The organism is Pandoraea thiooxydans (genome assembly GCF_001931675.1).
Classification (GTDB): Bacteria; Pseudomonadota; Gammaproteobacteria; order Burkholderiales; family Burkholderiaceae; genus Pandoraea; species Pandoraea thiooxydans.
Map to the genome: position 1 here is coordinate 4,043,855 of NZ_CP014839.1, position 57,671 is coordinate 4,101,525.

Below are 57,671 nucleotides of genomic sequence, written 5' to 3' on the forward strand. Positions count from 1 at the left end.
GTTGGCCGCGGAAATCACTGTAACTTGGACCGACGGCAGCAGTTAGTTCCTGCGCCAACGCAGTTGCGGAAGCGTCATCTTCTGCCATGCCATACCACTGGCATGGTCCATTCGTATCAAATACTGGCAGTACGATAGGACGTTGAACGTGTGGTGCCGCGAAGGCGTTGATCCAAGGGATTACGTGTTCCAACCAAGCGGCCGGTGCCTTCGCGCCAGCAATATCATCCCAACGCAGTGCGTTGCGACCAGAAAAAAAGCGTTTCAGCCAGGAAACTTCATCAGATGGTGCGATATCCATCATGCCGTCTCCCTATAGCGAGCAAACTCAATTCGCGTTCTTCCGAGATCATGCGAATCGAGCGAGAACTCGACCCATTCATCGTTGATTACCATACCGTTGTAGGTAAGATTCATAGAGCCCATCAACAAACAGCGGGTGAGCAAGATTCCCTTGGTATGCAACTGATCATGGATGTGAATCGCAACTTGATCTTCAAGGCCGTGTTCACGCGCTGCATCGGATATCCGGGAGAGGAAGGTGTCGTTGCTGTCATCATTACGAGTGACAATGCGGACTTTCGTGCCATGATTCATCAACGTTACCAGTACATCAGCAAGGCGAATTTCACGTCGTCCCCATTCCGGATTAATCGCATCGAACGAACCGGACCGATTGTCGATGAGGACAACGTTGCTGATCCAGGGCGAAACGATCCATATTTCGTCGCCAGGTTGTAGCACCTCGGCAACGAACATGCTCTGGAGCAATTCCTGGATGGTGGTCACGCCGGTAGTCTTGGTCTTGAAAATGCGGCGGTAGAGAACGTTCATTGCACTGCCTCGACAAGTTCGAGATCGGCCTCAACCAACACTCCCGTCTGCCGAATACCTTGCAAACGGGCGTAAGCCCGGAAGTAGCCGGACTCAATAGGATTTGTGACCAGGGCGTTGAGCGCCGCGGCAAGTCGGGCTCGCTCCGATTCCGGGCAGGTCAGCGTCACCAAGCGTCCGTCCGCAAGCCGCTGAGCCGTTTGGGTCAACCAGTCATCGTCCAATAGCGAAATACAGATGCGATCGTCGCCGATGGTCTCGACAACCAAAAGCCGTTCGACTATGGGTAGTTCGCTAAATGGATTCCGCATCTGCAATGCGGACTGTCGAACAGCTCGGCCGCGAGGCCATAACAGCCCATAGATAGCACCGATTCGCCAGGCGGCGCGGTCGCTACTTGCTGGAGATCCGATGTCAGACATGACGCGATCAATTTCGTCTGATTGACTCAGGTAATAACTCATTACACGCAGATCGATTTCAATACCGATGCGTGCCTCCTCGCGTTGCCAAAGATCCAGCGTCCCCGCAAGATAATGGTCGGTAGCAGAACCGGATCCTGGTCTCAAAACTCGGTTTCCGAGCGCGACGAGAAAACCATGAAATGGTGAGAATCCTTCCTGAATCAAGACACGACGGAGACTTCTGAAAGTCTGCGCCATCTGCTCTTGGCTCTCAGCATGACGAAACTGGCGTACTAAGGTCGTGCTTTCTCGAAGTTCGCTTCCATCGTCTGCCGCGAGCACGCTCACGACCTGTTTGAGTTGATGGTCGATCAACTCGAATTCACCCATCGAGAGGTTTGTGCGAATAGTGGCGAAGAAGCGGCGCGGATCTTCCGCGTAGCGCCGCATAAATTCCTCGATCAATCCATTCCCCCCCGGGTTTCGCTCGGAAAACCATGCTTCTACCGTGTTTGGATCGAAGCCGGCCGCTTGGTCGGACAGTACTGGTCCCCGATCCAAATCCACCGTCAGATCGTCCGAATCGATGCTCGGACACAGGTCTGTAATCGAACGCAGGATAGCTGAAGCAAGGGTGGCGTGATAAACCCCTCGTAACCACGGCTCCCAAGTGGCGTCTATTGGCTCCCAGAGCATAGCTCCACACCTGTGCAACTCCGCGATCACTTCGGGATCTCGCAGATAGCCGCTTAATTCCTCGCGTAACTTGTCCGGACTGCTCGAAGTCGTATCGTCACCGTGCACTTCAACTACTTGGGACTGAAAGAGTAAGCCGAGCACGTCCGACAGTGAAAATGGTGCCTGGCCCTCCCGGATCGACGTGTCGGCCTGCGCAAGTTCGACTTGTCGGTGCATCGCTTCATATGTCAAGGCCGACAGATAAATCTGTGCGAGCCACTCACGCATAAAAGGACTGCCGATCATCGCCAGACATTTTCCGCGCCACGCGGAATCAATAAAACGAGCGCTACGCAATGCGCGCCACTTTGCTTCGCCGCCAGGTTGACTCTGCAGGTGCAAATCACCGGGGATGCAAATCTGAAACACCGCGCTGTCTGCGGTAAACTGCGCACCCAGTCCCACCGCCTGCCCGTTTCGTTGAAACTTTGTGTCGGCTCTGACTTTTTCGGTGCCGACGCCGATGTCCGCAGAGGCTCCTACGGCAAATCGCCGAATCTCGACCGGCGCGTGTTGTGAATGTGTGAAGAAGCCAATGCGACTCACGATCTGCGTCCATAGGCTGCCGGAAGGTGGCGTCAGCCACTTGGGATCGATCGTCGCGACAATTTGGCTATGCCACTCGAGTGCCGCGTTCGAGGAATCCCTCACCTGGAAAGGCGGCGCCTGCGGCGCAAGGCGCACAGGACGATAAACCTGCAGCATCACCGTCTCCTCGCCACGCTTAATTCGATAATCACCAAGCAACACATGGCTGCCGATCGAGTCGATGTCCAGTTCGAATACGCCACTACACATTCCCGACCCGTCCTGAAACTCCGGGGAAGGTGCGATCCAGTGGCGCTCGACGCGATGACGCACGCCGTAGCGTCGGCTAACCCGACCGGGCGCGAACTCTCTCAACACGGCGTAGACTGACATTGCTTGAGCACTGAGCGGATTGGCAGAACTGGACACAGGTAAATCAATTGCTGTTTCGGCCAAGTTGAGATCCGCAAAAAGCGAGCCGGGGACGAAATCTGGTAATGGAGTATTGAAAACGCGGAAATCCTGCCCCGGCTTCCCGTCAGCGCTCCAGTTGCTCTCCAGACGACGGAGTGCCGTTGGAAGCACCGTTGTCATAAGCGGCCGTGGATACTCCCACAAAATCGCAGAAAGTTCCTCATCGGGCAGGCGTAATGCCCACCGAAGATAGTTGGTGAGACGTCGCGTACCTACTTCGGTTTCGAGGATGTTGCGCAGTTCCAACACGAGGCGCTGACGGCGTCGATCATTGATTTTTCTGTCGCCGCTCAGGTCGCTCCAAACACTGCCGGCTGGACTATCCTGCAGTCGCAACGCTAGGAAATCCATGGTGGCGTAAGCGGCTTGCATTCTGATGACGTATCGATTTGCTAAAGGCAGCGTACGAACCGGCAGTTCCGGGTCGAAGAGCAAATCGTAGCTTTGGTAAGCAGCGCGATCGCGGCCATAGTCCGACAGCACGACAGTTGTCCAAGGACGCATACCCCGCGTACGACCGCCGCGTCCTTTACGTTGCAGAAATCCCGCCATTCCGCGCGGCGCCTTGTGCTGAATTACAGCGCCGACAACCGGGTCATCAAAACCTACCTCCAACACAGTTGTCGCCACAATGACATCCGCGAGAGCGTCTACACCGCGATCCTGAGAACTGACGCGCGCGACAACCAGGCGCCGTTGCAAACCTTGGTGCAAATCCTGACAGAACCGCCAGTCTTGGCCGTTTGAATAGCGTAAGAGCGACGTCCCGGCTTCGCGCAGCACTGCCAGGCCTCCGTTGGGCGCGTTACGCATGTCGGGATCACCGTAACTGTTCCGTCCTTCAGCACTCAGCAGATCGAAATACAGGCGATTGATAACGTCGAGGTTGTCAGTGAACACGAAGGTCCGCTGACCGAATGCACCATGGCTGATCGAGTCAATTGGTCGCGCTGCTTTAGGGTCGAGGCAGCGCTGCAGTGCCATGGCCACTTGTATCGTCGTGGATAGCAGTGCGGTACGAGAAACCGGATCGCCGCGCAAGGCAATCATATACTCAGCGCCCTCAGGTTCGATCTCATCGGCGCGCGGCGACACTTCGTCCACAAAATCGAGCCGACTCCCAGTCAAAGCTGCGAAGAACTGCGTTGCTTCACGCAAGGTCGCTGACAGTCCTACACACCGTAGGGGTTGCTCTAGCATGCGCTGCCAGCGCCGCATAAGAAGTGCAACCTGGGCTCCGTGCTTGCCCTCATATGTGTGAACCTCGTCCATCAACACAAGTTCGGGTGCATGTAACGCCTTCGGTCCCACGCCGAAAAGATGCATCATCGAACTGTCCGATAATCGCTGATTCAGCATCTCGGTGGTCGTAAACAAAATGTCCGGGACTGAACCTTTAAGCGATTCCCGGGTTAGTGGGAATTCCGTACCGTCAAGAACCGCCTGACACGATGCGCATACCAGACGCTCACGTTTTTCATTTCGATCCTTATGCAGCCATCGCAACTCGCCGCCGCAGTCCAGACAGGCAAGCGTTGGGCAGACGCGGTCATTCCCCACAGTCGCCCAGTCGCAATACTGGGCGGAAAATGGCGTATCGCCGTAGAGGGCACCCACGCGAAGCGATACTTGATCTTTTTGAGGCAAGGCGCCTTTAAGGCTGCGAATGCGCAGCAAGACTTCACGCAATTGGTCTTTGAGCAGTTCTGTTCGCGGATATAGCGCGACAGCCTTAACCCACCACTCAGACTGGTCTTCTATCAGTGCATGGCGGTAGATCGATGCAAGCGCCGGTAAGTAAAAAGCGAGGGTCTTACCACTGCCAGTTCCTGCAGTAACGATCGTCGCTAGTTCTTTCCCAGTTTCAATCGCATGCAAAATGCGTACTGCAGCGCGGACTTGAAAGCCAGATAGGCAGACTGTGCGATCCCGCGACGACAACAGAGCTTGAAGAGCGGCCAGTACGGCCGGACTTGAAGCCGCGTCGCCGATCGTGGCAAGCGCCTGCTCAACGGGAATGTCGCGCCTTGGGTAGCGACGGCGCCGCCGCAGGAAACGAAAATCGGCAACAAGGCTCGGTGCATGCTGCCATCCGCCGCTGCCGGAGTGCTTCGGGAACAGTTGTCGCAAGCGCTGCATTAACCGTACGGTCTCCGCCATTCGCGATCGGTATCCGATCACACCACCACTACCTGCCGGCACTTCTGCAATCCATCGGCGTTCGAGCAACTCCGCCAAGACATCGTCTGCGGAAAAAAAATCGTCGAAACCTTGATTGAGAGCCTCATCGATCAGGGGATCGAGCAAATCGCAGATTTCTTCGCGATTGAACGCGCCATCGACGATGCCCCAAACGAGCAATCTCGTTTCGCGCTCTTCAATGCGATCTAGAACTGAGGCAAGAAAATCTTCGCGTGCGTCCAAATTACCACCTCATTCCATTAGCGTGCACGCACGACATAGTTGGTCAACATTTTGTTGGTGCGCAACCATTCAATGACTTCGGGCGTCAGCAAGTCCAAGCTGGCTCCCGTTGCTGAAGATGTAGCGCCGAAGAATTCCCTGACTGCTTGGGGTACGTTATCGTTCTCGACAAACTCGATATCCGCCAAGTCTTCGGAATATTTGTGTAGTTCGCGCATCGCCTCAACAGTGCTGGGAACCGTATTGCGATATTCATTGAAGCGCTGATACAAAAACGTATAGTGTTCCAATGCGCTCTTGTTCGCCGGCAGAGATTGCAGGATCGTTTGCTTACGTTGCTCCGGCGGAACCCCACCGAAAAGTTTGTTGCTGAAATAGGCTCTCCAGTCGGCTTTCTGTTGCGTCTCTCCCGAAACGATGAATTCAGTGAGTGCCGCAGTCAGCTTGGTCCAACGCTGCTTGTCGACAAGGGTAGCTGACTTAGGCGACTCTCTGAACCGATCACCAATCTGAATGACAAGTTGCCGGGTCTTATCTGCATTTTGCACGGGGGTAAGTTGTATACCCGCGTTACGAAGTAAGGCATTGCGACGCGTCAGCATGACGATGCGTGCTGCATGTTGTGCCAACTCTGACTTCTTGCTGGCCAGCACATTCGCCTCTTCAATGCCAGCGCTCGCGGATTCCGCCCTCACTAATCGTGAGCGTAGAGTTTGTGCGTCGTTCAGGAGCATGTCGTTTCTCCCTCCATTCCCAAGGCACTTATTTCATTTACGAGATCCTGAAACAAAGTCTGTATCTCGTCCGCCCTTCCTTGGGGGTCAACGCCTTTGAACTGTTCCTCTAAGGAATTGGCTCGCTTCTCTGCGGCGGCCACTACTGCGCGAGCGGCTTCGACGAAGCGCGATGCAACGACGAGTGGATGAATGTCAAATCGACCCATGCGACTGATCAACTGAACTTCGCTCGTTCCCTCCTCCCCCTCACCTGCAGTTGCAAGCATGGTTAAAGATTCTCGCAGTGCGCAACTACGAAAGTCATCACACAGATTCTTGAAAGCAATGTGACCCATGCCAATCTCTTCCGTATTCCACACACCGGATTCCTTCAACTGATCAGCCAATGCTTTGATCTGGTCAGCGACTTCCTGCTTGTCGAAAGCTTCTCCTAGGTCCGATACGACCTTGTTCCGAAGGCTGCTTGCCTGTTGGGCCGCTTTACGCGCAAGAGCCTTCACGCGTACTTCGCTCATCGCCTGTACGGCTTGTTTTAAATCGCTCGACAAACCGTCGAGTGCCGTCAAGTTCACTGCTTCGCTTTCCGGCAAGAAGCATTCGGTCACACGTAACATATCCACGGCATATGGTGTCTTGCCGGTACCCTGAAAACTTCCACAGAACGAGGCGACAAGTTGCATCAACTCGGGGCGTATCCGCAGGGCCTGCTCCTGCATGGCTCGCCAGTCACCAAACTCCGCAGGCGCGACTTCGGCCGCTCGTGCTGGAATTTGGGGTTCACTGAACAGAAACGTGGCAAGGCTAGTCGCTGTGCGGCCTCGTTCGATAGCACCAAGAATTCGGCTGTTGATAGATAACAAACGTAGTGCGACTCCAAGTTTCTTGCGCATACTTGCGCGCACGAGCGCCAACGCCTGCGGCATCAATCGATCGGCCAGATTAGCGACCCAGATCAGGTCGTCGTCGACGCCAGCGTAGTTCACCTTGCCACCGTTCAGTTCATAGAGGCGAGTCACGGCGGTCAATGCCATGCGGACCTCTCCCGTAGGATCACCATTGTCCGGAGCGACTTCAATGGCATCCGAAGCAATGCTCGCATTGCCGCCGGCGAGGGGGATGGAAATTTGCTTGTAACTGAAGGGTGATTTAGCGCAGCGCTCGGATTGCCAATCGATGCGTTCGTTCAAAGCCGTTGCAATCGACTGTCTAATCTGATTCGCCACCGTTTGAGGCAGACGTTCGCTTTTCTGAACCCAGTTTTCAAGCGCGTCGATCAATCCTTGGTCGTCCGGATTGGGTTCGGGGCGTGACGGATCGATGATTGGGCCAGTACCAGTACCAGTACCAGTGCCAGTACCAGTACCAGTACCGGTGCCAGTGCCAGTGCCAGAGCCAGAGCCAGAGCCAGAGCCAGGACCAGACGTTGGCGGACGTCGGAATTCAAGGTTAGGTCTATCCAAACTGAAGGCGTCAAAAACCTCCTTCGGGATATACCCAATGTCAGCAGCAGTAAGAGGGCCATTGCCCCAGATCGTAACGACGCGCCGATAGCGCTCTCGCATGTCATTTGACACTGGCAAGGAGGCAAGCCACTGGGTGACCGCAGCATTTGTCCCTGCTGCATTGATGTCGGGCGGCGGAAACTGTCCGCGCTCAAATGCGGGCCGACCAGATAGCAGCAGGGCGCGCAGAATATTATCGATGATGAAACGCGGCGTAAATACCAAGACGTTGTTCTGGGTAAGCGTCGCTCGTGCCAACTGTTCTATGGCTTGTTCGGTAAAGGGGAAAAGAGGGATCTCACCCTCAACTCCAAACGCGCTCAGCACAGAAGATTCGGTTGTGTCGTGATCGGCATAGGCTTCTATCGCCGAATGCTGCCCGGCCTGTACGCCGCCGCTGCGTTCGAAATGGCTCACTAATTCCTCGTAGCCCCAACGTGCCGCATTCAGGTACGAGGCGACCAATGCCTTTGTGCGGCGTAGAACCTCCGGGTCACCGGACAAGTGGCTTTCCACTCTCCACACACGCTTTGCGCGCGTCGCGATCGTGTCCTTCTCGCGGAGATAACCATCAGTCACGGCGATGACCGATCGCATTGTTGCGAATTCTCTATTGCCGTCGCGTACACCCTCCTGGATCAACACGTTTAGCAGCGTGTCCTGAATGCCCGTTAAAGCCTTGAAGTCTTCAACCAAGACAACAAGCTCGCGGTCCTGCTTGAGTAACAGACGTCGAATCTCGAGTATGACTTCCTGCAATGTCATTCCACCAAGCGACTCCTGGAGCTTGAATAATCGCTGAATTGCCAGATCGACGACATTACTTTCATTGAGTAACCGCGCAACCACACGCCGACCTTCACCTTCGCGTATCGTGAGGTTTCTGGTGTAGTACGAGCGGGTCACCAATGCAGCTTGAGAAATATCGATTTCACGAGGCAATTCGAAATCGTCTGCGTGGAAATCCTCAGCCCGCATCTCCTGCTCGACCGTCTTTGCCCCTTCGATGGCGCGCTTGACAAATCTTGGGAAGACCTCACTCCGAAAATAATCGACCAACACTGGGTCGCCAAAAAATTTCGGCAGACTGCGCGCGTGTCCGAGTTGCTCTTTCAGCGCGGCATTGCGCGGATCGGCTTGCACCTTGGACTGAAGTTCTTTCGCCAATTCAACAAGCGCAATGTCGAGTTGACTCTGGAAATTGATGACCGCCGTATCGATATCGATTTCGGAAAGCGCTTTGGCAAACTCCGATTTCACATGCGCGTATTCCTCTTCTGGCAACTTATCGAGGATAAGTTCCACTACTTTCCGTAGGCTTGCGCTCTTCGGAATGCGGATCATGACGTAGCGACCGTCGTCATTCATGCCTTGCAGTCGTGCCGCCAGTATACGTACCATGTGGGACTTACCCACACCCGATTCGCCAGTAATGGGGACCACATGTGTGCCGGATGGCACATCCTTGGTAATCAGGTAGCCGAAGAGTGCTTCTTCGTCGCAAGGAACCTTTTCTCCGGACGACGTAATTGTCGACGAAGCCAGTTGATACGTCAGCGGGGATGGCTGATGGACGGCCAAAAGTACCGCATCATGCGCGCCTTCGGCTTCATGATTGATGCAGCGATTTACTTCGTCGGCTGTCGGCCAATAGTTCAGCAGGCTCATGACGCGCCCTTCATCAAACGCACATGCGTGAAGCTTTCCCAAGTTCGTCCACCTTGGCCGACCAACGTGAGTTGTGAATTTGCATCGGCCATTCTCGTCAATTGAATCTTCTTTTGCCTATGCAAGCGTTGCAGAGCAAATGAAAGTGACGTCGACAAGTGACCTGGAGCTGGCCTTCTCCAAGCTTCGGGTTTGAGCGCTTGCTCCACTTCTTGCCGATAGACGCCGGAATCAATAACCGGGAGACACTCAGCCAAGCGAGAGATAACTTCCGATGCAGCAAGAGTTTCTTCTGTGCGCATAATTTGACTGAACGCCCAACGCACTGCCGGCGTCGTATCGCAGAAAAAGCTTGAATCATCGCCTGTGGCGCAGCCAAGAAACCTCGCCCAAGTTCGAAATCCCGCCCAGCGTGTGTCATTCAGGAATATGAAGCGCCCCGCTTGAACTTGAGATGTAGCAAGGCTTTCAATCTCAGTGTGTGAACTCGGTAACGTATAGATGTCCTGAGCGAGACACCAGGCTAAGCCTCGACAGAAGTCGGCTGTGCGTCCTGTCGTCTCTTCCGAAATGCTCCCATCGGCCGCCCACAACGGCAACCCGTTTTCGCGACTCAAAGCGAGTTCTCGGCACAACTCAGGCAAGCGTGCCGTGAACGCGTCTATTGATTCGCCTCTGGCCGGTCCAACAAACAGCCGAATTTGATCGTTATCTTCTGCAAACAGGCCGAGATTGGTCCAACGCACGAGCGTTGCTCGTGCGCGGGCGGTCAAGTCCTTGTCGGTGTCATTGATTGCTCTGGACTGCGGCACGCAAATTCCAAGCAGGTCATCGCGAGAAGTCGTTTTGTCTTGAGCAGCGATCCTAGCAAGCGCAAGCACGATTGACGGCAGGCCGTCGGATTGAAGATTGAGAATACTCATTGAGTAATCACCCGAATCACGTTTTCCAAACGCAGCGTATTTGCGCTCACGTCAACAAGTCGGCGTTGTCTATTGCCGGATTCCCGCATGCTGAGCGGTAATACGACGATGTGAAAGGGCCGCTGAAGCATCTGCATGTCGAGCACCAGATCCGATGCCGAGTTCGGTTCGAGAATCGAAACGCGAGCTAGCGGAGAATAAGGTTCCATGTAGCCGCCCAGAAGGGGGCGATGGAGTAGAACTCGACTGGTTGCCTGCTGGTACAACCTGTTCCACGCAGGCAAAGTTGTCAGAGCGGAGTTTGAAGATGTAGCAATTTCCTGCACTCCGCAGGAGCGAACCAGCCACTCGGCAAAGTGCAAGACAGAATGCCGGACGTCGACCAATGGTTGGGCCTCGTCATAAAACAAGTAAGCAAAGGCAGGATCGATCCAAGGGAACTTCTCCTCCCAAGCTTCATTTAGTGACGAAGTAACGCGATGCACCGGTACCACCGTCGGTTCGGCATAGTCTGTGCGGTCCCGAATCGCAAAGCGATCCTTCGGACAGCCGCCGCATACTCGGGTCACGTGAACCGGCCAACGCGGGGACCGCACGCGGTAAAGGTCCGTGAGCGTCTCGCCAACTTCTCGACCAATCTGATGTTTCGAGCCGCTGAGGCCCGGCAAGAGTTGCCGCATCATCTGCAGATTTCGTTCGGCCGCTTCCAGCGTCTTCGCGCGCGAAGCGCTGACAGCACGCTCCCACAATTCCGGGATGAGGTGACCGTCATTTTGAATCCTTACGCGTACGCTCGCCATCGACGCGAGCAGCGATGAGGCGCTCTCGGCCGGATCAAGATCTTGACCATCACGGTTCGCCTCGATGTCCAACGTGAGCAGGCCGGCCCTTGCCATCAAGATGAGGGTACGCATATTCCAGGTAACGTTGTACTCGCTCCCCCCTGGCAATCCCTTATGGACCGCATCGATGTTGATTGACAGCAGTCCCTCTTCATGTGTCGAAGAATGAGATTGGTACATAGCCTTCCATCGGTCAAACCCAAGTTCCGTTGAGATAATCTTGGGCTTCGCGAGGCGCTCCGGCAAATTCCAGTCGGAATCGTCGAACACAAGAAGGCTCACCGACGATTTCCCGTCGCGACCTCCGCGGCCCACCTCCTGGTAGTACCGATCCAGCGTTTCCGGAATCGTCGCGTGGATTACCGTTCTCACATCGCGCTTATCGAGGCCAACGCCGAAAGCCGATGTGGCTATGATGCCATCAATGCCATTGTCGGCCCATTCGTTGATAATGCGCAGTCGTTCACGATCAGGCGTCCCGCCATCGAAGGTAGCGAGTCGGCGCAAGCCTCCACGAGAACGCAGCACGGTGTTCCAGTGCGTAATCTCGTCGCGCTTTGTGACATAGAGAATGAATGGTCTAGGTGCATGGCGCAGCGCTTCAAGTACTCGTTCTTCTTTCTCCTCCGGGGACGAGGCCTTGTAGAACCAATATTGCGGCTCCGGCCGAAGATGCACCGCGGAGACCATTTGTACGCGATTGGCCGGGCCGAAGAGGCCCGCTAGGGTATCTACGGTTTCTTCTGTAAAAGTCGCGCTCATCAAGAGGGTACGGAACGGTCGCTCGGACAATCCCAAGAGGGTGTAGCGCAACCCTGCCAATGCCTGAAACGATGGGCGAAAATCGTCACCCCACTGCGTGACCAAATGAGCTTCGTCGATCACAAAGTAACGCAACATGCCCGCCCTGGTTGCATCAGACACCGCCGATAGAAGCGAGGTCGTCAGTGCTTCCGGAGATGTGAAAAGCATACGTTGCGTACCGTTGCGAAGGCGTTTGCGTACTTCCGCACGCTGTTCATGGGATAAACCGCTGTACCAAGCCAAAGGCCAATCCGGACGGCCAGGGGCGTTCTCTCGAAAGAGTTGCTGCATGGCGCGTTCTTGGTCCAGCGCGAGCGCGACTGTCGGCACGACGAAGATAGTCAAATGACCTTCTTCTTTGTTGACCAAGGCCGGCGCCTGTCCGACCAGGCTCTTGCCAGACCCAGTAGGCAGGTTGACTATGAGGGTGTCCCCTTCCGGAATCAGGAAGGCTGCGCGTACCGCTTCGCACTGACCGAGAGAGGAGTAGTTGTCAAATTTGGTGGCATCGCTGACGAAGGGATCGGCTGCGCAATGCGTGATGCGACGTACGATCTTGTCTGAAAACGCCGCAGCGAACACGCCGTCTTCTTCGCCGCCTAGCCACTCCGGATGCCATGGGCGCGCCGTCAGGAGATAGGCGCCGGAACCCGCTTCAAGTACCTCCAGTCCGTGGCGTTCCCAACTCGCCTGATTTGGCCACCCTTGGCCAACCGGCACGCGAAGCCGCATGCTCTTGCCCGCTCTGTCGCTGGCGCGTAAGAGAACGTGTCGAATCAGAGGTAGTAGGTCAGCGCTCCAGGCAGATCCGTTCGTTTGAGCGCGAGTCGCACGCAGTACCTGACATATCCGGTCCAGTACGCCATCTCCTGCTCTCTCTGGCCAATCGCCAGTTGGCCAATTCGCAAGCAGACCCTGCAGTTCGTCAAAGCCAAAACTCATACGTCTTCCTGGACAAAGCGTTCGATTAGCGAAACGGGTTCGCTGGTAAGAAAGACGACGCCAGCAACGTCGACTTTCACCGAAGGCGACGAAATGCCACGATGAAGCGCTTCGTTCAGTGCCCGCTCAAACTTGAGTTGCCGCGCTTCTGTCTGCGCTTCCGTTCCACGCAACGATTGGATTCGAGTCTGCAATTGAGCGTAGCGAATTTCGTCTTCCGCTAATGCTCGCTCTATTGCAACGCGCTGCCGGTCTCTTAATTCAGGCTTCGCCATCGCAATGGCCAGCGCATGGTCGCGCATTCGGTGGCAGCGCTCTTCCCAATTTGTGAAGGTATCTGGCGCCAACTTCTGAAAGGAGCGCAGGTAAGACAACTTGAGATTCTTATCTATATAACCGTTCCCGCCCTGTTTCGCATACTTAGGCAGCAAAAAACCCGCGACCATATCCTTCGGAAGTTCATCGCCCTCTTCGTCGACCCATACTCGCATCATCTCAGGGTGGAACAGGGTATCGCCGCGTCGTGCTAATACTGCGCGCATCACATCACTAGAATTCCCACCGTCGAGGACCGCGATCGCGAGAGCCTCATCCAAGCACGTCTCAAGCACAAAATCGAAGCGAAAGCAGAGGCGGATCTCGGACGCGGGGAATGCATCAAACACTTGGCGCCACATTGCGAAACTGCGGCCTCGATCGTCAACGTCGGAGAATGATTTAATCGCCTCGATGAACTCCGTGCCGTAACGCATGGGGCGAATTCCACGCTTTACGGCGGTGGGGCGATGTATCACATATGGATACGACTGCGGCTGCGTCGAACAACTGCCGGGCGCATCAAAGTCAATCGCCCCGAGGAAGTCGTCTATGAAGCTGGACGATGAAATGAGCGTTGGACTATGCCTTTCTGCATCGGGTGAGCAATAGTGCAAGCGGAAAGGGTGATCGACGGACTGAACGCCCGGTCGACGCGGTTCGTCAACCTTGCGAAACAGTAGCGTGTCCTCGATCCAGTAGAGCATCGGGTCGCGGATCCCTTTCCAGTCTCCGTCAGTGTCGAATAACTTATCGAGATCGTCCTCAGGCATAGGCGTGAGTTGATCCAACGCGTCTTGTTGGTCGATTAGTTCAAGTTCACGCTTCACCACGCCAGAAGCTAATCTGTCGCATAGAGCCTGGAGCCCTTCGACGCCTTCGTGGATCATTGTCCCGGCTAAAGAATTTGTTTCCGCTTCAACGAGGTATTGCAGGCTGGAGATAGATCGGCCGAAAACCCCCCACCCTTGGTCGACAATGTTGAACCATGCCGTCTGCAGCGGCGCACGTTCATCGATCAACACGTAAGACTGGATTGGCTTCCCAGAGCCGTAACGATCTACTCGGCCAAGGCGCTGCTCGATGCGATTCGGTTGCAGTGGGAGATCGAAGTGCACAACGACCTTATTTCCGCCCTGAAGGTTAATACCTTCTTCCGCATTGTGGTCGCAGACAATGGCGCGAACCGCTGGATTCGTCAAAAATTCACGCCACGTCTGCTGGTCTACGCCAGTCCTAATCTCACCAACGTCATGTCTTATTGCTGCAGTATGATGGTATTTCAAGAACGCATAGACTTCATCCGCGGTATCGACGCTGGTACAGAAAATCACCGCTTTGCTGAGATCAGACAGGGAGCGTAACCCCTCGAGCAAACGGTTGAGGCGGGCATCCATCCACTCCGCGACATCGATTACGGCAAAGATGGCATCGAGCAGTTCGTCTTCTCGCTTGAACGATTCGACCCTATCCAACTCGATTCCGTTTCTGCGTTCTTCGCACAGTTCACGAAATGCACTTATTTTCTCAGATAGGGCACATACCGCTTTCCAATAGAAATCTGCAAGAGCTTGCGCAACAGTCGGAGCCTTTGCGCTGATCACCAGCGATGCGCCTACACGCCAGTCCTCCAACGCGGATTCGAGACGAGCCATCGTCGACTCTGCCACAGTCCAAATTTCCGCCCCTTTGCGCTCTGGCGTGAGTCCTTCCACGTGGCTACGACGATTACGCAAAATGCGTCGATTGAGGCGATAGGTCTCGGATATATGCGCACGTAATTGCCTAACCGCCGCGCAGAACTCGACGTCGTTCTCATCCGGAAGTGAAAGCAACTTCTCCTTCAATGCGTGCGTCAACTGCGCGAGTCGTGGGTCGTTCGGTAAACGCGCGATCAGATCATCGAGCGATGCGTCCATGAACAAGTAATTGCTGGGATCGAGCGCTGCAACTGTCTCCGCTAATGCCTGACGATTGACGATCTTAGCGTGGAAGCTTTCTAGATCGTCAAGCGGGTACACAACGGGATCGAGCAAGTGCAGCATGCGAAGAAAGCCGCCCTCGTTGCGTAGGATAGGCGTGGCGGACAAGAGCAGCAGACGATCGGTTCGCTGTGCCACTTTGCTGATAAGGCGATACAGTTCCTGCATCCCTTTGCCCGCATTGCTGTCTGCTACATGGTGTGCTTCGTCGATGACGAGCAAGGACAAGTTGTCTAAAGCCTCCCGGAGTTCCTCGCTGTCTTCCTGAGGCAGCACGATGACCGAATCATCGATAAAGTCCTGAAGACCGAAGCGGACGATCAATTCTTCGCGCCATTGATTCACCAAGGCATGCGGAACCAGCACGAGAACACGATGCTGACGCATGTCATCAAGCACGGCTTGCCGGATCACGATTCCTGCTTCAATCGTTTTGCCGAGACCGACCTCGTCAGCCAGAAGATAACGCTGGGAATGGTCGGTCAAGACTCGGCGTACGACATCAACCTGATGCGGTTCGAGTTCAATCGACGAAGAAAGCAGCGAGGAAACGCCGAAAGCATTGCCTCGTTGATTGAGGTAATTTCGGAGAAATCCGGAGCGCGCTTCGGCATACTGCGGCGTCTCGGTAATGAACCTGCCGAGGTAGACTACTGGGTCTTGAATGGGGCGCTTCCATCGAACGAAGACTTGGCCATACTGAAAATATACGTCGTGCTTGTCGGCTAGGCGGACTTCGACGCCATCACCGTCGTCTTCCCGTACTCTCCCGATGCACCACTGGTCTGCCGACTCGTAATAAACATAGACACGAGTATTGCGTCCCAGTCGCTTGGGTGTAGTGGACGTTAGCGGCACAGTCACAATGCGCCGGCCGCCGGCGATTGGGGAATCGAAGTATTCGACAGTAGCCTGCGAACCTTCCCGGTGAACGACTTTCCCCAAGCCGTCCCTTTCGGCATTTTTTACCAAACAGAACATCGTCGGCCTACTTATGTAATGTTGACGTCCGTCTTCTTCCTAAGAAATCGATATGCTCGAGGAGTTGTTACAATTCCGCAGGCCCCAACACGAACGAGGGAAACGGAAATGTAGAAGGATCCGCGGATCGGATCGTAAATTTTCGTTTTACTCTCGATTGGCCTTTCGATCTCTCGGCGAAGTTGCATTAAAACCACACGAAGTGCACTGTGGCACGAGCGACACGATCGTACTTTGACGTGATTCTGCCTGGCCAACCCTAACAAGATAGTCTGGCGCCTGCTATCAGAACGCTTGGACATCCTTGCGACGTTGGTGGTGGCGCAATACTTTCGCTGCTTTTTGTTAGAGTTAACGCCGTTGGTTTTAGTGTCTTTAGAGGCGTGGTAAAACCCCGCACTGTCACGGTCCAGATTTGCGAGCGGAGATTTTTCCAACTGAGGCACTGGATATTCGTCCGATGCGTCGGCTGCCTTCATCGCGATGACGCTAGTTTCCGGTCAAAGAACCGTTTGTAAGCTTTTGTTACACCGTGATGGTAGCGGAAAAAGAGCGATCTATGACGTGCGCTTTCAAGCATTTTTGAAGGCGGGGCGGTCGAAGGACGCGCCGGGAAGCATCTGGCGTGTAGTGACGATGACTTGGTCGCGTTTGATTTCCCGAGGTGCTGAATTGTAAGTGATTGATAAAAAAGAAAAATAAATTCTCGAGGTAGGACTGAGCGGTGGATCGATGGGGCGACTATTTGATCCGTCGGTGGTTATGCGGACTGCATGCCGAGGCTTTCCATGCGCTCGCGATGGTGACTCGGAGTACGCGAGGAACGAAAGTTGGTGGCACGTTTGTCGTGCCACTTTTGTAGAAGGCCTAGAGGGCGACGGCGATAGTGTTTCTCCGCAATTGCAGACGGCTTATGTCCTTGGATTTGGGCGGCAACACCGGCAGGAACTTCCCCTCACTCTGATGGGTACCGAATGACCGGTGCAGGCCGTGGGGCTAGTATCGGTGCCAACACGCGATTATGTGCAAGACGCAGTTGAGCAAACTTCCTCTAGTACTCATCGTTTCCTCGTGGGCTTTAGGTGGTACGTACCTTACGCAACACGACCCGCGACCAGACAGCGCCGCCGGCAACTTTCGCAAGGAACTGAAGGCCAGCGATTGCCGGAAATACCGTGCCGAACGCGATCAACGGGAAGATGAGAGAGTCGACAGCTGCACCGGCGACGTTCGCACCATTCGCGCGCGCCAGAACTGGATAGTGTCGCGCAGTTTGGAACGCAGTTGCGCTCGCAATGGCCGCCGTGCTGAACGCGACAAGCGACGCCAAGGATATGAGGCCCGATGCTGGGTTGAGCATATAGCTCACGACGCCGGCGATCAGGCTGAACATTCGCACCCACAGCGAGCGCCCGCGCCAGTCGAGATGAAGACGGTCACGGATGGCGAGGTCGAGGCCGATTAGCAGGAAAGCGTTGATCGGAGTGGACGCCGTGTAATGGTCTAATTTCCTCGGACAGGTCGATAGGAAGATAATCTCTATCGACGAGGGTAAGCGCCCGGCGAACCCATCTTGACGACGCTTTCAGAACGGGACTTAATCGAGCGGTTCCCAGCAGTGCGGCAGCAGTTCACCGATACGGCTGGCCGGCTGGGTTGGCAGCCGCTCCAGAATATCCTTCATATACGCATAAACATCGTGCCCGTTGAGCCGGGCCGAATGGATCAGGCTCATCACGGCAGCAGCGCGCTGGCCGGCGCGCAAACTGCCGGCAAATAGCCAGTTCTTGCGTCCGGTCGCAATCGGCCGGATCTGGTTCTCCACCCAGTTATTATCGATGGGCAGCGCGCCATCGTCCAGGTAGCGCGTCAGCGCGCCCCAGCGTCCCAGGCTGTAATCGATCGCCCTGGCGGTGGCGCCGCCATCCGGCACCCGTTGCCGCTGTGCCAGCAGCCAGGCATGCAAGGTATCGGCCACCGGCCTGGCCTGTTGCTGCCGCATCTCGTACCGTTGGTCAGCATCACGGTCTTGTGCTGCCCGTTCGACCTCGTACAGCACGCCGAACAGCTTGAGCGCCTCCTCGGCAATCTGGCTGCTGTGGTTGGCCCACAATTCATGGAATTTGCGACGCGCATGCGCCATGCAGCCGGCTTCCGTCACACCTTGCCTGAACAGCGCCTTGTAGCCACTGTAATCGTCGCACACCAGCGTGCCGCGCCAAGCACCTAGAAACGCATCGGCATGCCGGCCGCCGCGACTCTCGGCAAAGTCGAACACCACTGCTTTCATCGGATCAAATGCCGTACTGCAGTAACTCCACAAGTAGGCCCGATGCGTCTTGCCGTTGCCGGGCTTAAGCATTTGCACCGGCGTCTCGTCGGCATGCAGTACCGTCTGCTTTAGCAGCGCTTCGCGCAAGGCTTCCACCAGCGGCTGCAATTGCACGCCGCATTGGCCAACCCATTGCGCCAGTGTGGAATCCGCAATGCCTAACCCGGCACGCTCGAAGATGTCGGACTGCCGGTACAAAGGGAGGTGGTCGGCGTACTTGGCCACCAGCACATGCGCCAGCAAGCCGGCGGTCGGAATCCCCTTGTCGATGATGTGCGGCGCCACCGGCGCCTGCACCAGCGTCTCGCATTGGCGGCACGCCCATTTGCCGCGCACATGGCGCTCCACCGTGAAGACGCCTGGTTGGTAATCGAGCTTCTCGGCAATATCCTCGCCGATGCGCTGCAACTGGCAGCCACAGCGGCAGACGGTCGATGCCGGCTCATGATGGATGTCCTTGCGCGGCAGAGTGGGCGGCAAGGGGGTACGTTTGGGTTGCTGTTTATCTCGGGTGCCGGCTGCCGGTGGCGCCAGTTTCTTGATCTCGAGTGACACCGCTTCCATGTCCATGTCGAGCGTCTCGAACAACAGCCGTTGCTGTTCCCCAGTATAAATTTCGCTGGTGGCAGCGAACTTGAGACGCTTGAGCGTGGCATTCTCGTGGGTGAGCTTGTCGATCAGCGTTTGCTTGGTGCGGACCTCGACCATCAGGCGCGCAGCCAGTTTCCGCACTTCTTCTTCGCTGAGCCGATCGAGGTCTGCCGGTGAGTTCATGCGCCGCAGTTTGCCAGAACCGGGGCGCCGGGTGAATCGAAACTGTTTACATCCCTGTGGGGAATCCGTCACACCACGGTGATGGCATGGTCTTGCGCCAGGGTCTGCCAGGGCAGGCCTGTTACCAGTGCCCCAAGCTGCTCGACATTGAGCGCAACGGTCATGGCGGCGGTGCCATCCGTCCAGGCAAAGCGCCCCTTGTTCAGACGTCGCGCCGCCAGCCAAATACCGAAGCCGTCGTAGACCAGCACCTTCATGCGCGTGGCGCGCTTGTTGGCGAACAGGTAGGCATGGTGGGGCCGTGCGGCGCCGAACACCTTGACCACCCGTGCCAGGGTGGTATCGGCACCGGCGCGCATGTCCAGCGGCTCGGTGGCCAGCCAGATGGCGTCGATGCGGATCACCGCAAGACCTCGCGCAGCCAGTGTGCGCATTCGGTAGTGGCCGCCATCGGCCAGGACACGGCCACACTGACCGGGCCTCGCCGCAGTTCAAGCCGAATGTCGGCCGCACCGCTTGACGCGGCGGGCGCGATTGGCACTGGAATAAAGCCATCCATCGCCGACATCGTCACCGGGGTGCAGCGTGCCAGGGATTGGCGACGCCACTTGTGCACGATGTTGGCGTTGATGCCGTGGGCCATGGCCACGCGCGCCACCGACATGCCGGGTTGCTCGCATTCTGCAAGAATTTGCGCCTTGAGCGTTGCGCCGTAACGGCGCCGTTGGATCTTCGTATCGGTCATAGGTGTCCACCTGTTTTTAGGTGGGCACCATGATCCTTACGCTTACGGCGCTTCTCAAGATGACATTGCCGGGCGCTTACCGACGAGGAAAGCAGATGACAAAAGAACGGTGCGTATGGTCTGAGACCAAGGGTTGACAGCGAGCGAGGTTTGTCGCTCGATGGGGCTCGGAGAGAGCGCGGTTCGACGCTGGCTGACGCAATACGACGCGGAGCGCGCTGGCGGTCCCGGCATCGGTCAGCCATTGACGGCCGAGCAGCAGCGCATTCGGCAACTCGAGGCGGAGAATCGACAACTGCGCGAAGATAATAGTCTGTTAAAAAAAGCGTCGGCCTTCTTTGCACGAGAACTGAAGTGACCTACCGCGTGGTAGCGCACTTGCAACAGAAGGCCATATCGGTCAGTGCCGCCTGCCGAGTACTGCAGGTCAGCCGCTCCGGCTATTACGCGCACCAGCGCGCCCAGCCCGGTCCCCGGCACCTGCGTGAGCAAACCCACGTCAAGGCGGTATTTGCCGCCAGTGGTGCGAGCTATGGTAGCCGGCGAGTGATGCACGCCGTGCGAGCACAAGGTTTGCGCATGGGCAGATACCGCGTACGCACGCTCATGCGCGAAGCTGGCTTGCATGTGCTCTGGAAACGAAAGTTCGTTGCCACGACCAATAGCAAACACGCGCTGCCCGTGGCGCCGAACGTGTTGGAGCGGCGCTTTGACGTATGTGAGCCTAATCGGGCCTGGGTTTCTGACATCAGTTATATCCGCACGGCGCAAGGCTGGCTCTACTTGGCGGTGGTGCTCGAACTTTACTCGCGCAAGGTCATCGGCTGGTGCGATGGCACCGACGATGCCCGCGGAGTTAGTGATGTCAGCCTTGAACATGGCGCTGCAACAACGCCGTCCGGCACCGGGACTCATTTTGCATTCGGATCGAGGCAGTCAGTATGCGAGCGCTGAATACCAAGCCCTGCTAAAGCAACATCATGTGGTTTGTAGCATGAGTCGCAAGGGAAATTGCTGGGACAATTCAGTGATGGAACGATTCTTCCTGAACTTGAAGATGGAGCGCGTGTGGCGACGTCGCTACGCCAATCACGATGAAGCCAGACGGGATATTAATCAGTACATCGTCGGCTTCTACAATCCTGTGCGCTTGCATTCGACTTTGGGCTATCTGTCGCCCGCGGCCTACGAGGCAAAACTGACCGTCAAAAAACCTATTGGCCTGTCCGAAATTTCTTGACCACTACATATATCGGATATCGGCAGCGCGGTATAGATAGTGAAGGTTCTTCCGGCTAGCGTTCGCCGTATCGGCTGATCGATCAGCGCAAACATCCTCTCAAACCATCTACGCCGGATCCAGATCGCAGCAATCCCCGCTCGCGGGCCGCTCCACACGCACTTTGGAGATATTGGGCAACGCGCGCGACAGGCTTCGATAGATGAATGCGCACAAACCTTCGAGTGTCGGTGCCCCAAGGCCGGGCACTTCGTCAAGAAAACGATGATCGAGTTGGTCGCGCACATGCTCGATCTCCCGGCGTAACTGGCCAAGGTCGGCGACCATTCGCGTGCTCGGGTCGGGGCGGCCGCGCACGAAGATCTGCGCGTGATACGTGTGCCCGTGAACGCGGCGACTCCCCTCGGCGTCGATCTCTCGGTGCAGCGTGTGCGCCGCCTCGAAGTAAAACTTCTGGCTAAGTTCGTAGTTCATCTGCTCCGGTGCCACTTCGTATTCCTCCATCATTCAAAGGCACATGTTCAACGACGCCGCGCTGCTCAGACTGCGACTTCCCGAAACGACTTGAAGCCTTTCCGGCGCAACTCGCACGCGGGACATTCACCGCAACCGTAACCCCACTCGTGCTGCGCGGTTCGATTGCCGACGTAACAAGTATGCGTCTCCGTGCGGATCAGTTCGACGAGTACCTCGCCGCCCAGGTGCTCCGCCATTCTCCAAGTGTCGCCTTTGTCTAGCCACATTAACGGGGTCTCGATAATCAGAGGTTGGTCCATGCCAAGAGCAATCGCCACCTGAAGTGCCTTTAGGGTGCTATCCCGACAATCCGGATAGCCCGAATAATCTGTTTCACACATCCCTCCGACCAATACCTCGAGACCGCGCCTATAAGCTATGGCGGCCGCAAGCGTGAAGAACAGCAGATTTCTTCCTGGCACAAAGGTATTCGGCAAGCCACTTTCCTCCATCTCAATGGACTTGCCTTGAGTGAGCGCCGTGTCACTAATCTGGCCAAGAATCGAAAGATCAAGCATGTGGTCGTCGCCGAGTTTCCCGCCCCACTCCGGGAACTGTTCACGAAAGTGTGAGAGCACCCTCGGTCTGCATTCAAGTTCGACGGAGTGCCGTTGCCCGTAGTCGAACCCTACTGTCTCGACATGTTCGTAGCGATCAAGGGCCCATGCAAGGCAGGTTGTAGAGTCCTGACCTCCGGAAAAGAGAACCATCGCGCGAGTTTTCATGAATACACCTGTATGGCTAGGAGTTAGCTACCTGCCGTGGCTGACGGAGCGCCCGCTTCATTGACCGAACTAGATAGTTGGTCAACAAATCGATATCGCTCGGCGTGTTCTGAATACCGTTCCAAGGCCGTTCGTCATCCGGCGCAAGACGCCACTGTCCACTTGTCCACGCCGTGTACTTCTTCAACAACTCAAGGTTGCGCTCAAATTCGGGGCGAGTTGTGGCGCCTTCGCTTGAATACAAAAATTCCATAACAAACCCCATTGCCACAATGCCTGCACCGTGTCGCAAACGCGAAGTTTTTGGACTCATCCCTATCCATTCACTTCCAAAAACCGACTCTACGGCCCCAAAAAAAGCATTGACGAAGTCATAGGCGCGATTTTCAAAATCGCCATCCTTGATGAACTCACGAATCGCACCGTCAGAGGCGGAGTTCATCACCAATTTTTGCATGGCCGTATCGCTCAGCACTCCTTTAGGGTTCGTATGCTGACGGATCTCTCCACGCAACGAAGAACCACGAGTGAAGTTCAAGCGATCGACAATTCGAGCAGCAAACTTACGCGCAGTGAACCTCTCCGGCAGGCCTTCAACCGTCGGAAGCAATTCGTAGATAAGGGTCTTCGGCAACGGCCGAGTGTTGTTCACCAACACAAATTGTTGACGCAACTCGTTGTAGTCTTTGCAGACCAGTGCAGATACAAAAACCTGAAAACCGGGCTTGGTGACCCCGGACAACGCGCTGAGTCTCTGCTGTCCGTCGACGACAAAACCAGGTTTTACGTCACCAGCCTTGATCTCAACGTCGACGACACCGTCTCCTCTATCCTTCACCTTCACCCCACCGATGAAGGCGACAATCAGCGCATTGGGAAGCAACGCGTCGTCACGTCGCAAATAGTCGCGAATTTCCTTGATATGCGATGCGATCTGATGGCGCTGAAAGCCGCGCAAGTTGCCGTTGTCTTCTCGTCCTACACGCTCGATCTCCGCAAATCCCCAAATCTGCTCAGGAGTGGCAGCGAAAGTAAATACGTCGTGCTCGGGAGCCTGTGCCGCCCGAATCGCCTTAAATCGATAAACGCTCACCGTTTTTTCTCCAGGGTTCGTTGTACGTGTTTGTGATAGACGCCCAAGTTGTGAAATCCACGGCGCTTGTTTCGGTTGCTTGATCGAAAGATTATGACTTCGACACCGGCCTTGCTGCAGACGGAACAACGGCAACGCTTCCAGGGTGCATCGTCCAAGGTGCGCTCTACCAGCGCGCGCATCTTGCTGAGATCCTTCTCGTACTTCTCGATAGGGTGTCCCTCACCCAGTGTCAGGAACCGCTGATAGTCCATGACGGCTTCGAGCGCAGCTTTCATTTTTCCATTGCCGCCATCGAAGTTGCGCAATGCTACAAGCGCCTTCTCTTCGCGACGTTGCAGATCTTCGGCGCTAAATATTCCTCGCTTGATACCCTGCATCAAACGTGGATTCTCAATCGCCTGCGGAATACGGATCGCCGCGTAATAGTCGAGTCCACCTTCCGGTGATTCCATATAGTAGTTCGCCTTCGCATCCTTGAAGGCGCGAATGAGCGGTGACGTCGAGTCGAAACTCGTGATACCAAAGTTTGTGAACTGATGAATCGAATCGGCTTTGGCGAATCCGAGAAGATGGATCTTTGTTTCCGGCTTGATCGCATTACGCAGCGCATGCAGAACGTGCTTGATGACATCGACCTTCAGTGGAACGAGACCCCCAATCGCCAGATAGCGATACCCCATTTTCTCGAGGCGAACCGCGGCATCTGCCATGCTCTTTGGCGACCAACCCTGCACAGCTCCGAGCGGTTCGAACGGGTAACCCTCCGCTTCTGTCAGACGCAGAAATTCCTCGGCATTGGAAAGTGTGATATCGAAACGTTCGACAACGCCAGGCGCGACATCGCGCGCAGGAGGGTTATCAGTTAGGCAGTCGAAGATGATGTGGTCAGGCGATATCCCATGGCTGAAGCCAGCGTCCAGATAAAAATCCACCACTTCTTGAGGCGGGTACGCGGGTGTCTTGCTATCTGCATAGGCAAATGCGCCGCAATCTCCCAATACCATCGCATCCTTGAACTTGGGGCCACCATATCTCAGGAACTTGCGAACGCCATCGCGCAACATACGTTGCTCTTCGGCTGTGGAATACCGCACCTTTGAATTCGCGACGCCGGCAGCCTGTCGTACGGCACTCATCGACACCAGCAGACCGTCATATGGTGCCGGCGTCATGAGTTCATGCGCATAGACGTCGTCCCAGTAGCGACGGCGACCGGGAGCATTGCGGTCACTAATAAAATCGTACTCGGGATCAACATAATCCTGAGTATCTGAATAGAGGAATTTCATTTCTTTATCATACTGGTATAGGCTCGAACCAGCGCATCCTGAAGCTTTCTGATATCTCGCGGGGTACTCTGAATCTCGTTCCAAGCGACGCCCAAGGTTTCCCATGTGCCTTTTGTCCAGCGGCAAGCGGGCGCGACCTTCTCCAATTCCTTGCGAACGGTCTTGTAGTCTTCCCCTTGCCCAGAGAGGCGTGCGTAAATCCTATCCATCAGGACGCCCATGGCTTCGATGCCTGCAGAATGCATTAGTCGACTACGCCTCGGGTCCCCCCCCCAAGCGTCTGGAAATACGTCTCGGACCGCAGACCAGTAGGTTCGCAAGAGTTGATACATCCCTTCGACATCGACACCATCCCGGCCAGACAACTTGAAAGGGGCAAGTGCACCTAATGGATTGTTCATGCTGTTGCGAATCATTGCAATCACGGCGGTGTCCGTAATGACACTCGTGCTACTGCCTTTTTCCGAGATACGTTTGATCAACCTGTGAAATGGCGATTCAGGGTCCCGGTTAAGTAAATTGCAAATCTCGGACGGAACCTTGCGCGCGCTTATTTCACGAGGCAGCAAAATACTCCGAGTCTCAGGTAGAAGTTCATTGATCAATCGACTTGGGAGTGGACGCGCCTTATTAACCAAGATGAACTGCTCACGCTGAACTTCCAGGTTATCCGAGACAAAGCCGACAACCGGTACCGGAATGCTCTTCCTCCCCGCTTGCGCCAAGGCTAGCGAACGCTGCTGCCCGTCAACAATCCATGCAACCCGCCGCCCCTCTTCATAGACAGGGATCGTCAAAGTACCAGCTTGCGCAATTCCCTGATCTCCCGTGGGCTTTGTGCCTCGAGCGGCGGCGAAATGAACTGCCGGCGACATTGCAAGGATGATCGCGTTCGGAAATAGGACGTTGCCCTGATTCAAATAGTCAACGATACCTTTGACGTGGGTTCGAATTTCCGGTCGCTGAAAGCCTTTTAGAACATCCGATTCGTCGCGCTCTACTCTCGATATGTCTGCAACTTTTACGATGTCTGACCCATGAATGAAGAAAGCATAAACATCCAGGCCTTCACCCTGGGTCGTGCGCAGCGCTCGTACCACGATCTCATTCCTAGCCATATCGACCTTAGCCCTTTGTATCGAGTTCTTGCCGGAGATCGCACCAAAGACCGCGAAATCGCCCTTGCTCACACGCCACCAACTCTTCATCACGTAGATACCGCAGCAATCGTGTTGATGCTCCATCAAACCGGCGCCAATTCTTTCGCAGAAGCGAGAGAATTTCTGCATCGGTTTTTTTTTCCCGTGCCGGAACAACGGGCTTCCTCAAATTGCGCATCGCATTTGCCACAACTGCTCCTGCTTCTTCAGCAGAGAGTCGATGTCCGACCAGCACTTCGATGAAGTGGCGTAGTGCCCGCTGGGCGAAATCAGTTCGTGTTCCCGCGTAGGATGACCCCTCCAGGCGCTCGTCATATGGCAAAGCAACGTGGTGGACATTGTCGGGTACGAGCGTCCGACCATGACCCGACGTGATGATGCGAATCCTGCTGACTTGGGTTTTGGTCAGGGAAGCCAAATCCTGAGCGATCAGGGCAACGTAACTTCCCGGCAACGCGAAGAGCGCCAGTGAGTCCGGATGTCGGTCAAGCAATCCTGAAATGGAGTGTTGTGCCCCCAGTTCTGCCGTTAATGCTGCCCACCAATCACTCGGATCTTTACCCAGTTGGATGAGCAAGGGTTTCAATGAATTCGTACCGTCGGAGACCGTCAGGTCGTACGAAGGGATACGATCTGCAGCATCAACCACGCCGAGTCCCGCGGAGATGATGTGTAACGTACCTTTTAGAGTCGCGGCCACGCGCTGCGCCTCTGTAAAGGCTCGCCCCATGTAAACGTCCCGAGCCTGACTCGTCGGCCTTGCTTTCCGAACGGCTTCGGCCCAACGGGCGGCAACAGTCGTCAGCGGACCGTTCGTTTCGACTGCCTCCAGGGCGACACCCGCGCCGCTCAAACGCTTCCTGTTGGTGCAGTTGGTAACAACAATCGCTTTACGCGCCATAACTGCACCCATAGTCAAAAAAATCTCCATCGAAACTGCACACTGAATTGTTCGATAGTCTCGCACTTTTCAGAGAAAAATTCCATATTTTCAGTGAGATACAGCGGCTTTATTGACGCAGATGTGCAACTCCGGCGCAACAGTGGGTGACGGAAGAGGTCGGAAAGGCGGCCCACGGATGAGTGATCGAACCAATGAGGTCCAGAAAGCGCTGGGATCTGTGGCCATGCTGGAACGCTTCGGTGCACCATTGCTGGCTTCGATACCGCAGGTGCACCACATGGTTTTACGCTGTGAGCAAAGTCGTGCGCTGAGACCGTGTTATCGTGCCGACGCCGCCTCTTGTTCCCTGCAACCCCTAGACTTGAACTGCTCAAATGACTGACAGCCCTCTGGATCTCCGGATTCGGACCAGCGGTCGATGTGCGACTCAAAAAAGGGCCAGAATTACTGCTTCCAGTTCACCAAATATCCACAAGACGTTCTTCGCTTATTAGTTAGTATATCGAACCAATTTCCTGTCTTGAGACGAAAAGGCGGGCAGAAACTATACTCTTAAGGGACACCTCATTGCGCAGTCAAAGCAAACTCGGACTTCCCTTTAACCACGCGGATCAATGACGAACCTAGCCTGCGCAGTTCGCCAAATGCCCCGCTTCCACCTTGCGGCGACGAACGAGCAAGGCGTGGCCACGTCCGACGAGAAAGGCGTCGGATCAAAGGAGTATTTTGGAAAAAAGAGGCCGGTGAGTGCGTCGCAACTCAATGGCCTGAGCCGTTTGGAAATGCACTACAGATATTTTCGGGCTGGACGATTCTTCGAAGTAGAAAAGCGTCCTCGCTATCCTTGACCATTCAATCTTTCACCGATGTCACGCGAGGTTGCAGTTCGCCATTCTTGCGCGCCAGTCCGTCCCGATAGGTTGGACAGAATGTCCGCGAGTCACATACCGTGCAGGTATTCTCGTCGCCATTGCGCTCCCAGGCCTGAATGATGGACAAGCCGCTTGCCTCTCGATTGCGGCAGGTCTCGATCCGTTTTACGACCTCGTCAAAGGCAACCAAGGCGCGATTAATGGACTCTTCCGATATGAAATCGAGGCGTACGACTCTGAAGCCCGCCCCTTATACATCGAGGTAAAAACAACCAATGGAGGTATCGCGGCCCCGTTCCTAGTGACCGCTAACGAGGTCGCCGTTTCAAAAGAAGAGGCAGACCATTACGCCATATATCGCGTTTTCGATTTTGCAAAGGAGCCAAAGGTTTACGTGCTTAAGGGCCCGGTCGACGTTAGTTGTGAGTTGACGCCGCATCTCTGGCTGGCGTTTCCGAAGTAGCTGAGCTAGCGAATTCGCTGCTTTGTGCTCTCAGAAATTGGCTGGTGCGTCGGATAGCGAATTTAATTTTTCGAAGGGCACGCAAGACGTATCAGGCATTCCTCGACGCGATGGAGTACCTTACCGCTAACTCCCCACCCTCATCACAAACCCCTCGCAAACCTCCACATCCCGCACACTGACCCCCGCCGCGACAAAACAGGATTTCCACTCCCGTGCCTGTTTCACCACCGCATCCAGCATTTTTTTTGCTTCGGACTCCTTCAGCAAAAATCGTCGGCTTTCGGATAGCACATTCGATAGCGTGGGCGCGTACCCTTCGGCGCCGACGCGCAGTTGCTGGTAGCCGATACCGAGCATCTGCGGCTGGATGTCATAAGCGGGCGCGAGCGCCCATGCGCCCTGCGTGAACAGGAATGCATGGTTCCTTTCATGGTCGTCGGTGTTTTCGAGGCAGACGTTCAGCGCCATGCGTCGAAAGATTTCGTGGCAGTCCTGCACCGGGTCGCTGGACAGGCGCCGCGCGACGTCGGCAATGTCGCCGTAACCCATCTCGCCGTCTTTGATGCCTTCGGCGATCAGCATCGTGCGGGCGCTGGCGAAATGCAGCCGCGCGCCGTTCTCGCGGTCGAATCGTTTGACGAGCAGCACGCGCCGGCCGCCGACCTCGACCAGCGCTGATTCCGGCACACGGATGCCGCAGCGCTGCGCGAGTTGCAGGCTGGCATGCTCGATCGCGCAGACGTCGACCTGGTCTCCTTCGGCAGGGAATTTTGCGATCCAGGCCTGGCCCTCGTGGGTGATGACGGCCTTGGGGCGAGCGCCGCCGGCGCTGGTGCCGGGGCGCAGCAGCCGCCCCATTGCGGCATCGATGGCGAGGTGCTTTTCGAGCGCGCGGGCGGCGTCCATCAGCGCGGCGAGATCCGTCGCGTGGAACGCCTGATCTTGCACCGACAGATACTCAATGCCCGAGCGAGAAAACCCCAGCGCCCCAACGCGGTCTTCGCCGGTCAGCTCCAGGTATTCGAGGGGTGAACGGCGCTGCGGGTTGAATACCTTGTCGATGATCGCGTGGCCCCAGCGATCCGGCCCGGCGTCGTCGAAGATGGGGTGCACGTCGAGGCCCGCCGGCGGCTCGATGACGCCAGCGCGCAAGGGCATGTCCGGCGAGAGCGCGAAGGCTTCAGGATGGCTCAGCCAGGCGTCGTCATACGAAAACAGGATGCGGCGGCCGCGCACCAGTTCCAACTTTCCGCAAACGACCGGGCGGGCCTGGCCCAGCGGATAGATCCACGCATATAAAACGTCGCGGTTCATGGTTGCCTCTTGATGGTTCGCAATTCGAGCAACAAAGCGGTTTCGTCGGCCTCGGGGTTGGCGAGTTCCCCCAGGAAATGGACCCGCCCAAGAGCCCACAGGGCGGTGGCGTAGGCGGCCATCGAGACCGACGGGTCGCCCGCCTCGATACGCCTGAGGGTAGGAATGGATATTTGCAGGCGCTGGGCGAAAGTGGCGAGAGATTCCTTGCGGCGCTTTCTCGCGACGCGAATGTTTTCCCCGAGCGTGCGCAAATTGCGCTCGACCGGGGCGGGCAGCATGGCTTTGGCGTTGGAGTCTTTTGACATGTACATATACTTGCATGAATACGGCTTAAAATGCAAACATATGTTCAAAAACAGGATTTTGGCTTAATTCGGTCGCTGCCGGTGGCGACGATGGTTGGCTTTGTCAGGCACGGAATGAGGCGATTCACCCGAATGGTTGTTGCCAAACGCGGCGCGCCATTCATCATCCCGCCGGCATCCCCTCGAGCACCCGAGCGGCGTCGAGCAAACCACCCAGCATCCGGTCGGCCACCTGCTGCGAAAAGCCGGCCGGCAGTTCCGCTTGTACTTGTGCCACCGCGCCGGGCGTTCGTGCGATCAGCTCCTGAAGCAATGGCTCGGCGTTTTCTCCATAACCGACTTTTCTCGCCGTGCTGTTGAAGTGCCGGCGCTGGATTTCGTGCATGCGGTAGTGGCGGTTCTTGCCCAGCAGCGCCATCGCCAATTTGAGGTCCTGCGCGGCCCATTGGTTGGGGCCTTCACCGATGACTGGGTAGGCGGACATCACGTCGTACATCGGGGTGAGCCGAAAGCCGCCTGCTGCGCCGGGCTGCGGCTGAATGCTGAAGTTTTTGGCATGGCCGTCCGGCGCGCGCAGCATCCAGAACAGGATTTGCGAGGCCATGAGGGTGCGCAGGTCGCGCCCGGCATCGAGCGACTGCTGCACCAGGGTGAACAGTTGCATGAGGCCCGGCCCGCCTTCGTTCTCGTACTTGACCAGCGGCGATGTTCCGGTGGCCTGGCAGAAGTCTTCCTGCACGCGCCGAAAGAGCCGCGTGCCGTCGGACGACACCGAGCGATCGAATCGCTCGACGACGAGCACGCGCAGTTTGCCAAACGTGGCGATGCGGGCTTCGGCCGTGGGCAGGCCATAGGCCTGGAGCAAGCGAAGGCATAGCCACTCGTTGTCCACCGAGGTGGTGAAATCTGCCTGCCGGCCGCCGACCAGGCCAAGGGGCAGCTTGAAGATGTGTGTGGTGGGCGTCGCGCCGCGCGGCTTCAGCCACTTGCCGCCCCACCATAGAAAGGCGTCCTTCTCCTGGGCGCCGGCGAGCGAGATTCGGAAGTCGTCGTCCGGGTCCCGCGCGCCGGCAAACCGGTCGGGAGTGGCGACTTCAAGCAGGTGGCGCTCGATGGCTTCGTCGTCCACGACCACGCCGTCGATAACGTCGACACCGGAAGGCGTCTCGCCTTCCGGCAGGAGTTGCAGTGCGCCCACGCAATCGCGCCCGATGGCGCTCAGCAGGTCGAAGGAGTCGATGGAGCCCGTCTTGAAGCGGGCCGCAACACGCTTGCGGATGGCGTCGCTGTCTGGCAACAGGCCGTCGAAATAGTGAGCGACGTTGCCGCCTTTCAACGGTTCATTGTTGAGGTTGAACGGCAGCGACAAAGATATCGGCCGGCCGCGCGCGGAGGCGAGCCACTGTGCGGCGTATTGCAGTTCCATTTCGCCGCGGGCGGTGATGGTCCAGCGTCCGACGTGCTCTCCGTTGGCCCAGAGCGTCAGCGTTTGGCTATGCGAACGGCGCCCCATGTCACCACTCCGTCGAGGGAGCCGATTCGAGACTCTCCCGCTCACCCAGGCGCAAACTGAGGCCAACGGCCGCGCACCAGCCAAGCAATTGCTTGAAACTCATTTCGTCCGGATGTTGTTCCAGATAGGAGACGCGGTTCTGACTCAGGCCCAATCGCGCCGCCACCTGCGCCTGCGTCAGCTTGCGGCGTTTGCGGGCAACCTTGAGCAATTGGCCAAGCTGCAGGGCGGTCAGCAACGGTTGCGACGGTAAGGTAGGAGACATGGCTTGTATCCGAAATTCAGCTATTTTTATTTTAGCTGGTTTTCAGATATTTGAAAGATATCTGTTATTCAGATATTTATTGAATAGCTGAATAGCAGATAAACGGGACTCATTGGCCGGGCTTGTTTCAGCGCTTGGTTGTGCGGCTTTCTGGCTTGACGTGTCGTTGGCCTTTGCCTGGCGCCAGCCGGGTTATAGATTTCCGTTCACCCATCTACCGACGCTTCGAAGCGGAAGCTCTGCTTCAGGTCGTTCATCCAGGACGGCTCAATCAGCTTGTCATGTTGTAACCGCCCGACCACGATGCCTGGGTGGACACCAATCCGCGCCGCAAAATCGGTAACGGCCGTTCTGGTTTTGAGGTTGGCCAATGTTTGAACATGTTGCGGGGGAATCAACCAGTTTCCGGCCCACTCGTTGGCTTCACGCTCACGAGGGTCGCTGGTGCGCGCGGCGTTGGGGTCATCCAGGAAAATGGATTTCTTGTCTTCCTTGCTGTTCGCATGTAGCAGTATGTGGGCTGCTTCGTGGAAAAAACTGAACCAGAATTTGTCGTTGGTTTTTCCGTACAGCGACAGCTGTATCAAAGCTCGCGTCGGGTTCAGCCAGCGAGCCACGCCGCTCACGTGCGCCCGAGGAATGGCTGGCACCAGAACCAATAGCACGCCGGCACCGTGCAGCAGCGTGCGCATTTTCGGCTCGAACACGTCGGGCGGCTCGCAGGTCATGCCGCGAATCATGTGTAAAGCCTTCTCGAAACTCACCTTGTCGTACTTGGGGCCATCGAGCTTTTCGGCCTGTTGCTCACCAAGACGCAGCCAAGCCGAGATCGCACCCACATCGCTTTGGTCTGCACGGCTGCGGCGGAAAGCCACCTGCATGCCGCCGTAGTGAGCACGCCACTCGTCAGGCGAGGCAACTCCGAAGAAGCGCAAGCAACTCTCGACCAGACCGGGTTTATGTCTGCTATCCAGACGTTGCTTCGGAATAGCCGCGCATGCCATCAGCTCCTTAATCGGCAGCTCTTCCAACCAGGAAACCCAGCCGGCATGGCGCTGCGCAGCTTCAAGTCTGGCTTTATGCTTTTGGTAGTTTGCTTCGAGCGTTAGCCAAAAATCCATGGTGCTGCCCAGCACACGTTCCAGGCGCTGCGCTGCATCCACGGTAAGCGGCACTTTGCCGTTGATGAGCTGGCTGATATGTTTTTCGCTATAACCCAGACGCTGCGCCAATTCCGCCTGTGTCCAGCCGCGTTCGTCGGCAATATCCAGAATTGATTCGCCGGGGGGCAAGGCCCAGTCTGGAGCAAAAGGGGCTCTGGGTTCAGTCATGATAATCCCCTATGTATTCAATGTTGATGATCGTAACCTCGGACCATTCAACGCCGCCGTCAGGGCGTAAGGGGCACGGGTCATGATCGGGGGCGAAAACCAATCTCCAGCCACCGGCAAGATCAAGCGCGAACTGCCCGAGACGATCTCCCTTGAGAGGATGAGGATTGCCGGCGATCAGATCGGTGACACATGCAGCCGCTTCGAGCGCCGCCAACCGTACCTTCAGCTTACGTGCAGAGGCCGTTCCGAGTTTTTTCTCGGCGACGGCCTGTTTTTCACACAACTCGCGGACTTTCTTGTCCTTGTACCGAATTTCCAAGGCGTCCTCATCTTATCATTCTTTACCTAATAGGTAAATTTCTATATCGACCAACGACTGCTGCGCATTTTTTTGATCAAGATAGAGGCCTGGGTGAATGCCGCCCTGTCGGCAAGCGTCCCGCGAGCAGCTCGAGATGTGCTGCAAGCTGCCGCAAAATGCCCCGACCTTGCCTTACCGATACCCGCTGCCACAGAGCCTCCTCGAATCGGTTTGCTTAGGCAGTCGTCCAGTATATTTTTGCTTAGGGATGCTTGAAATGAGAAGTTGCCTATCAGGACGATGGCATCAGGCTTTTGGAAATCGGCGTTGCGACTTACCGCCGATGGACTTCGTTTGAACTATCAGAAATATCCAGCGAGTTGCCTCACACAGCAACTCGCCGGATGCGGGGTTTCTTCACCCGTCAAACATCAATATTCCCCGCCCGTAACGCATTCGTCTCGATGAACGCGCGGCGCGGTTCGACGTCGTCGCCCATGAGGGTCGTGAAAATGCCGTCGGCGGCGATGGCGTCTTCGATTTGCACGCGCAGCAGGCGGCGCACGCTGGGGTCCATGGTGGTTTCCCACAGCTGTCCGGCGTTCATTTCGCCGAGGCCTTTGTAGCGTTGCTTGCTGACGTTGCGCTCGGCGTCGGCGAGCAGCCAGCGCATGGCGCTCTTGAAGTCGGTGACGGCTTGCGAGCGCTCGCCGCGCTTGATGGTGGCGCCTTCGCCGATGAGGCCCTTGAAGGTTTGCGCGGTGGTGGTGAGCTGGCGGTAGTCGGCCGATTGCACGAAGTCGTCGTCGAGCACGCTGACCTTGACGTTGCCGTGGCGGCGCCGTTCGATGCGCAGCGCGTGGGCTTCGCGAACGTCGTCGTAGGTGGCGCGCACGGTGATCTCGGGCTTGAGCGGGTCGCCGTTGAGGGCGGCTTCGAGCGCCTTGGCGGAGGCTTCGGCGGCATCCTGGCTGTCGAGGTGGATTTCAATGCCGTCGGTGATGGCGCCCAGCGCGGCCGCGTCGATGACGTGGCCGACGCGCCCGGTGACGGCTTCGGCGAGCAGGTAGCTGCGCGCGAGTTCGCCCAGCGCTTCGCCGGTGATTGGGGTGGCGCCGGTGTTGGGCAGCAATTCGGCGCCGTTGAGCGCGAGGCGCAGCATGTGCGCGTTGAGCTCGGACTCGTCCTTGATGTAGCGCTCTTCCTTGCCGTGCTTGATTTTGTAGAGCGGCGGCTGGGCGATGTAGATGTAGCCGCGCTCGATGAGTTCGGGCACCTGGCGGTAGAAGAAGGTGAGCAGCAGGGTGCGGATGTGCGCGCCGTCGACGTCGGCATCGGTCATGATGATGACGCGGTGGTAGCGCAGCTTGTCGATGTTGTAGTCGTCCTTGCCGATACCGCAGCCGAGCGCGGTGATGAGCGTGACGATCTGCTCGCTGGAGATGAGCTTGTCGAAGCGGGCCTTCTCGACGTTGAGCACCTTACCGCGCAGCGGCAGGATGGCCTGGAATTTGCGGTCGCGGCCCTGCTTGGCGGAGCCGCCGGCGGAGTCACCCTCGACGATGTAGATTTCGCACAGTGCCGGGTCTTTCTCCTGGCAGTCGGCGAGCTTGCCGGGCAGACCCACGCCGTCGAGCACGCCTTTGCGGCGCGTCATTTCACGGGCGCGGCGCGCGGCGTCGCGAGCGCGGGCGGCTTCGATGATCTTGCCGCAGATGATCTTGGCGTCGTTGGGCGTCTCCTGCAAGAATTCTTCGAGCGCCTTGGCGACGTATTCCTCGACCGGCGCGCGCACTTCCGACGAGACGAGTTTGTCTTTGGTCTGCGAAGAAAACTTGGGCTCGGGCACTTTCACCGACAGGATGCAGGTGAGGCCTTCGCGCATGTCGTCGCCAGCGGTTTCGACCTTGGCTTTTTTGGCGAGCTCGTGCTCTTCGATGTATTTGTTGATGACCCGCGTCATGGCCGCGCGCAGGCCGGTGAGGTGCGAGCCGCCGTCGCGCTGCGGGATGTTGTTGGTGAAGCACAGCACGTTTTCGTTGTAACTGTCGTTCCACTGCATTGCTACTTCCACACCGATGCCGTCGCGCTCGCCGATGACGTGGAAGATGTTGGGGTGCAGCACCGCCTTGTTCTTGTTGATGTATTCGACGAAGCCCTTGACGCCGCCGGCGAAGGCGAAGTCGTCTTCCTTGCCGGTGCGCTGGTCGACCAGACGGATGCGCACGCCGTTGTTGAGGAACGACAGTTCGCGCATGCGTTTGGCGAGGATGTCGTAATGGAATTCGACGTTGCCGAAGATGGTTTCATCAGCCAGGAAGTGCACTTCGGTGCCGCGCTTGTCGGTGTCGCCGATGATCTTGAGCGGCGAGACCTGCACGCCGTTCTGCTCCTCGACGATGCGCTCCTGCGGGATGCCGCGATGGAATTCCATGAAGTGCTTCTTGCCGTCGCGCCGCACGGTCAGGCGCAGCCAGCTCGAGAGCGCGTTGACGCACGACACGCCCACGCCGTGCAGGCCGCCGGAGACCTTGTAGCTGTTCTGGTCGAACTTGCCGCCGGCGTGCAGTTCGGTCATGACGATTTCGGCCGCGCTGCGCTTGGGTTCGTGCTTGTCGTCGAACTTGATGCCGGTGGGCACGCCGCGCCCGTTGTCGAGCACGGAAATGGAGTTGTCGGCGTGGATGGTGACGAGGATGTCGTCGCAGTAGCCGGCGAGTGCTTCGTCGATGGAGTTGTCGAGCACTTCGAACACGAGGTGATGCAGGCCGGTGCCGTCGGAAGTGTCGCCGATGTACATGCCTGGCCGCTTGCGCACCGCTTCGAGTCCTTCGAGGATTTGAATCGACGACGCGCCGTAGCTGGTCGAGCTGGTGTCGGCTTGCGGGTTTTGCTGTTCGCTCATGAGTATCTTCCGGTTTACTGCGGTACTACGAAACTTCAGAAACGCCGAAGGGGCGTCGCGGCCCCTTCGGTCGTGCGTGCTGCGCGCGCTCAGATGCGCATCGGCATGACGACGTATTTGAAGTCGTTGTTGTCGGGCAGGGTGATCAGCGCGCTGGAGTTGGCATCGCCGAAGCTGATCTGGATGTTTTCGACTTTCAGGTTGGACAGGACGTCGAGCAGGTAGGTGACGTTGAAGCCAATGTCGAGGGCATCGCCGCCGTAGTCGATTTCGAGTTCTTCCTGCGCTTCTTCCTGTTCGGCGTTGTTGGCGGTGATCTTGAGCAGGTTGGCCTCGAGCATGCAGCGCACGCCCTTGAATTTGTCGGAGGTGACGATCGCCGCGCGCTGCAGCGCGCGCTGCAGTTCTTCACGGCCGATCACGAAGCTGTTTTTGTAGCCCTTGGGAATCACGCGCGTGAAGTCGGGGAATTTGCCCTCGACCAGCTTGGAGACGAGCTCGACCTGGCCGAAGGTGAATTTGACCTGGCTGGGCGCGACGTCGATCTTGACCGGGTCGTCGATGTCTTCGAGCAGGCGTTGCAGCTCGAGGATGGTCTTGCGCGGGATGATGACTTCCTGGCGCGCGAGTTCCTGGTCGGACGCGGTGCTGCAGTAGGCCAGGCGGTGGCCGTCGGTGGCCACGGCGATGATCTGCTTGCCGTCGACCACCAGCAGCATGCCGTTGAGGTAGTAGCGGATGTCTTGCTGGGCCATCGCGAAATGCACCATCGCCAGCAGCTGGCGGAAGGTCTTTTGCGGCAGCTCGAAGCTCGCGCCGTAGTCCTTGGCCTCGGTCACCGTCGGGAAGTCTTCGGCGGCGAGCGTCTGCAGGGCGAAGCGGCTCTTGCCGGCCTGCACGGTCAGGCGCTTGTCGGACAGCGACAGCGAGACTTCGCTGTCGGGCACGTTGCGCAGAATGTCGAGCAGCTTGCGCGCGGCCACGGTGGTGGCGACGTCGCTGGCCCCGGCGCCGCAGTCGGCGCGGGTGGTGATCTGCAATTCGAGGTCGGTCGAGAGGAAGGATATGTCTTGGCCGGTCTTGCGAATCAGAAGATTCGCCAGGATCGGCAGGGTGTGGCGGCGTTCGACGATGCCGCTCACGGTTTGCAGTGGCCGCAGCAGGTTATCCCTTTGGGTTTTGACCAATTGCATATATATCCTTCGTAATAAGTAATAGTGTCCTGCAAAAGCGTTGGAAAACCGCTATTTTCCCTTTCGCTTCAAATAATTGCCAATCGGATAACTGGTCGGACAAGAGGCCGCACAGCGTGTGGGGAGTTTGTGGACGCAACCCGTATTGTGCCCCAAAAGGCCGTTTATTCACAAAAGCTCCCCTGCTTATCCCCAGGCCTGGCCGCCGCCTCCGATCATCCCTTCAAGGTCTGCTCCAATACGTGCAATTCGTGGTTGAGCTGCGCGTCCTTGCCGCGCGCCTCGGCCATTTTGCGCACCGCGTGCAGGACGGTGGTGTGGTCCCGCCCGCCGAACAGCTCGCCGATCTCCGGCAGGCTCTTTTGCGTCAGTTCCTTGGCCAGATACATGGCGATCTGGCGCGGCCGGGCGATGTTGGCCGGCCGCTTTTTCGAGTACATGTCGGCGACTTTGATGTTGTAGAAGTCGGCCACGGTTTTCTGGATGTTTTCGACCGAGATCTGCCGGTTTTGCACGGTCAGGAGGTCTTTGAGCGCCTCCTTGGTGAGCTCGATGGTGATCTCGCGGCCGTGGAATTTCGAGTAGGCCAGGATCTTGCGCAGCGCGCCTTCGAGTTCGCGCACGTTCGAGCGCAGGTGCTTGCCGACGAAGAAGGCGACGTCTTCCGAGAGCGCGACGCCCTCGGCCTGTGCCTTCTTGATCAGGATGGCCACGCGCATTTCGAGCTCGGGCGGCTCGATGGCCACGGTCAGGCCGGAGTCGAAGCGGGAGATCAGGCGGTCGTCGATACCGGTGATTTCCTTCGGATAGGTGTCGCTGGTGATGATGACCTGCGCGCGGTTGGCGATCAGCGCCTCGAACGCGTAGAAGAATTCTTCCTGGGTGCGGTTCTTGCCCGAGAAGAACTGGATGTCGTCGATCAGCAGCAGGTCAAGCGAGTGGTAGTAGCGCTTGAATTCGTCGAACGCCTTGCGCTGATACGCCTTGACGACGTCGGAGACGTACTGCTCGGCGTGGATGTAGCGAATGCGCGGGTTCTGCTTTTCCTGCAGCAACTGATTGCCGATGGCGTGGATCACGTGGGTCTTGCCCAGCCCCACGCCGCCATAGAGGAACAGCGGGTTGTACGAGGTGCCCGGATTGTTGGCGACCTGAATCGCCGCGGCGCGCGCGAGCTGATTCGATTTGCCGGTGACGAAGTTGTCGAAGGTCAGCGCGGAGTTGAGCTTGGAACGCTCGTAGATTGCGTCGATTTCGGTACGATTTTCCGACGAACGCGGTTCCTGGGGCGTTACACGCCAGGCGCGGCGCGCCATTTCGGCTTCGTTGGCGCCCACGTCGGGCAACTCGCCGGCGAGTCCGGCGGCGTCGATGGCCGACGGGCTCATGGGTGCCGGCGCCGGCGCGCTGGGCCGGCCGGCCGGCGCACCCCGCTGCCCGGCCTTGGGGTCGAGCACGAACAGCACTTCGACCGGCTCCTGCCAGAAAGCCGCGGCCATGTCCTGGATGCGGCCGGAGAATTGATTCTTGACCCAATCCAGCTTGAAACGATTCGGCGCGGCAATACGCAGCGTGCGCGCCTGCTCGTCGAACTCGAGCGGCGCCAGCGGCTTGATCCAGGTCCGATATTGCTGCGGCGTCAGTTCTTTTTCCAGACGCGTCGCGCAGTGTTGCCAGAATTCGTTCATTTATTACTTATAGGAGGGTTGCGCGTGCTTTTGCCTCAGGCGCCCAATCAGTGCCGCCACCGCGGCACGACGCCAGGCCGGCCCATGACGGCCGACGGCATGGCGCGCCGCGAAACACCCGTGGTGCCGCGCGCGCAAAAAGGCCGTCCGCCGCGCAAAAGCCGCGCAGCCGAATAACTCGGTCAAACGTGATGGGGTCGATTTTAACGCCAAAGACCCCGCGCGGGGACGTTATCCACAGGTCTAAATCCATTTTCCGTGCACCCGCGCCAGCACGGGCTCTGCGCTAAGCTCTTGACACATAATGGAAAAAAAGCTTAAATAGCTGGTTCTGCAAAAATATAACGGATACCCATCCGGCCCTGGCCGGCGGCGCACGCCGCCTTCGATGGCCTTTGCCACGGCGCTGGGCCTTTTTAATTAGTGAGTCATCATGAAACGTACTTATCAGCCTTCCGTCACGCGTCGCAAGCGTACCCACGGTTTCCTGGTCCGCATGAAAACCCGTGGCGGGCGCAAGGTCATCAGCGCGCGTCGCGCCAAAGGCCGTAAGCGCCTGGCTGTTTAAGCCTGATTCCGTGTTGATTTGTGCGCGGAGCGCTTGAAAACCTCCGCCGGCTTTCCGAAAGCTGCGCGGCTTCTGAAAACGGATGAATTTTCATCCGTTTTTAGTTTGCGGCCCTGGCGCCGGAGCTTGCATTTCGTGCTGTACATGCGTCAGCGCGAAGCGCCGGGGCCCGACGGCGACCGCGCTCGTCTGGGGGTCGTGGTCGGCCGGCGCCACGCGCCGCATGCGGTGACCCGCAATCTGATCAAGCGCGCGGCGCGAGACCTGTTTCGGCTGCGTCAATCCGGTTTGGCCGGCTGGGATCTTGTGCTACGCTTGCAACGCCGTTTTGAGCCTACGGAATTTCGCGCCGCCTCGTCGGCCGCGCTCAGGACGGCCTGCCGGGCTGAATTGGCGTCGCTTTTCGAGGCCGCCGCAGCCCGCGCGGCGCGCGGCACCGCCCCAGCCGAGGCTGGCGGCCCTCCGAGCAAATCCAGCACTCCCCCGACACGGCCGGATTGATATGCGAACCCTATTGCTGTTGCTTTTGCGATTCTACAAGCTGGCCATCAGCCCCTGGCTGGGTGACCGGTGCCGCTTTTATCCGAGCTGCTCGGATTACGCGCGCGAAGCGATCGAGACGCACGGCCCGGCACGGGGAACCTATCTCGCGGCGTGCCGTCTGTGCCGCTGTCATCCGTTTCACCCGGGCGGATGCGACCCTGTTCCGCCCCCTCGTCAAGCGAAAAACGCCGCGCCGCGCAGCAGCACGACGTCGGATCCGAAGCACGGCTCGCACCGTCTTCCCCACCGCTTTTTCTGATTACGTCCAACAAGAGATCGCTCCATGGACATCAAACGCACCGTACTCTGGGTCATTTTCGCGTTATCGCTGGTCATGTTGTTCGACAACTGGCAGCGCTTTCACGGGCACCCGTCGATTTTCTTCCCGACCATGCAGGACACCGCGTCGAGCTCGTCGGCGCCGGGCGGCGCATCCGGGGCCAACGCGGCCAATGGTGCCAACGCGCTGCCGCAGGCCGGCACTTCGACGACGGCTGCCGCGCCGGGCAATGCCCCGGCCACGGCTGCCGCGACGCATGGCCAGAATCTCAAGATCCAGACCGATCTGTACGATCTGAACATCAATACCGAGGGCGGCACGCTGACGTACCTGGCGCTGCGCAAGTGGTCGGACAAGACCGAGCCCGGCAAGCATGTGGTGTTGTTCGACCAGTCCGCCACGCATACGTATCTGGCGCGCACCGGCCTGATCGGCGGCGATTTCCCGAATCACAACGATATTTTCACGGTGGAACCCGGCCCGCTGACGATGACCGGCGACACGCTGAACGTGCGGCTCGATTCGCCCGTCAAGGATGGCGTGAAGCTGGTGCGCACGTATACGTTCAAGCGCGGCAGCTACGTGATCGACGTGCAGAACCAGGTCGTCAATACCGGTACGAAGCCGGTTAGCCCGGTGCTGTATATGGAACTGGTGCGCGACGGCTCGCAGATCGCCGGCCCGAAATTCTCGCACAGCTCGTTTACCGGACCGGCGATCTACACCAACGCCGACAAATTCCAGAAAGTGTCGTTCAAGGACATCGGCGAGGATAAGGCGCACTACGCGAAGAGCGCCGACAACGGCTGGATCGCGATGGTGCAGCTGTATTTTGCCTCGGCCTGGGTGCCGAAGCAGGGCTCGCCGCGTGACTACTATATGGGCAAGCTGGGCCCGGACCTGTATCGCGTCGGCATGAAGGAGCCACTGGGCACGGTGGCGCCGGGCGCGACCGAAACTGTCGACGCGCGCCTGTTCGCCGGCCCGCAGGAAGAGCACATGCTCGCGCAGATCGCGCCGGGCCTGGACCTGCTCAAAGACTACGGCTGGTTCACGATTCTCGCCAAGCCGCTGTTCTGGCTGCTCTCGAAGCTGCATGCGCTGATCGGCAACTGGGGTTGGGCGATCATCGCGGTGACGGTCATCCTGAAGCTGGTGTTCTTCCCGCTGTCGGCTGCCAGCTACAAGTCGATGGCGCGCATGAAGGTGATCACGCCGCGCATGCAGGCGCTTCGCGAGCGCCACAAGGGCGATCCGCAGAAGATGAATGCGGCGCTCATGGAGCTGTACAAGACCGAGAAGGTCAATCCGTTCGGCGGGTGTATCCCCATCGTGATCCAGATTCCGGTATTCATTGCGCTGTACTGGGTGCTGCTCTCGAGCGTGGAAATGCGCGGCGCGCCGTGGCTCGGCTGGATTCACGATCTGTCGGCGCAAGACCCGTATTACATTCTGCCGGTGCTGATGGCCGTGTCGATGTTCATCCAGACGCGCCTGAATCCGACGCCGCCCGATCCGGTGCAGGCCAAGATGATGATGTTCATGCCGCTGGTGTTCTCGTTCATGTTCCTGTTCCTGCCGTCGGGCCTGGTGCTGTATTACGTGGTCAACAACATTCTGTCGATCGCGCAGCAATGGTCGATCAACCGGATGCTGGGGCAACACAAGACGAAGAAGGCGACCTGAGGCCGGTTTGCGCCTGAGCCGACCGAGCGCCCGCGATGCAAGTCGCGGGCGTTTTCCATTGGCGCGCTATGTCACAATGACTTTTACGATATCGATTTGCACCACTTGATGGCTCCCTTCAACGAACCGCCGATTGCCGCCATTGCCACCGCCCCGGGCCGCGGCGGCATTGGCGTCGTGCGTGTCTCGCTCGGGCGTGCGGGCAGCGCCGGGGCCGAGGCGCTCATGCATGCGCTGTGCGGCCGCCTGCTGAGCCCGCGTCATGCGAGCTTTCTGCCGTTTCTCGATGCGCAGGGCACGCCGCTCGATCAGGGCATCGCGCTGTATTTTCCGGGGCCGAATTCGTATACCGGCGAAGATGTGCTCGAATTCCAGGGGCACGGCGGGCCGGTGGTGATGCAACTGCTGCTGCAGCGCTGCCTCGACGCCGGCGCCGGGTTTGGCGTGCGGCTGGCCGAGCCGGGCGAATTCACCCGGCGGGCCTTTCTGAACGACAAGCTCGATCTGGCGCAGGCCGAAGCCGTGGCCGACCTGATCGAGGCCAGCACCGAGGCAGCGGCGCGCTCGGCGAGCCGCTCGCTGGACGGCATCTTTTCGCGCGAGATCCATGCGCTGGTCGACGCGCTGATTCAATTGCGCATGCTGGTCGAGGCCACACTCGATTTTCCTGAAGAGGAAATCGACTTTCTCCAGCGCGCCGACGCCCTGGGCCAACTTGCGCGCATTCAGGAAAAGCTCGCGCAGGTGCTGGCCGATGCGCGGCAAGGTGCCCTGCTGCGCGAAGGCCTGAACGTGGTGCTGGCCGGCCAACCGAACGTGGGCAAGTCGTCGCTGCTCAATGCGCTGGCCGGTGCCGAACTGGCCATCGTCACGCCGATCGCCGGCACCACGCGCGACAAGGTGCAGCAGACCATTCAGATCGAGGGCATCCCGCTGCACATCATCGACACGGCCGGCCTGCGCGAGACGCAGGACGAGGTCGAGCAGATCGGCGTGGCGCGCAGCTGGCACGAAATCGAAAAGGCCGACGTGATTCTGCATCTGCTCGATGCGCGTGAGGGCATGACGCCGGCCGACGCCGAGATCGCCGCGCGTTTTCCGGCCGGCATTCCGGTCGTGCGGGTGCTCAACAAAACCGATCTCACCGGGCAAGCGCCTGGCGTCGCGGCGGCCGACGCCGGCACGCCGCTCTCGCTGCACCTCTCAGCCAAGGCCGGGCAGGGCATCGACCTGCTGCGCGCCGAGCTCCTGAAAATCGCCGGCTGGCAAGCCGGCCACGAAAGTGTCTTCCTCGCCCGCGAGCGCCATCTCACCGCGCTGCGTCAGGCACGCGAACACCTGGCCGTCGCCGCGGCTCACGCGGCGCAAAACGCCCAGGCGCTCGATTTGTTCGCGGAAGAATTACGCCTGGCCCAGGAGCAACTCAACAGCATTACCGGCGAATTCACGCCGGACGATTTGCTGGGCGTGATTTTCAGTCGGTTCTGTATCGGTAAATAACACCTTTTTTTGCCGCGCAGCTTGCACGGTGCCACGCGCCTTTGGCCGTGTTGGCGCCGCCAAGGGCGACGAATCCGTCGGGCGGCGGTAAGATGGCAATAAAAAAGGAGCCCTCCGATGCGACTCTTTTTCGCCCTGTGGCCGAACGACGACTTGCGCGCCGCGCTGCATAACCTTGCGCGCGAGGCGCAAATCGAGTGTGGCGGACGCGTGATGCGCGCCGAAACGCTGCACCTGACGTTGATTTTTCTTGGCGAGGTCAGCCCCGCCGCGCTGCCCGCGTTGCGGGAAATTCAGCGCAATACGCCGCTGCCGCCCTGCTCGCTCACGCTCGATCTGCTCGGCTATTGGCCGACCAATCGAATCGTGTGGAGCGGCGCGCGCTCGGTGCCCGAGGAGTTGCGTGCGACGCGCGCGCGTTTGCTGCAGCAATTGCGCGCCCATGGCCATCGCCTCAGCGGCGCGGGCTTTCATCCGCATGTGACGCTGCTGCGGCATGCCCGCCGCGCGCCGACCGAGTTGGTGCGGCGCACCTTTATCTGGCCGTGCTCGGATTACGTCCTGGTTCATTCGATCACCACGCCGCGCGGACCCATCTACCGATTGCTGCCCGACACCTTGCCGATTGCTCCCGTGACGAACTGAGGTTTGCGTTATATTTGAAGCATCGCAGTTTTAAGGGAGAAGGTGCCATGCAAGTAGGCTCCATCGTGAAATCCAGTCATATCGCCGTGCCGCAAGGCGCGGTCGGAATCGTCACCCGCATTCTCGGCAACATGGCGATGGTGCGCTGGTATGCTGGCCAGCCGGGCGCTTCGCGCGAATTGAACACCGAGCCGTTTTTCCTCGAGGATCTCGAGGATACCGGCGACATTCTGCCGGCCGGCGCCAGCCTGACGCTGCAATAAATACGTAACGAAGCGGTCATTACGGTCCTTCCTTTTTCGGTCAACAATGGGCTCGGCGCGGTGTATCGCGCCGCCCGCCTGCAAAAAATTATTAGTGGTTTGACTCCAACCCGGGCGAGCGTCATCGGGCCACAATGTCGGCCTGGATAATTTGCGCCCGGTGACGGGCCCGTCGTTGGAGTTCCATCGCCTATGTCCGATGTAGCCATGCCCACCGCTGGATCGTCGTCGCCTGCCTCGCCCACCCGCCTGCAAGGTGGCGCGCTGGCGTTGCTGACCGTCGGCCTGGCACTGGGCACCTTCATGGAAGTGCTCGACACGTCGATCGCCAACGTCGCCGTGCCGACCATCGCCGGGAGCCTGGGCGTGTCGAACAGCGAGGGAACCTGGGTCATCAGTTCCTACGCAGTGGCGGCCGCCATCGCCGTGCCGCTGACCGGCTGGCTGGCGCGCCGGGTGGGCGAGGTCAGGCTGTTCGTCTCGGCCGTCGCCCTGTTCACCCTCGCCTCGATGCTGTGCGGCCTGGCGCCGAACATGCAAACCCTGGTGGGGTTTCGACTGCTGCAGGGCCTGGTGTCGGGGCCGATGGTGCCGCTGTCGCAAACCATTTTGCTGCGCAGCTTTCCGGAGGACAAACGCGGCCTGGCGTTGGGGCTGTGGGCGATGACGGTGATCGTCGCGCCGATTTTCGGGCCGGTGGTCGGCGGCTGGATCACCGACAATTACACGTGGCCCTGGATCTTCTATATCAATGTGCCAGTCGGCATTTTCTCTTTCGGCACCTGCCTGGTGCTGCTGCGCGGCCAGGAGACGAAAACCGAACAGTTGCCGATCGATCTGATCGGCATGGCGCTACTGGCGGTTGGCGTGGGTGCGCTGCAAATGATGCTGGACAACGGCAAGGATCACGACTGGTTCAACTCCACGTTCATCGTCGTGCTCGCCGTGACCTCGGTGATCTGCCTGTCGGTGTTGCTGATCTGGGAGATCACATCCGATAAACCGATCGTCGATCTGACGCTGTTCAAGGACCGCAATTTCGCGCTCGGCGTGATCGTCACGTCGTTCGGCTATATGACGTTCTTTGCTTCGGTGGTGATTTTTCCGCTCTGGCTGCAAACGGTGATGGAGTACACCGCCGGCCAGGCGGGGCTGGCCACTGCGCCGGTGGGGCTGCTGGCGCTGATTCTGGCGCCGATCGTCGGCAAGAATATGGAGCGGCTCGAGCTGCGCGCGGTCGCCTCCTTCGCCTTTGTGGTTTTTGCAGTGGTGTCTTTCTGGAACTCCGGCTTCGCGCTGAACATGACGTTCGACCAGGTCATCATGCCGCGTCTGGTGCAGGGCATCGGCATTGCCTGTTTCTTCGTGCCGATAACGACCATTACGCTGTCGAGCATCGACGACGATCATCTGGCCGCCGCCGCCGGCCTGTCCAATTTTTTCCGCGTGCTGTCGGGCGCGATCGGCACCGCCGTGAGCACGACACTCTGGGATGATCGCGCGATCTATCACCATTCGCGGCTAATCGAGTCGATCAACGTCTATTCGCAGCAAACCAACGCGTTTCTCGATGGCTTGCAGCATCGCCTGGGATTGGTCGGCGGACAGGACATCGGCATGCTCAATCAGCTCGTCACCCAGCACGCCTACATGCTTGCCACCAACGATATCTTCTACATTTCCGGCTACGTGTTCGTGCTGCTGGCGTTGCTGGTGTGGGCGACCAAACCCAAAAAAGGCGCCAAGCCCGCAATGGGTCATTAAGCGCGGCGGCCTGACCATTCCGGTCGATTGTGCAACATTGCGTTGCGCCGATGCGGTCGATCGGCGACGCTGCCCTTGCTATCATGTTCGCCATTCACCAAGAAAAAAAGCGAGCGGGCATGTTAGGCAGTCTGATTGCCAGGTATGGGCTGATCCTGGTGTTCGTCAATATCCTCCTGCAAACCCTGGGTTTGCCGGTACCGGCGTATCCGACGCTGCTGGTGACGGCCGCTGACGGCACTTTTGGCCCGGCGCTGATCGTGGCCGTGGCGGTGCTCGCCGCGCTCATTGGCGATACCGTGTGGTTCGCGGCGGGTCGCCGCTACGGGCACCACATTCTGCGATTTCTGTGCCGCCTGTCGCTGTCCCAGGATACTTGCGTGCGCCGCACCGAGGGGTTCATCGAACGCTGGGGCATCAAGATCCTGATGTTTGCCAAGTTCATTCCCGGCCTGTCGACGCTGGCACTGCCGATGGCCGCCGCGCTCGGCGTGCGCTGGCGAACCTTTTATCTGCTCGACACGATCGGCGCGGTTTTATGGTCGGGGGTTGCGGTGCTGCTCGGCCGCGGCTTCGCGCGAGAGATCGGACCGCTGGTGGTCGCCCTGAATTCGCTCGGACAAGGCGCGCTGGGGCTGCTAGCGATCGTTTTCGTGCTCTATCTGGGCAACCGCTGGCTCCAGCGCCACCGGTTGCTGCGCTCGCTGCGCATGGCGCGCATCAGCGTCGACGACCTCTACGCGATGATGGAAGAAGGGATCGAGCCGGTCATTATCGATGTGCGCTTGCCGACGCGGCGCCAGCTCGATCCATTTACGATTCCGGGTGCCCTGACCATCACACCCGAGCGTCTGGCCAGCCAGCTCGACACCTTGCCGCGCGACAGCAAAATCATTTTGTTCTGCAACTGCCCCAACGAAGTCTCGGCGGCAATCGTCGCGCGTGAGCTTGCCAAGCATGGCTTTGCCGACGTGCATCCGCTGCTGGGCGGCCTGGACGCCTGGCGCGCGGCGGGCTTTTCACTGCAGGCGGCGGCGTGAGCGCATGAGCGCACCCATCGTGCCGGCAACGCTGGCTTTTACCGCGGATGGCTTTCCGTATTCTCCGCTGTTCGACGACGTCTATCACAGTACCGATGGCGGCCTTGGACAGGCCGCGCATGTCTTTCTCGGCGGCAACGATCTGCCGGCCCGCTGGCACGGCTGCAGCCGTTTCACTATCGTCGAGACCGGCTTTGGGCTCGGCTTGAATTTCCTGGCGACGTGGGCCGCCTGGCGGGCCCACCTTGCTGCCATGCCGGCCTCGAGGTTGGCGCCGCAACTGCATTTCGTATCCATCGAAAAGCACCCGTTTACGCCAAGCGATTTGCGGCGCGCCTACGATCACCTCGCGGCCCATCCCGAATGGGCGGGGCTCGCGCCATTGATCGATGCCTTGTGCGCCGCCTGGCCGCTGCCCTTGCCGGGTCTGCATCGCCTGTCGCTCGGCGATGGACTGACGCTTACCGTAGCGTTCGGCGATCTGCTCGAATGGCTGCCCAAACTGCGTGCCGGCGCCGATGCCTTTTACCTGGACGGCTTCTCGCCCGCCAAGAACCCGGCGATGTGGTCGCCGCCGGTATTCAAGGCACTCGCCCGCATGGCGCGCACCGATGCCACGGTGGCCACCTACACCGCCGCCGGCATGGTTCGGCGCGGCTTGCTCGATGCCGGGTTCGAGCTCGGCAAGCGCCCGGGCTATGGTCGCAAGCGCGATATGCTGGCCGGCCGCTTCGCACCGCGCTGGCGGGTACGCCGGCACGAACCGCCGACAGCGGTGGCGTGGCCCGATCGGCATGCGCTGGTGATCGGCGCCGGCCTGGCCGGCTGCGCGCTGGCCCACGAGTTGACGGCCAACGGCTGGCGCGTCACGCTGCTCGAACGCCGCGACGCGCCGGCGCTGGAGGCCTCGGGCAATCCGGCGGGGGTGTTTCACCCACAGCTCTCGCGCGACGACAATGTTCTGGCGCGTCTGACACGCGCCGGCTATCTACATGCGCTGGCGCTCTGGGAGGCGCTGGCCGAGCGCCAGCCGCTGCGCTGGTCCCGTACCGGGCTGCTGCAACTGGCCGACGACGATGCGGCAAGCGCCGCGCTGCCGGCCGTGCTCGAGGCGCTCGGCTACCCACCCGCCTATGTGCGCGCGGTCGACCGGGAAGAAGCAACGCACCTGGCCGGCATGCCGGTCGCGCAGGGCGGGCTGTGGTTTGGCCAGGGCGGCTGGATCGATCCGGCCGGCCTGTGCCGGGCCCAGTTGATGGCCGCCGGCGAAGCGGCAACGCTGGTGACCGGCGCGGCCGTTGCCCGGCTCGAGCGGCGCGGCGCAGCGTGGCATGCACTCGACGCGCAGGGTGCCACGCTGGCGCAGGCGCCCGTGGCCGTTCTCGCCAATGCCGCCCAGGCCGGGCAACTGCTGCAACCGTATTTGGTGCGCGACTATTTGCCGCTCAAGGCGGTGCGCGGTCAATTGACAGTCCTGCCGCCGGACGAACTCACCGCTTTGCGGGCAGTGGTATGCGGCGACGGCTACGTCGCCCCGCCCGCGGCCATGGATGGCTGCGCCCTGACCGGCGCGACTTATGATTTCGACGACCACGACGACACCGTGAGGGTTGCCGACCATCAACGCAATCTCGACCGGCTGGCTGCATTGCTGCCGGACTGGGCCGGGCGCGAGCGTTTGCGCCACCCGGCGCATAGCGGCGAGGCGGGCTCGCTTCTGCGCGGGCGCGTCGCGTATCGCTGCACGACGAATGATCGCCTGCCGGTCGCCGGGCCGATCCCCGATATCGACGCCATACAGGCTGGCATATTGAAAAACGGTGGCGCCTACGCAGGTGCCCATCTGACGGATCTGCCGCGACTGCCAGGCCTGTTCGGGGTGTTCGCCCTGGGCTCGCGGGGGCTCGTGTGGGCCAGCCTGTGCGCCGCGCTGGTCACCAGTCAGCTCGAGGGCAACCCATGGCCGCTCGAGGCCGCCCTGGCCGACGCGATCGACCCGGCGCGTACGCTGCTCGGCGCGCTACGCCGGGGCCTGTCCATCGTTTAGGGCTTTTCCGACAGATATCCGGCATGGCGGCCCGGTTCGCCGAGGTGCCGGGCCGTTGCCGGCATTTTGTTTGACCCTTAATCAACTGTGGCAGAATAGTTGGCAAACCGATTGGTTCGTCGCGCATTTCCTGCTATTTACATTTCTCCTCGCGCGGCTTTTTCATCCCTTCAATACTTTGATGCGCCGTAATAGGGCGCAAACGAGGCAATATGACGTCGGAATTGTCCCTTTTCCCGGGCTGGCCGCCGACGCCCGATCCCGTGTTCTGGACTGGTTTGCTGCTGATCGTGGCAGGCTTGTCCGGTGAAGTGTGTTACCGGCTCATGCGCTTGCCGCGCATCACCGGTTACGCCGTGGTCGGCATGGTAGGCGGCGCAATTGGTTTTTCCATTTTCGATGCCCAGACAGTGGCGGATTTCCGCTTGCTGATCGATCTGGCGCTGGGCCTGCTGCTGTTCGAACTGGGCAGCCGCCTGAACTTGCGATGGCTGCGCGCCAACCCCTGGCTGATCGTCACCAGCGCCTGCGAGGCGTTGCTGACCCTGCTGGCTTCGTTTGCCCTGCTGCGCGCGTTGAACGTCGCGCCGCTCACGGCGATGCTGATTTCGGCGATCGCCATGGCTACCGCGCCAGCAGTGATCATTCAGCTCAAGAACGAGTTGCGTTCCGAGGGCCAGGTAACCGAGCGGTTGCTGGCGCTGACCGCGCTCAACAGTATTTACGCGGTAGTGGTCGTCAAGCTGGTGTATGGCTGGATGCACCAGGCCTATCACAGCAGCTTGCTGATCACCCTGCTGCACCCGCTTTATCTGCTGGCCGGCTCGTGCGTGCTGGCCTATTTGCTGGCCAGAGGCTGCAATCTGCTGTTCCGCAAGCTGGGCGGGCAAGACGAACACGCGTTCGTGATGCTGATCGGACTGATCATGCTGGCCGTGGCGCTGGTGCACATGCTGCGTCTGCCGAATTCGCTGACTCTGCTGCTGGCCGGCATCCTGTTCAAGAATCTCAATGAACGACCACAGCTTTGGCCAGCTCACTTCGGCACCGCCGGCTGGCTGCTGACAGTCATCCTGTTCGTGGTGACCTCGATGGCGTTCCAGTGGCACGATCTGATGCTCGGCGGCCTGGCCGCGCTCGCCCTGGTGTGCGTGCGGGCACTGGCCAAGCTGGTCTGCGTGGTGCTGTTTTCGCGGCCCGCCGGCATCGATCTGAAGCAGGCGGTGGCGCTGGGCGTCTCGCTCACGCCAATGGCCAGCCTGGCACTGGCGCTGGTGACCGATACCTACGATATCTATCCGCAATTCGATCCGCACTTGCGCGCCATCGTGTTCAGCGCCATGGCGTTGATGCAGTTGGTCGGGCCCCTGCTGATCTATTGGGCGCTGGCCCTGACCGGTGAACGAAAGGATTGATCATGTCTTTGGAACAATTCATCCCATCCGAGCCGTTTACCTTTGGCGTCGAGCTGGAAATGCAGATCGTCAACCGGCACGACTACGATCTGACCAAAGCCGCCACCGACGTGATGCGGCTGATCAAGAAAGAGCAATACCCCGGCGAGATCAAGCCGGAGATCACCGAAAGCATGATCGAACTGTCGACCGATATCTGCCACCGGCACAGCGACGCGGTCGAGCAGCTGCATCGGATCCGCGACGTCCTGGTGGCCGCCGGACGACAACTCAACGTCGGCCTGTGCGGTGGAGGCACCCACGCTTTCCAGCGCTGGAGCGAGCGTCAGATCTTCGATTCGCCGCGCTTTCATTTTCTGTCGGAACTGTACGGCTACCTGGCCAAGCAGTTCACCGTATTCGGTCAGCACGTGCATATCGGCTGCCCGGACCCCGACAGCGCGCTGTATTTGCTGCACGCGATGTCGCGCTTTATTCCGCACTTCATCGCGCTGTCGGCTTCATCGCCCTATGTACAGGGCGTCGATACCGGTTTCCATTCGGCGCGGCTCAATTCGGTGTTCGCTTTCCCGCTCTCGGGCCGCGCACCCTTTGCCTTGCGCTGGTCCGAGTTCGAAGAGTATTTCGACAAGATGGTGCGCACCGGCGTGGTCGAGAGCATGAAGGACTTCTATTGGGATATTCGTCCCAAACCGGGCTTTGGGACGATCGAGGTACGGGTAATGGATACCCCATTGACTGTCGATCGTGGGGCTGCCATTGCCTGTTATATCCAGTCTCTAGCCCGGTATTTACTGACAGAGCGGCCGTTTGATCTGAAAGAGGACGACTACCTGGTCTACACGTTCAACCGTTTCGAGGCTTGCCGTTTTGGTCTGCAGGGTGCCTACGTCAACCCGGAGAGCGGTGAGCGCACCACTTTGGGGCAACATATTCACCAGACCCTGGAGCTTATCAAGCCGCATTCGGCCAAACTCGAGGCCGAAGCCGCCTGCGAGCAGATCGGCCAGATCGTGGCCTCGGGCATCAACGACGCCCAGTGGCTCAGGCAAGTCAATACGCGTGAAAAGTCGCTTCACGAAATGACCCGCCAGCAATGCTTGGCGTGGGGCACCTAGGCAATCCGGCTACATTGTTCAATCTGCCCCGCTGATGCGGGGTTTTTTTTCAGGCTCTTCTTTTCAGCTGTCGAACCGCCTGTATCAGACTGCGTTTTTGTACAGGTTTTCGGCGGCTCATAGTACGGTTTTAGGTGTTTACAAGGTTTACTGTATGTAAACATAGTAGTAGTTAACAACGCTCCCTTGATTCTGTGGATAACACGAATTAGTCTCAATAAAACAATTCCTTGCGGAACAAAAAACCATTCGGACAACCGGTCGGATAGAACAGGACAAAAAGGGACAACTTTTGCCTCGGTGTTCATCGCGGGCGACTTATCCCGAAACCGTTCACAACAAAAAAAGCCAGTTATCCAGAAAGTTATCCACAAGCTGTGAGGCAGCGGGCGCTTGAGGCGGGTGTGAGCGTTTACTTTGTCAAAGATACGTAAAAAATAAGGAAAAGACGGCTACAATCGCACTCTCACAAAAAATCCGGACCATTTTGTCCCCAATTTCTCGCCGACAACGATGATTGTTCTGGCCACTTTGAATGCCCGCTATGCGCATGCGTCGCTCGGTTTGCGCAGCCTGTACGCCAACTTGGGCGAGTTGCAGGCACTGGCCAGCATTCAGGAATTCGTGATTGGCGCAAAGACGGAGGTGATTGCCGAGAAACTGTTGGCAAGCGAGCCGCGCATCGTGGGCCTTGGCGTCTATATCTGGAATGTCGACGAGACCGCCCGGCTTGTCGCTTTGCTGAAAACGATTTCACCTCAAACGATCATTGTTCTCGGTGGGCCGGAAGTCAGCCATGAAACCGACGAGCAGGAAATCTGCCGCCGGGCCGATTACGTGATCACCGGCTGGGGCGATGTGACCTTCGCGCGATTGTGCCGCGATATTCTGGCCGGCAAGCGGATCCTGACCAAGGTGCACGTCGGCGAACAGCCGCCGCTGGCCGAACTGGCGATGCCTTACCGCTACTATGACGACGAGGACATCCGTCACCGGGTGCTTTATGTCGAAGCGTCGCGCGGGTGCCCGTTCAAATGCGAGTTTTGTCTGAGTGCGCTCGACAAGACGGCCTGGGCCTTTCCGCTCGATGCCTTTCTCGACGAGATCGCGATGCTTTACGCGCGCGGTGCGCGGCAATTCAAGTTCGTCGACCGCACCTTTAATCTCAACGTAAAAAACAGCCTGCGAATCCTGTCGTTTTTCCTCGAGAAGTTGGCCCAGGCGCCGCAAGACCCGGTATTCGTGCACTTCGAAGTGGTGCCCGATCATTTGCCCGATGCGCTCAAGGCGGCCATCGCCAAATTTCCGCCTGCCACGCTGCAGTTCGAGATCGGCCTGCAAACACTCAATCCGCAGATACAGGGCCACATTTCGCGTCGGACCGATCTGGCATTGGCCGAGGCCAATATTCGCTGGCTCAAACAGCATTCGCATGCTCACCTGCACGTCGATCTGATTGCCGGGTTGCCGGGCGAGACGCTGGAGAGCTTCGGGGAAGGTTTCGACCGGTTGATCAGCTGGCAACCCGACGAAATCCAGCTCGGCGTGCTCAAGCGCTTGCGCGGCACGCCGATTATCCGGCACACCGAGGCGTTCGGCATGCGATACAACCCGGCGCCGCCCTATAACGTGCTGGCCACGTCGGCGGTCGACTTTTCTTCGATGCAGCGGTTGTCCCGTTTTTCGCGTTATTGGGACCTGTTGGCCAACTCCGGTCGATTTGCCACTACCTTGCCGTTGGTGCTGGGCGCCGCGCCATTTCACAATTTCATGGCTTTGTCGGACTGGTTGTACGCGAGCACCGGGGTCACTCACCGGCTCGAACTCGAACGCCTGTTTCGCCTGCTGCATGCGTGGCTTACCGAGCCTTCGACGCAGGCGAGACCCGGTGCGGTGGCCGACGAAGCACGCATTCTCGATAGTTTGCATTCCGACTATGAAGCCAGCGGAGCACGGGGCCGCTTACACTTTGTTACGGAGAAATCGCAAATTACATCAGTACAAGAACCGATACGCCGAACCCCCAATCCAGTAAGACAATTACGGCATGCATATCGATGAGCGATGAGTGGCCTAAGGGTTTATCCCGAGCCTGCGAGCTGCAAGCGGGAAAAGGTCGTGAACGTTTGATTTAAAGCACATTTTTGCAATTTATTTTTGACTTGCTTGTTTAACGACATATAGTTATTAGAAATCCTAATCATAAAATCATGGCTAATCAGACATCGCCCCAGGAAACACTCTCCAAGCGCATTACCGCCGGTATGCTGCGGCTTGGCACGGCCTTACGCAGTCACGCCTGGGAAGGCGCGGCCGCTGCAGGGTTAACACCGACGCAAGGCGAAATCCTGACGCTGCTGTTGATGCGCAATGCGCCGATGCGCCTGGGCGACATTGCCCGTGACGCGGCGCTCACGTCGGCCACGGTCAGCGAGGCAGTCAGCACGCTCGAGAACAAGGGTCTGCTTGAAAAGCGCCGTGACGCCAACGATGGCCGCGCGCTGGCGCTCAGGCTGACCGCTCGCGGCAAGACCGCGGCGCGCAAGGCCTCGCAGTGGCCGGACTTTCTCGTGTCCGCCTGCGACGGACTGAGCGACAAGGAGCAGGGCCAGATGTACCGGCTCCTGGTCAAGATGATTTACGGCATGCAGGGACGCGGCGACATTCCCACGCAACGCATGTGCGTGAGCTGCGCGCACTTCGATCCGGCCGCTCATGCGCGCGGCGCGGCACCGTATCACTGCGGGTATTTCGATATCGCGCTGGACGATGCGCACCTGCGCCTCGATTGCAACGGGCATGAGATCGCCGACGCGACCACCCAACGCAAGACGTGGCGTATTTTCAGCAAGGGGTGACACAGCGTTTACCCGAACCAATTCCGTTGTTCCAGACAGCCGATGCGATCCATCGGCTGTTTTCTTTTGTCCCCTCGATAAAATGGATGAGCCGGCAATTGGCCGCAGGTGCGGACGGCCTGCGTGCACCGACAAGCCGACATGTGGCTCCTGTACACTGCGGCTTTTGGCATTTCTCCGGCCCGGTTTTTGGTTCTCATCGAATTGATCACATGACCTCCCAGCGCAAAATCGTGGTACGCCAGTCGGGCGTGCATGGCAAAGGCGTCTTCGCAACCCGGGCAATTGCCAAGGGCGAGCGCATCATCGAATACAAAGGGGAACGCATTTCGTGGCGCGAGGCGCTGCGCCGTCATCCGCACGATCCCGAGCATCCGCAGCACACCTTTTATTTCAGTCTGGAGGGCGGCCGTGTGATCGACGGCAAGGTGCAGGGCAATAACGCGCGCTGGATCAATCACGCCTGCAACCCCAACTGCGAGGCTCGCGAAGAAGGCGAGCGCGTTTTCATTTACGCCCGGCAGGCTATCGAGCCGGACGAAGAATTGTTTTATGACTATGGCCTGGTAATCGATGCCCGCTATACGGCCAAGCTCAAACGTGAGTATGCTTGTCACTGCGGCAGCGCGCAGTGCCGCGGCACGATGCTGGCGCCCAAACGCTGATCGATTCAGCGGCTTGCGCGGCGTTTGACCGCTTTGCTCACCGACTTCCCTCTGGCGAAACGCATGGCCGACATCACACTCACCGAACTGGAGGCAGCGATCAACTACTGGCGCAGCGTGTCGCCGGCTGCCGGCGATGAAATGAAGTTATGCCGCGAGGCCAGTGCGCTGTCCCGCCCCTACGCGCTGATGATCGTCGAGCACGCGAGCAGCGTGTCGCTGACCGCGCTCGACGATGCCGCGCGCTCGGCCTGGGAGGCGTATCAGCGGCATCGCGGCTGAGCGCTCACTGGCGGGTAAAGGTTTCGATCGCGGCGGCCAGATCGACGTCGAGCCGGGTCAGGCCGTTGGCGTCGTGCGTTGACAGCGTGATTTCGACGCGATTCCACACGTTGAACCACTCGGGATGATGATTCATCTGTTCGGCTTTGAGCGCGATGCGCGTCATGAAGCCGAACGCCGCATTGAAATCGTCGAACACGAAGGTTTTGTGAATCGCATCGCGGCCGGTCACAGGTAGCCAGCCGGGCAGTGTTTCGAGCAGGGCGGCACGTTCTTCGGAAGAGAGTCGATTGGTCATTGCAGCATCCTCATAGCGACACACGCGAGAGCCCGCGCCGCACGGTGCGGCGCGAACCGATCACATATATTGGATTGTTCCACAGGCGGCGGCGTCTTGCTGATGCGGCGCCGCAGCATGCTTTGTCTGTCGCGTGGTCTGAAAAGTTCGGCGCGTATCGACGTTTAATGCGGCGTCGCGTCCGGATGGTGCACCAGCTTGCCATAGACGAGCGACTGCAGCAGCGCGACCGTGCTGCCGGTCAGGACCTCGACCACGCGCAGGATCGCCATGTGCAGTTCTTCGTGCAAATTGCTGCCGCTGAATGCCGCCGACATCAAAATGACCACCGTGACCGGCGCCAGGCGCCAGTTGGCCGGATAGTTGTGAATCAGCATTGCCACCAGCACGGCCAGCACCAGCGCGACCAGCATCGACGGCAGGGTCGGGCCGAGCAGCACCAGCATCAGACAGGCAATGACCGCACCGCTGACGGTATTGATGGTGCGCGCCTTGAAGTTCACCTTGGCCTGCGCAAAGTCCGGCTCGGTGACGATGATCAGTGAAATCATTGCCCAGTAGGGCTCCTCGAAACCAACGAAACGCAGGCCGTACCACACGATGAGCGAGCCGGTGAGGATCTTCACGGTGTAGACCAGCGCATTCTTGCGCAGGCTGATGGCGAAAAGCTGCATGACGATGCGGCAAGGAACCGAGGAATTTCCAGTATGACATAGGCGCTTGCCGAATCTGCTTCGCATGCCGATACGGCGGGTTAGAATCGCGCGGACATCGCGGCGCGCTCTTGCGCCCAAGCGGAGACATCGATGCGACAGATCATCAAACGATACCTCGCGGGTTGGCTGCTGGCAGCCGGGTGCGCGCTCGGCGCGGCGCAGGGCCAGTCACGGGCGGCGACGCCAGCGGCGGCCGATGCTGGTGCGCGCCTGACGATCTCGGCCGCCGCGCATCAGCGCAGTTGGACGCGTGCCCAGTTGCTGGCCGATCCGCGCCTTGCGCCGGTGACGCTCGATGACGACAATTTCAAGCGCCGCATGACCGTCTCGGCGATACCGATGGCATCATTGCTCGATGGCTTGCCGATACCGCCGGGCGCGAGCGCGACACTGGTGGCCAGCGACGGCTACATTTCGCACATGCCTATGGGGTTGCTCCTCACCAGCGAGCCCGATGCCCCGCGCGCCTATCTCGCGGTGGAAAACCCGGCCGCGCCGTGGCCGCAACTCGAAGGCCACGATATCGGCCCGTTCCGGCTGGTCTGGACGCTGCCGGCAGACAGGGCGCACGGCGCGGGCGCATCGATCAATCAGAGTTACTGGACCTACAGCATCGAGCGCATCGAGGCGGTTGCGTCCCCGGCCGAGCGCTTCCCGGCAATTCGACCCGCCGCCGATGTACCGGCGCACGGCGCGATCATGCGCGGCTTCGCGGTGTTTCAGCGGGCCTGTTTTTCCTGCCACTCGCTCAACGGGGCGGGCGATTCCCACCTGGGCCCCGATCTGAATGTGCCGTTCAATCCGGTCGAGTATCTCGGCGACGCACGCCTGGCCCGCTACATTCGCAACCCGCAGTCGCTGCGCTGGTGGCCCAACGCACGGATGCCGGGAATCGATCGCGCGACCGTCTCGGATGCGCAGTTGCGCGACTTGCTCGCCTATTTG

General features: G+C 58.8%; 47 protein-coding genes and 2 pseudogenes (2 of these 49 running past the window's edge). 19 read left to right on the forward strand and 30 right to left on the reverse strand.

The window, feature by feature from the left end; translation table 11 throughout:
* The 13 genes and pseudogenes from dpdD to tnpA all read right to left on the reverse strand — a co-directional run.
* On the reverse strand, nucleotides 1-304 hold the 5' end (the start) of the coding sequence (gene dpdD / locus PATSB16_RS18700) for a protein DpdD (protein ID WP_156884810.1). The gene continues 1,967 nt to the left of window position 1, outside the view; the window shows 304 of its 2,271 coding nt (coding positions 1-304); its start codon is at nucleotides 302-304; the stop codon falls past the left edge of the window.
* Entirely contained in the window at nucleotides 301-834 is a 534-nt protein-coding gene (gene dpdK, locus PATSB16_RS18705) for a phospholipase D-like domain-containing protein DpdK (protein WP_047215528.1), read from the reverse strand. Before dpdK ends, dpdD begins: the two co-directional genes overlap by 4 nt.
* The gene (dpdJ, locus tag PATSB16_RS18710) at nucleotides 831-5,402 is read right to left on the reverse strand and encodes a protein DpdJ (RefSeq protein ID WP_047215529.1); all 4,572 of its coding nucleotides are present in this window, start codon (nucleotides 5,400-5,402) and stop codon (nucleotides 831-833) included. Before dpdJ ends, dpdK begins: the two co-directional genes overlap by 4 nt.
* A gap of 17 nt (nucleotides 5,403-5,419) precedes the next feature.
* Nucleotides 5,420-6,136: a protein DpdI gene (gene dpdI / locus PATSB16_RS18715; RefSeq protein WP_047215530.1), complete on the reverse strand. Its 717-nt coding sequence runs from the start codon at nucleotides 6,134-6,136 to the stop codon at nucleotides 5,420-5,422.
* Entirely contained in the window at nucleotides 6,127-9,309 is a 3,183-nt protein-coding gene (gene dpdH, locus PATSB16_RS20950; protein ID WP_047215531.1) for a protein DpdH, read from the reverse strand. The genes dpdI and dpdH overlap by 10 nt, the downstream gene beginning before the upstream one ends.
* A complete protein-coding gene (gene dpdG, locus PATSB16_RS20955; protein WP_156884811.1) occupies nucleotides 9,306-10,232 on the reverse strand; it encodes a protein DpdG in 927 nt (308 codons plus the stop codon). Before dpdG ends, dpdH begins: the two co-directional genes overlap by 4 nt.
* Entirely contained in the window at nucleotides 10,229-12,820 is a 2,592-nt protein-coding gene (dpdF, locus tag PATSB16_RS18740; protein ID WP_047215532.1) for a protein DpdF, read from the reverse strand. Before dpdF ends, dpdG begins: the two co-directional genes overlap by 4 nt.
* Nucleotides 12,817-16,089, reverse strand: a complete 3,273-nt coding sequence (gene dpdE, locus PATSB16_RS18745) for a protein DpdE (protein WP_169834632.1) — start codon at nucleotides 16,087-16,089, stop codon at nucleotides 12,817-12,819. Before dpdE ends, dpdF begins: the two co-directional genes overlap by 4 nt.
* Before the next feature lie 769 nt (nucleotides 16,090-16,858).
* Nucleotides 16,859-17,091, reverse strand: a pseudogene (locus PATSB16_RS21170) (hypothetical protein); the annotation flags it as partial.
* A gap of 85 nt (nucleotides 17,092-17,176) precedes the next feature.
* Nucleotides 17,177-17,491 carry a VUT family protein gene (locus PATSB16_RS18755; RefSeq protein ID WP_237170262.1) on the reverse strand — a complete coding sequence of 105 codons (315 nt, stop codon included), beginning with the start codon at nucleotides 17,489-17,491 and terminating at the stop codon, nucleotides 17,177-17,179.
* Between the two features lie 204 nt (nucleotides 17,492-17,695).
* Nucleotides 17,696-19,204, reverse strand: coding sequence for an IS66 family transposase (gene tnpC / locus PATSB16_RS18760; RefSeq protein WP_047212447.1), 1,509 nt, complete (start codon nucleotides 19,202-19,204; stop codon nucleotides 17,696-17,698).
* 68 nt (nucleotides 19,205-19,272) lie between these two features.
* The gene (gene tnpB, locus PATSB16_RS18765; protein ID WP_156884564.1) at nucleotides 19,273-19,638 is read right to left on the reverse strand and encodes an IS66 family insertion sequence element accessory protein TnpB; all 366 of its coding nucleotides are present in this window, start codon (nucleotides 19,636-19,638) and stop codon (nucleotides 19,273-19,275) included.
* Entirely contained in the window at nucleotides 19,605-19,949 is a 345-nt protein-coding gene (tnpA, locus tag PATSB16_RS18770) for an IS66-like element accessory protein TnpA (protein WP_047212445.1), read from the reverse strand. The genes tnpB and tnpA overlap by 34 nt, the downstream gene beginning before the upstream one ends.
* A gap of 124 nt (nucleotides 19,950-20,073) precedes the next feature.
* Here tnpA and PATSB16_RS18775 point away from each other — a divergent pair.
* Nucleotides 20,074-21,189: pseudogene (locus PATSB16_RS18775) on the forward strand (IS3 family transposase); the annotation flags it as partial.
* A 108-nt stretch (nucleotides 21,190-21,297) separates the two neighbouring features.
* Here the strand turns inward: PATSB16_RS18775 and PATSB16_RS18780 are convergent.
* From PATSB16_RS18780 to PATSB16_RS20960, 6 genes are all read right to left on the reverse strand, one after another.
* Nucleotides 21,298-21,663: a 6-pyruvoyl trahydropterin synthase family protein gene (locus tag PATSB16_RS18780; protein ID WP_047216752.1), complete on the reverse strand. Its 366-nt coding sequence runs from the start codon at nucleotides 21,661-21,663 to the stop codon at nucleotides 21,298-21,300.
* 65 nt (nucleotides 21,664-21,728) lie between these two features.
* Nucleotides 21,729-22,430 (reverse strand): 7-cyano-7-deazaguanine synthase QueC, encoded by a 702-nt coding sequence (gene queC, locus PATSB16_RS18785; RefSeq protein WP_047215536.1) that lies wholly within the window; start codon nucleotides 22,428-22,430, stop codon nucleotides 21,729-21,731.
* A gap of 16 nt (nucleotides 22,431-22,446) precedes the next feature.
* Nucleotides 22,447-23,523, reverse strand: coding sequence for a DGQHR domain-containing protein DpdB (dbpB, locus tag PATSB16_RS18790; RefSeq protein ID WP_047215537.1), 1,077 nt, complete (start codon nucleotides 23,521-23,523; stop codon nucleotides 22,447-22,449).
* Entirely contained in the window at nucleotides 23,520-24,815 is a 1,296-nt protein-coding gene (gene dpdA, locus PATSB16_RS18795; protein ID WP_047215538.1) for a tRNA-guanine transglycosylase DpdA, read from the reverse strand. The genes dbpB (PATSB16_RS18790) and dpdA overlap by 4 nt, the downstream gene beginning before the upstream one ends.
* Nucleotides 24,812-26,059, reverse strand: a complete 1,248-nt coding sequence (dbpB, locus tag PATSB16_RS18800; RefSeq protein WP_237170263.1) for a DGQHR domain-containing protein DpdB — start codon at nucleotides 26,057-26,059, stop codon at nucleotides 24,812-24,814. The genes dpdA and dbpB (PATSB16_RS18800) overlap by 4 nt, the downstream gene beginning before the upstream one ends.
* Nucleotides 25,941-26,906: a hypothetical protein gene (locus PATSB16_RS20960; protein ID WP_156884812.1), complete on the reverse strand. Its 966-nt coding sequence runs from the start codon at nucleotides 26,904-26,906 to the stop codon at nucleotides 25,941-25,943. The genes dbpB (PATSB16_RS18800) and PATSB16_RS20960 overlap by 119 nt, the downstream gene beginning before the upstream one ends.
* Nucleotides 26,907-27,758: 852 nt before the next feature.
* Between PATSB16_RS20960 and PATSB16_RS18805 the strand changes: the two genes are divergently transcribed.
* Nucleotides 27,759-28,214 (forward strand): protein NO VEIN domain-containing protein, encoded by a 456-nt coding sequence (locus tag PATSB16_RS18805; protein WP_047215539.1) that lies wholly within the window; start codon nucleotides 27,759-27,761, stop codon nucleotides 28,212-28,214.
* Between the two features lie 126 nt (nucleotides 28,215-28,340).
* Here the strand turns inward: PATSB16_RS18805 and PATSB16_RS18810 are convergent, their stop codons facing one another.
* The 9 genes from PATSB16_RS18810 to dnaA all read right to left on the reverse strand — a co-directional run bounded on the left by PATSB16_RS18810 (nucleotide 28,341) and on the right by dnaA (nucleotide 39,038).
* Entirely contained in the window at nucleotides 28,341-29,462 is a 1,122-nt protein-coding gene (locus PATSB16_RS18810; protein ID WP_257786659.1) for a type II toxin-antitoxin system HipA family toxin, read from the reverse strand.
* A gap of 65 nt (nucleotides 29,463-29,527) precedes the next feature.
* A complete protein-coding gene (locus PATSB16_RS18815) occupies nucleotides 29,528-29,839 on the reverse strand; it encodes a helix-turn-helix domain-containing protein (RefSeq protein WP_047216754.1) in 312 nt (103 codons plus the stop codon).
* 163 nt (nucleotides 29,840-30,002) lie between these two features.
* Nucleotides 30,003-31,352 (reverse strand): type II toxin-antitoxin system HipA family toxin, encoded by a 1,350-nt coding sequence (locus PATSB16_RS18820; protein WP_047215541.1) that lies wholly within the window; start codon nucleotides 31,350-31,352, stop codon nucleotides 30,003-30,005.
* 1 nt (nucleotide 31,353) lies between these two features.
* A complete protein-coding gene (locus PATSB16_RS18825) occupies nucleotides 31,354-31,617 on the reverse strand; it encodes a helix-turn-helix domain-containing protein (RefSeq protein WP_047215542.1) in 264 nt (87 codons plus the stop codon).
* A 206-nt stretch (nucleotides 31,618-31,823) separates the two neighbouring features.
* Nucleotides 31,824-32,948 carry a helix-turn-helix domain-containing protein gene (locus PATSB16_RS18830; RefSeq protein ID WP_047215543.1) on the reverse strand — a complete coding sequence of 375 codons (1,125 nt, stop codon included), beginning with the start codon at nucleotides 32,946-32,948 and terminating at the stop codon, nucleotides 31,824-31,826.
* On the reverse strand, nucleotides 32,941-33,270 hold the full coding sequence (locus PATSB16_RS18835; RefSeq protein WP_072628687.1) for a type II toxin-antitoxin system RelE/ParE family toxin: 330 nt from the start codon (nucleotides 33,268-33,270) through the stop codon (nucleotides 32,941-32,943). The genes PATSB16_RS18830 and PATSB16_RS18835 overlap by 8 nt, the downstream gene beginning before the upstream one ends.
* A gap of 406 nt (nucleotides 33,271-33,676) precedes the next feature.
* Entirely contained in the window at nucleotides 33,677-36,157 is a 2,481-nt protein-coding gene (gyrB, locus tag PATSB16_RS18840) for a DNA topoisomerase (ATP-hydrolyzing) subunit B (protein WP_047215545.1), read from the reverse strand.
* An 89-nt stretch (nucleotides 36,158-36,246) separates the two neighbouring features.
* The gene (dnaN, locus tag PATSB16_RS18845; RefSeq protein WP_047215546.1) at nucleotides 36,247-37,350 is read right to left on the reverse strand and encodes a DNA polymerase III subunit beta; all 1,104 of its coding nucleotides are present in this window, start codon (nucleotides 37,348-37,350) and stop codon (nucleotides 36,247-36,249) included.
* A gap of 215 nt (nucleotides 37,351-37,565) precedes the next feature.
* A complete protein-coding gene (dnaA, locus tag PATSB16_RS18850) occupies nucleotides 37,566-39,038 on the reverse strand; it encodes a chromosomal replication initiator protein DnaA (protein ID WP_047215547.1) in 1,473 nt (490 codons plus the stop codon).
* 433 nt (nucleotides 39,039-39,471) lie between these two features.
* On the opposite strand from dnaA, the gene rpmH reads away from it, so the two are divergent.
* The 16 genes from rpmH to PATSB16_RS18930 all read left to right on the forward strand — a co-directional run bounded on the left by rpmH (nucleotide 39,472) and on the right by PATSB16_RS18930 (nucleotide 55,712).
* The gene (gene rpmH, locus PATSB16_RS18855) at nucleotides 39,472-39,606 is read left to right on the forward strand and encodes a 50S ribosomal protein L34 (RefSeq protein WP_072628567.1); all 135 of its coding nucleotides are present in this window, start codon (nucleotides 39,472-39,474) and stop codon (nucleotides 39,604-39,606) included.
* A gap of 33 nt (nucleotides 39,607-39,639) precedes the next feature.
* On the forward strand, nucleotides 39,640-40,107 hold the full coding sequence (gene rnpA / locus PATSB16_RS18860) for a ribonuclease P protein component (RefSeq protein WP_083566606.1): 468 nt from the start codon (nucleotides 39,640-39,642) through the stop codon (nucleotides 40,105-40,107).
* A 1-nt stretch (nucleotide 40,108) separates the two neighbouring features.
* The gene (gene yidD, locus PATSB16_RS18865) at nucleotides 40,109-40,408 is read left to right on the forward strand and encodes a membrane protein insertion efficiency factor YidD (RefSeq protein WP_047215549.1); all 300 of its coding nucleotides are present in this window, start codon (nucleotides 40,109-40,111) and stop codon (nucleotides 40,406-40,408) included.
* Between the two features lie 24 nt (nucleotides 40,409-40,432).
* A complete protein-coding gene (yidC, locus tag PATSB16_RS18870; RefSeq protein ID WP_047215550.1) occupies nucleotides 40,433-42,115 on the forward strand; it encodes a membrane protein insertase YidC in 1,683 nt (560 codons plus the stop codon).
* 108 nt (nucleotides 42,116-42,223) lie between these two features.
* Nucleotides 42,224-43,615 (forward strand): tRNA uridine-5-carboxymethylaminomethyl(34) synthesis GTPase MnmE, encoded by a 1,392-nt coding sequence (gene mnmE / locus PATSB16_RS18875; protein WP_047215551.1) that lies wholly within the window; start codon nucleotides 42,224-42,226, stop codon nucleotides 43,613-43,615.
* A gap of 117 nt (nucleotides 43,616-43,732) precedes the next feature.
* Nucleotides 43,733-44,260: an RNA 2',3'-cyclic phosphodiesterase gene (gene thpR / locus PATSB16_RS18880; RefSeq protein ID WP_047215552.1), complete on the forward strand. Its 528-nt coding sequence runs from the start codon at nucleotides 43,733-43,735 to the stop codon at nucleotides 44,258-44,260.
* A 47-nt stretch (nucleotides 44,261-44,307) separates the two neighbouring features.
* Complete coding sequence (locus PATSB16_RS18885; RefSeq protein ID WP_047215553.1) at nucleotides 44,308-44,523, forward strand: hypothetical protein; 216 nt, start codon at nucleotides 44,308-44,310, stop codon at nucleotides 44,521-44,523.
* Between the two features lie 192 nt (nucleotides 44,524-44,715).
* Nucleotides 44,716-46,287: a DHA2 family efflux MFS transporter permease subunit gene (locus PATSB16_RS18890; RefSeq protein WP_047215554.1), complete on the forward strand. Its 1,572-nt coding sequence runs from the start codon at nucleotides 44,716-44,718 to the stop codon at nucleotides 46,285-46,287.
* 119 nt (nucleotides 46,288-46,406) lie between these two features.
* Complete coding sequence (locus PATSB16_RS18895; RefSeq protein ID WP_047216755.1) at nucleotides 46,407-47,327, forward strand: DedA family protein/thiosulfate sulfurtransferase GlpE; 921 nt, start codon at nucleotides 46,407-46,409, stop codon at nucleotides 47,325-47,327.
* A gap of 4 nt (nucleotides 47,328-47,331) precedes the next feature.
* Nucleotides 47,332-49,374 (forward strand): bifunctional tRNA (5-methylaminomethyl-2-thiouridine)(34)-methyltransferase MnmC2/FAD-dependent 5-carboxymethylaminomethyl-2-thiouridine(34) oxidoreductase MnmC1, encoded by a 2,043-nt coding sequence (gene mnmC / locus PATSB16_RS18900; RefSeq protein ID WP_047215555.1) that lies wholly within the window; start codon nucleotides 47,332-47,334, stop codon nucleotides 49,372-49,374.
* A gap of 212 nt (nucleotides 49,375-49,586) precedes the next feature.
* Entirely contained in the window at nucleotides 49,587-50,789 is a 1,203-nt protein-coding gene (locus tag PATSB16_RS18905) for a cation:proton antiporter (protein ID WP_047215556.1), read from the forward strand.
* A gap of 2 nt (nucleotides 50,790-50,791) precedes the next feature.
* Nucleotides 50,792-51,907 carry a YbdK family carboxylate-amine ligase gene (locus tag PATSB16_RS18910; RefSeq protein WP_047215557.1) on the forward strand — a complete coding sequence of 372 codons (1,116 nt, stop codon included), beginning with the start codon at nucleotides 50,792-50,794 and terminating at the stop codon, nucleotides 51,905-51,907.
* Nucleotides 51,908-52,420: 513 nt separating this feature from the next.
* Nucleotides 52,421-53,968: a B12-binding domain-containing radical SAM protein gene (locus PATSB16_RS18915; RefSeq protein WP_047215558.1), complete on the forward strand. Its 1,548-nt coding sequence runs from the start codon at nucleotides 52,421-52,423 to the stop codon at nucleotides 53,966-53,968.
* Between the two features lie 149 nt (nucleotides 53,969-54,117).
* Complete coding sequence (locus PATSB16_RS18920; protein ID WP_047215559.1) at nucleotides 54,118-54,765, forward strand: MarR family winged helix-turn-helix transcriptional regulator; 648 nt, start codon at nucleotides 54,118-54,120, stop codon at nucleotides 54,763-54,765.
* 212 nt (nucleotides 54,766-54,977) lie between these two features.
* Nucleotides 54,978-55,430, forward strand: coding sequence for an SET domain-containing protein (locus tag PATSB16_RS18925; protein ID WP_047215560.1), 453 nt, complete (start codon nucleotides 54,978-54,980; stop codon nucleotides 55,428-55,430).
* 63 nt (nucleotides 55,431-55,493) lie between these two features.
* Nucleotides 55,494-55,712 carry a DUF3717 domain-containing protein gene (locus tag PATSB16_RS18930; protein ID WP_047215561.1) on the forward strand — a complete coding sequence of 73 codons (219 nt, stop codon included), beginning with the start codon at nucleotides 55,494-55,496 and terminating at the stop codon, nucleotides 55,710-55,712.
* 4 nt (nucleotides 55,713-55,716) lie between these two features.
* Here PATSB16_RS18930 and PATSB16_RS18935 read toward each other — a convergent pair whose 3' ends face one another.
* Entirely contained in the window at nucleotides 55,717-56,034 is a 318-nt protein-coding gene (locus PATSB16_RS18935; RefSeq protein ID WP_257786660.1) for a 4a-hydroxytetrahydrobiopterin dehydratase, read from the reverse strand.
* A 140-nt stretch (nucleotides 56,035-56,174) separates the two neighbouring features.
* Nucleotides 56,175-56,684 carry an FUSC family protein gene (locus PATSB16_RS18940; protein WP_047215563.1) on the reverse strand — a complete coding sequence of 170 codons (510 nt, stop codon included), beginning with the start codon at nucleotides 56,682-56,684 and terminating at the stop codon, nucleotides 56,175-56,177.
* A gap of 132 nt (nucleotides 56,685-56,816) precedes the next feature.
* Here PATSB16_RS18940 and PATSB16_RS18945 point away from each other — a divergent pair, with 132 nt between their 5' ends.
* On the forward strand, nucleotides 56,817-57,671 hold the 5' portion of the coding sequence (locus PATSB16_RS18945; RefSeq protein ID WP_047215564.1) for a cytochrome c. The gene runs 51 nt beyond the window's last position; only the first 855 of its 906 coding nucleotides appear in the window; its start codon is at nucleotides 56,817-56,819; its stop codon lies beyond the right edge, outside the window.

What these genes read in the sequence shown, in the direction of transcription:
- tnpB (WP_156884564.1), bottom strand. Translation starts at nt 19,638, where the DNA reads ATGCGCACACTGGCTGCGCGAGGTCTTGCGGTGATCCGCATCGACGCC.
- PATSB16_RS18825 (WP_047215542.1), bottom strand. Translation starts at nt 31,617, where the DNA reads ATGTCTCCTACCTTACCGTCGCAACCGTTGCTGACCGCCCTGCAGCTT.
- dpdA (WP_047215538.1), bottom strand. Translation starts at nt 24,815, where the DNA reads ATGAAATTCCTCTATTCAGATACTCAGGATTATGTTGATCCCGAGTAC.
- PATSB16_RS18885 (WP_047215553.1), top strand. Translation starts at nt 44,308, where the DNA reads ATGCAAGTAGGCTCCATCGTGAAATCCAGTCATATCGCCGTGCCGCAA.
- PATSB16_RS18925 (WP_047215560.1), top strand. Translation starts at nt 54,978, where the DNA reads ATGACCTCCCAGCGCAAAATCGTGGTACGCCAGTCGGGCGTGCATGGC.
- mnmC (WP_047215555.1), top strand. Translation starts at nt 47,332, where the DNA reads ATGAGCGCACCCATCGTGCCGGCAACGCTGGCTTTTACCGCGGATGGC.
- yidD (WP_047215549.1), top strand. Translation starts at nt 40,109, where the DNA reads ATGCGAACCCTATTGCTGTTGCTTTTGCGATTCTACAAGCTGGCCATC.
- dnaA (WP_047215547.1), bottom strand. Translation starts at nt 39,038, where the DNA reads ATGAACGAATTCTGGCAACACTGCGCGACGCGTCTGGAAAAAGAACTG.
- PATSB16_RS18920 (WP_047215559.1), top strand. Translation starts at nt 54,118, where the DNA reads ATGGCTAATCAGACATCGCCCCAGGAAACACTCTCCAAGCGCATTACC.
- PATSB16_RS20960 (WP_156884812.1), bottom strand. Translation starts at nt 26,906, where the DNA reads ATGGAGATTTTTTTGACTATGGGTGCAGTTATGGCGCGTAAAGCGATT.
- mnmE (WP_047215551.1), top strand. Translation starts at nt 42,224, where the DNA reads ATGGCTCCCTTCAACGAACCGCCGATTGCCGCCATTGCCACCGCCCCG.
- PATSB16_RS18905 (WP_047215556.1), top strand. Translation starts at nt 49,587, where the DNA reads ATGACGTCGGAATTGTCCCTTTTCCCGGGCTGGCCGCCGACGCCCGAT.
- thpR (WP_047215552.1), top strand. Translation starts at nt 43,733, where the DNA reads ATGCGACTCTTTTTCGCCCTGTGGCCGAACGACGACTTGCGCGCCGCG.
- dpdH (WP_047215531.1), bottom strand. Translation starts at nt 9,309, where the DNA reads ATGAGCCTGCTGAACTATTGGCCGACAGCCGACGAAGTAAATCGCTGC.
- dpdI (WP_047215530.1), bottom strand. Translation starts at nt 6,136, where the DNA reads ATGCTCCTGAACGACGCACAAACTCTACGCTCACGATTAGTGAGGGCG.
- PATSB16_RS18915 (WP_047215558.1), top strand. Translation starts at nt 52,421, where the DNA reads ATGATTGTTCTGGCCACTTTGAATGCCCGCTATGCGCATGCGTCGCTC.
- yidC (WP_047215550.1), top strand. Translation starts at nt 40,433, where the DNA reads ATGGACATCAAACGCACCGTACTCTGGGTCATTTTCGCGTTATCGCTG.
- dpdF (WP_047215532.1), bottom strand. Translation starts at nt 12,820, where the DNA reads ATGAGTTTTGGCTTTGACGAACTGCAGGGTCTGCTTGCGAATTGGCCA.
- dpdK (WP_047215528.1), bottom strand. Translation starts at nt 834, where the DNA reads ATGAACGTTCTCTACCGCCGCATTTTCAAGACCAAGACTACCGGCGTG.
- PATSB16_RS18890 (WP_047215554.1), top strand. Translation starts at nt 44,716, where the DNA reads ATGTCCGATGTAGCCATGCCCACCGCTGGATCGTCGTCGCCTGCCTCG.
- PATSB16_RS18910 (WP_047215557.1), top strand. Translation starts at nt 50,792, where the DNA reads ATGTCTTTGGAACAATTCATCCCATCCGAGCCGTTTACCTTTGGCGTC.
- PATSB16_RS18820 (WP_047215541.1), bottom strand. Translation starts at nt 31,352, where the DNA reads ATGGGGCGCCGTTCGCATAGCCAAACGCTGACGCTCTGGGCCAACGGA.
- PATSB16_RS18940 (WP_047215563.1), bottom strand. Translation starts at nt 56,684, where the DNA reads ATGCAGCTTTTCGCCATCAGCCTGCGCAAGAATGCGCTGGTCTACACC.
- rpmH (WP_072628567.1), top strand. Translation starts at nt 39,472, where the DNA reads ATGAAACGTACTTATCAGCCTTCCGTCACGCGTCGCAAGCGTACCCAC.
- PATSB16_RS18930 (WP_047215561.1), top strand. Translation starts at nt 55,494, where the DNA reads ATGGCCGACATCACACTCACCGAACTGGAGGCAGCGATCAACTACTGG.
- PATSB16_RS18815 (WP_047216754.1), bottom strand. Translation starts at nt 29,839, where the DNA reads ATGTCAAAAGACTCCAACGCCAAAGCCATGCTGCCCGCCCCGGTCGAG.
- PATSB16_RS18830 (WP_047215543.1), bottom strand. Translation starts at nt 32,948, where the DNA reads ATGACTGAACCCAGAGCCCCTTTTGCTCCAGACTGGGCCTTGCCCCCC.
- gyrB (WP_047215545.1), bottom strand. Translation starts at nt 36,157, where the DNA reads ATGAGCGAACAGCAAAACCCGCAAGCCGACACCAGCTCGACCAGCTAC.
- queC (WP_047215536.1), bottom strand. Translation starts at nt 22,430, where the DNA reads ATGAAAACTCGCGCGATGGTTCTCTTTTCCGGAGGTCAGGACTCTACA.
- dnaN (WP_047215546.1), bottom strand. Translation starts at nt 37,350, where the DNA reads ATGCAATTGGTCAAAACCCAAAGGGATAACCTGCTGCGGCCACTGCAA.
- dbpB (WP_237170263.1), bottom strand. Translation starts at nt 26,059, where the DNA reads ATGGAGCATCAACACGATTGCTGCGGTATCTACGTGATGAAGAGTTGG.
- PATSB16_RS18780 (WP_047216752.1), bottom strand. Translation starts at nt 21,663, where the DNA reads ATGAACTACGAACTTAGCCAGAAGTTTTACTTCGAGGCGGCGCACACG.
- PATSB16_RS18755 (WP_237170262.1), bottom strand. Translation starts at nt 17,491, where the DNA reads ATGTTCAGCCTGATCGCCGGCGTCGTGAGCTATATGCTCAACCCAGCA.
- PATSB16_RS18895 (WP_047216755.1), top strand. Translation starts at nt 46,407, where the DNA reads ATGTTAGGCAGTCTGATTGCCAGGTATGGGCTGATCCTGGTGTTCGTC.
- tnpC (WP_047212447.1), bottom strand. Translation starts at nt 19,204, where the DNA reads ATGAACTCACCGGCAGACCTCGATCGGCTCAGCGAAGAAGAAGTGCGG.
- dpdG (WP_156884811.1), bottom strand. Translation starts at nt 10,232, where the DNA reads ATGAGTATTCTCAATCTTCAATCCGACGGCCTGCCGTCAATCGTGCTT.
- tnpA (WP_047212445.1), bottom strand. Translation starts at nt 19,949, where the DNA reads ATGACCGATACGAAGATCCAACGGCGCCGTTACGGCGCAACGCTCAAG.